We start from the raw sequence: 55,547 nt of genomic DNA, 5'->3' as shown, positions 1-55,547 counted from the left end.
CCTGCCGATGGCGCTGTTCGGCGTGCCGCTGCTGGTGTTCGTCAGCGTCGCGGCGCTGAACCTGCTGTACCAGTTCTGGGTGCATACCCGGCACATTCCCAAGCTCGGCTGGTTCGAGTGGTTCTTCGTTACGCCGTCCAATCATCGGGCTCACCATGCACAGAACGCTCTCTACATGGATCGCAACTACGGCGGGGTGTTCATTATTTGGGATCGGCTGTTCGGTTCGTTCCAGGAAGAGGACGACAACGAGCCGGTGATTTTCGGCGTGACCACGCCGCTGGCGAGCTGGAATCCGCTGTGGGCCAACCTGCAGTTCTATGCGCAGTTGTGGGCCGACGCGCGCCGGGCCGAAAGCAAGTGGGACAAAATCCGCATCTGGTTCATGCGCACCGGCTGGCGCCCGGCGGATGTCGCGGCGAAGTACCCGATGAGCAAGCCGGACCTGACTCAGTTCCGCAAATTCGAAGTGCCGCTGGACAGCCGCCAGCAGTGGTATGTGGCGGCGCAGTTCGGCGTCTATATTGCGCTGGGCAGCTACCTGATGAATCTGGAACACAGTCTGCCGACCGCCGCGCTGGTGCTCGGCTGGGGGGCGGTGGCGCTTGGTCTGTTCGTGCTGGGCGTGGCCCTGGAGAATCGCCCGTGGGCGTTGAAGGTGGAGCTGCTGCGGCTGGGGTCGAACCTGCCGCTGGTGTGGCTGGCGCCGCTGGTCGGGCTATGGCCGGCCAGCGCGGTGGCGTGGGTCGGCCTGCTCAGTTACAGCCTGCTCAGCGGGATTGGCCTGTATTGCTGTCGCCAGCGCCTTACTCGGCTGGCGTCTTAGGATCGGCAGCCTTGGCCAGTTCGGCTTTATGCCGTTCGGCCTTGGCGACCTGCGCGGCCTGTTCCTCTTCGTAGACCTTCTTCGCCAGCCGGGCGTTCTTGAACCGGCGGCGTAGCCACAGGCCCACGCCCAGTACCAGCAGCGCACCGAGTACCCACAGCTCGTACTTCTTGATGCTGCCGAGCATGCCTTCGAGCACCGCGCCGAAGTGGTAAGCGGCGGCGGCCAGCGCGGCGGCCCAGATTGCCGCGCCGATCCCGTTCAGCAACAGATAGCGTCCCGGTGGATAGCCCGAGAGGCCGATCGCCACCGGCATCACCGTGCGCAGGCCATAAACGAAGCGGAAGCTCAGTACCCAGATGTCCGGGTGCTTGCGGATGTGTTCCAGCGCCCGGTCGCCCATCATCTGCCAGCGCGGTTTGCGCGCCAGCAACTTGCGCCCGTGCTTGCGGCCGAGGAAGTACCACAGCTGATCGCCGGCGTAGCTGCCGAAGAACGCTACGACCACCACCAGATTGATGTCCATGTATCCACGGAACGCGAGGAAGCCCGCGAGCACCAGGATGGTTTCGCCTTCGAAGAATGTGCCGAGAAACAGGGCAAAGTAGCCGAAGTCATGCAGAAATTGTTGGAGCATTGTCTGGGTGCTGGCGAAATGAACGCGCAGCCTAACCCTTCGGACACATTCAGGAAAGTGTCGAAATGTGTCTCGACGTGAACATTTCCTACACGGACAATGGAATGCGGCTACGTGTCACGGGGGTGCGCCAGGTTGAGACATTTCTGTCACACGACCGTCATAATGGCCGTCTATAACTGTCACGCTCGCCCGTTTGCGCGGGCTCAGGAGTCTGCCGTGAGCTTTACCCCTGCCAATCGTCTGTTCCCTGCCACCCGCCTGCGTCGCAACCGCCGTGATGATTTTTCGCGTCGGCTGGTGCGGGAAAACGTGCTGACGGTCGATGACCTGATCCTGCCGGTGTTCGTGCTCGACGGTGAAAACCGCCGCGAAGCCGTCGCCTCGATGCCGGGCGTGGAGCGTCTGACCATCGACCTGCTGCTCGAAGAAGCGGCGAAATGGGTCGAACTGGGGATTCCGGCGCTGGCGCTGTTCCCGGTCACGCCTGCTGAACTCAAATCCCTCGACGCCGCTGAAGCCTGGAACCCCGAAGGCATCGCCCAGCGCGCCACCCGCGCGCTGCGTGAGCGCTTCCCGGAACTGGGCGTGATCACCGACGTCGCCCTCGACCCGTTCACCACCCATGGTCAGGACGGCATCCTCGATGAGAGCGGCTACGTCCAGAACGACATTACTGTCGATGCACTGGTTCGTCAGGCGCTGTCCCATGCCGCCGCCGGCGCCCAGGTCGTGGCCCCGTCGGACATGATGGACGGACGGATCCAGGCGATCCGCGAAGCCCTGGAACTGGCCGGTCACGTCAACGTGCGGATCATGGCTTACTCGGCCAAGTACGCCAGTGCCTATTACGGCCCGTTCCGCGATGCGGTGGGTTCGGCGGCGAATCTGGGCAAGGCGAACAAGGCTTCTTACCAGATGGACCCGGCCAACAGTGATGAAGCGCTGCACGAAGTGGGCGCGGATCTGTCTGAAGGCGCGGACATGGTGATGGTCAAACCGGGCATGCCGTACCTGGACATTCTGTTCCGGGTCAAAGATGCCTTCAAAGTGCCGACCTTCGTCTATCAGGTCAGCGGCGAATACGCCATGCATATGGCGGCGATCCAGAATGGCTGGTTGAGCGAAGGCGTGATCCTCGAATCCCTTACCGCCTTTAAACGTGCCGGTGCTGATGGCATCCTGACTTACTTTGCTGTCCGTGCCGCTCAATTGTTACGAGAGCAGAAATAGCCCTCCCAGGAACATTCGATGAATACCGAAGGACTCACTGAAGTTGCCGTAAAAGAAGCTCAACCCGTGGTCGAGCAGATTACCGAGACGCCACCGGAGCTGGAGCCAGCGCCACCCGCGCCGGTCACGGAGCCTGCGGCGGCCGCCCCGGCGATCGCGATTCCCGGCCTGGATGACAGCAGCCTGTATATCCATCGGGAATTGTCGCAACTGCAGTTCAACATCCGCGTGCTGGAACAGGCGCTGGACGAGTCCTACCCGTTGCTGGAGCGATTGAAGTTCCTGCTGATCTTCTCCAGCAACCTCGACGAATTCTTCGAGATCCGTGTCGCCGGCCTGAAGAAGCAGATCACCTTCGCCCGTGAACAGGCCGGCGCCGATGGCCTGCAACCGCATCAGGCGCTGGCGCGGATCAGCGAGCTGGTACACGGTCATGTCGACCGCCAGTACGCGATCCTCAACGACATCCTGCTGCCGGAACTGGAAAAGCATCAGATCCGCTTCATCCGTCGCCGCTACTGGACAACCAAGCTCAAGACCTGGGTACGCCGCTATTTCCGCGACGAGATCGCGCCGATCATCACCCCGATCGGTCTCGACCCGACGCACCCGTTCCCGTTGCTGGTGAACAAGAGCCTGAACTTCATCGTCGAACTCGAGGGTATCGACGCCTTCGGTCGCGACTCCGGTCTGGCGATCATCCCGGCGCCGCGTCTGTTGCCACGGATCATCAAGGTGCCGGAAGAAGTCGGCGGCCCGGGCGCCAACTATGTATTCCTGTCGTCGATGATCCACGCCCACGCCGATGACCTGTTCCAGGGCATGAAGGTCAAGGGCTGCTACCAGTTCCGCCTGACCCGGAACGCCGACCTGGCGCTCGACTCCGAAGACGTCGAAGACCTGGCCCGCGCCCTGCGTGGCGAGCTGTTCTCGCGGCGTTACGGTGACGCGGTGCGTCTGGAAGTCGCCGACACCTGCCCGAAACACCTCTCGGATTACCTGCTCAAGCAGTTCAACCTGAGCGAGACCGAGCTGTATCAGGTCAATGGCCCGGTCAACCTGACCCGCCTGTTCAGCATCACCGGCCTGGACAGTCACCCGGAGCTGCAACACGCGCCGTTCACCCCGCAGATCCCGAAACTGCTGCAAAACAGCGAGAACATTTTCAGCGTGGTCAGCAAGCAGGACATCCTCCTGCTGCACCCGTTCGAGTCGTTCACGCCGGTGGTCGATCTGCTGCGTCAGGCAGCGAAAGACCCGCATGTCCTGGCCGTGCGCCAGACCCTGTACCGTTCCGGCGCCAACTCGGAAATCGTCGATGCGCTGGTGGATGCCGCGCGTAACGGCAAGGAAGTCACGGCGGTCATCGAACTGCGCGCGCGGTTCGACGAAGAGTCCAACCTGCAACTGGCCAGCCGCCTGCAAGCGGCGGGCGCGGTGGTGATCTACGGCGTGGTCGGCTTCAAGACCCACGCCAAGATGATGCTGATCCTGCGTCGCGAGCAGGGCGAGATCGTCCGTTACGCGCACCTCGGCACCGGCAACTACCACGCCGGCAACGCCCGCCTGTACACCGACTACAGCCTGCTGACCTCCGACGACGCCTTGTGCGAAGACGTCGGCAAACTGTTCAGCCAGTTGATCGGCATGGGCAAGACGCTGCGCATGAAGAAGCTGCTGCATGCGCCGTTCACCCTGAAAAAGGGCATGCTCGACATGATCACCCGCGAGACGCAGTTTGCCCTCGACGGCAAACCGGCGCACATCATCGCCAAGTTCAACTCGCTGACCGATCCGAAGATCATCCGCGCGCTGTACAAGGCCAGCCAGTCCGGCGTGCGCATCGATCTGGTGGTGCGCGGCATGTGCTGCCTGCGTCCGGGCATCGCCGGGGTGTCGCACAACATTCATGTGCGCTCGATCATCGGCCGCTTCCTCGAACACACCCGCGTGTTCTACTTCCTCAACGGTGGCGAGGAGCAGATGTTCCTCTCCAGCGCCGACTGGATGGAGCGCAACCTCGACAAGCGCGTCGAGACTTGCTTCCCGGTCGAGGGCAAGAAGCTGCTGACCCGGGTCAAGAAAGAGCTGGAGCTGTACCTGACCGACAACACCCACAGCTGGAGCCTGCAATCGGACGGCCGCTACATCCGCAACACGCCGACCGGCAACCAGAACCCGCGCAGTGCGCAGGCGACGTTGCTGGAGCGGTTGGGGAGTCCGATTCTGCCGGTGAGCAGCTAAGGCCTCAAAGCCAAAAACCCCTCACCCTAACCCTCTCCCAGTGGGAGAGGGGACTGACGCCACATCGACCTGAGAACCTGAGTCGAGCTCAGGTTTGAAGAGCACCAAGATCGGCTCCCTCTCCCTCGGGAGAGGGCTGGGGTGAGGGGAAAGTTCACCTCCGTCCTCAAGTCGAACCCAATAAAAAAGGCGATCCCGACGGATCGCCTTTTTCATTCCCGGCCCGACTCAGTGAACCGTCAGGATGATCCCCACCCGCGTCAGCCACTCGGCCTCCAGCGCAAAATCGGCCTGGGTCAGTTGATTCTCATCCAGCCACTTCTCTGGAAACTCCACATCAAGGTTGTCGCCCTTGGCATGCAGCGCCACTTGTGGCATCGCCTGGATGCCCCGGATGTGGTGGAACAGGATGGCAAAGCGCAGCAGCACGCACAGACGGATCAGCTTGATGCCGTCGTCGCCGAACTCGGCGAATTTGTCCTTGGGAATGTTGCGGCGGTGGCCGCGTACCAGCAATGCGAGCATCTGCTGGTCTTCGCGGGAGAAACCGGCCAGGTCGGAGTGCTCGATCAGGTAGGCGCCGTGCTTGTGGTAGTGATAGTGCGCGATGTCGAGGCCGACCTCGTGCACTTTCGCCGCCCAGCCCAGCAGTTCGCGCCAGATGCCGTCATCCAGCTCCCAATCCACGGCAACTTGATCAAAGGCATGCAGCGCCTTGCGCTCGACCCGGATCGCCTGCTCCTGATCGACGTGATAACGCTCCGTCAACGAGGTCAGGGTGCGTTCGCGTACGTCTTCGTGGTGATGGCGGCCGAGCAGGTCATAGAGCACGCCTTCGCGCAGTGCACCTTCGCAGTGATCCATGCGTTGCAGTTCGAGGGCGTCGAAGATCGCTTCGAGAATCGCCAGGCCCGCCGGGAAAATCGCCCGGCGGTCCGGCTTGATGCCTTCGAAATCGATCTTGTCGACATCGCCCAGCTTGAACAGCCGGCGCTTGAGCCAGGCCAGGCCTTCGGCGTTCACTTCGCCGCTGCCATGGCCGCCGGCCTTCAGCGCCAGGCCGATGGCGCGGATGGTGCCCGAGGAGCCGATGGCTTCATCCCAGGTCAGGCGGTGCAGGGCATGCTCGATGCTCATGATCTCCAGCCGCGCCGCCGTATATGCCTGGGCGTAGCGGGCCGGGGTGATCTTGCCGTCCTTGAAGTAGCGCTGGGTGAAGCTGACGCAGCCCATTTGCAGGCTTTCGCGCAGCAGCGGCTCGAAGCGCTGGCCGATGATGAATTCGGTACTGCCGCCGCCGATGTCGGCGACCAGGCGTTTGCCGGGGGTGTCGGCGAGGGTGTGGGACACGCCAAGGTAGATCAGGCGCGCCTCTTCACGGCCGGAGATGACCTCCACCGGATGGCCGAGGATTTCTTCGGCGCGGTGGATGAACTCCAGGCGGTTGCGGGCTTCACGCAGGGCGTTGGTGCCGACGATCCGCACGGCGCCCAGAGGCATGCCGTTGATCAGCTGGGCAAAACGCTTGAGGCAGTCGAGCCCGCGTTGCATGGATTCTTCGTTGAGATGACGCTCATCGTCGATGCCGGCGGCCAGCTGAACCTTCTCCCCGAGACGCTCGAGAATACGGATTTCGCCGTTCTGGGCCTTGGCCACGACCATATGGAAGCTGTTGGAGCCCAGGTCGATTGCGGCGATCAGGGACAGATTCTTGGCTTGGGATTGCGGCATGGTCAGGGGGTCTCGGTCGATAACCCCGACATCGTGCCACGATCAAACGCCGCCGCCAACGCGCACGGTTCAAACCCTTGATCTTGCGCAGGAAAGCCTGCGCCCGTTGCGCGCTCACCCCCGAGCAAGCCCGGTCGCTGATGCACACAGCGCCCGTGTGGCAGCGGGCGTGCCCGCGAAGAGGCCATCACAGGCAGAGAAAACCCCTCAGGCTGTCGCCTCCACCGTGCCAATAAAATTCGCCAGCTCCGCTGTCTGCGGACGGGCAAACAACACCTTCGGATCGCCCACTTCATGCACTTTGCCGTGATGCATGAACACCAGTTTGTCCCCGACCTCCCGGGCAAAGCGCATTTCGTGGGTGACCATGATCAGCGTCATGCCTTCCTTCGCCAGTTGCCGTACCACGCTGAGCACTTCATTGACCAGCTCCGGGTCGAGCGCCGAAGTGATCTCGTCGCACAGCAACACCTTGGGCGACATCGCCAGCGCCCGGGCGATCGCTACCCGCTGCTGCTGGCCGCCGGAGAGCCGATCCGGGAAGGCGTCGAACTTCTCCCCCAGCCCGACCCGTTCGAGCATCCGCCGCGCCAGCTCGGCTGCCTTGGTTTTCGGCACTTTCTGCACCACTTGCGGGGCGAGCATCACGTTTTCGCCGACGGTCAGGTGCGGAAACAGGTTGAACTGCTGGAACACCATGCCGACTTTCTGCCGCAGGCTGCGCAGGTCGGCGCGGGCCGCGTCGAGGTATTCGCCGTCGACTTCGATCACCCCGTCGTTGATCGACTCCAGGCCATTGAGGGTGCGCAGCAGGGTGGATTTGCCCGAGCCGCTGCGGCCGATGATCGCCACCACCTGGCCTTCCTCCACGCTCAGGTCGATGCCTTTGAGGACATGGTGGTCGCCGTAATATTTATGCAGGGCGGAAATTCTAAGCAGAGGCATGCAGTCTCCTTTCCAGGTAGCGCGCACTGAGGGACAAGGGGTAGCAGAGCAGGAAATAGCCGAGGGCGACGAGGCCGTAGACCATGAACGGTTCGAAGGTGGCGTTGGCGAGCATGCCGCCGGTCTTGGTCAGTTCGGTGAAGCCGATGATCGAGGTCACCGCCGTGCCTTTGACCACTTGCACCGAGAAGCCCACGGTCGGCGCCACGGCGATGCGCAGGGCTTGCGGCAGGATCACGTAGCGCAGTTGCTCCAGCGGATACATCGCCAGGCTCGACGAGGCCTCCCACTGACCGTGGGGAATCGCCTCGACGCAACCGCGCCAGATCTCCGCCAGATACGCGCTGGTGAACAGCGTCAGGGCAATCGCCGCCGCCATCCACGGTGAAATCTCCACTCCGGCCAGCGCCACGCCGAAGAACACCAGAAACAGTTGCATCAGCAACGGCGTGCCCTGGAACAGTTCAATCCAGGTGCGGGCCAGGTAGCGGCTCGCGGGATTTTTCGAGATGCGCATGATCAGAATCAGCAAGCCGACGAGCCCGCCGCCGATGAACGCCACCAGCGACAGGGCCAGCGTCCATTGCAGGCCGGTCAGCAGGTTGCGCAGGATGTCCCAGAAGGTGAAGTCGCTCATTGGCTGTTCCTGGCGATGAAGCGTTGGCCGAACCAGTTCAGCAACTGGCGGATCAGCAGCGCCATGCACAAATAAAGGAGGGTGGTCAGGGCGTAGGTTTCAAAGGCGCGGAAATTGCGCGACTGAATGAAGTTGGCGGCGAAGCTCAACTCTTCGGTGGCGATCTGCGAACACACCGCCGAGCCGAGCATGACGATGATGATCTGGCTGCTCAGGGCAGGCCAGACCTTGCCCAGCGCCGGCAGCAAAACCACATGGCGAAACGCTTCGAAACGGCTCATCGCCAGCGCCGCTGCGGCTTCCAGTTGTCCACGCGGAATCGCCTGGATGCCGGCGCGGATGATTTCGGTCGAGTACGCGCCGAGGTTGACCACCATCGCCAGCACGGCCGCCTGCCACTCGGAAATCTGCACGCCGAGGGAAGGCAAGCCGAAAAAGATGAAAAACAGCTGCACCAGAAACGGCGTGTTGCGGATCAATTCGACGTAGACCCCGAAGATCGCCGAGAACGGGCGGATGTTCCACGCCCGCACCAGGGCCCCGACGATGCCCAGGCCCACCCCGAGCAGCGCGCCGATGGCCGTCAGCTCCAGGGTGAACAGCGCCCCGTGCAGCAGCAGGCCGGTGTTGTCCAGCACTGGCGAAAAATCAAACTGATAAGCCATGCGATGTCTCCCGCGCGCCCGTTCAGAGATCGGCCGGCAGCGGTTCTTTCAGCCAGGTCCGGGCGTTTTTCTCCAGCGCGCCGTCAGCCCTGGCGGTGGTCAGGATATCGTTCACCTTGCCCAGCAGCGCCGGCTCGTTCTTGTTCACACCGACGTAGACCGGGGAGTCCTTGAGCTTCACTTTCAGCGCCGGAACGCGTTTCGGGTTCTTCTCGCTGATTGCCACCATCACCACGTTGCCGCTGGCGATCAGGTCGACTTGTCCTGCAAGGTAGGCGGCGATGGTCGAGTTGTTGTCCTCGAAGCGCTTGATGGTCACGCCTTCGGGGGCGACTTTGGTGAGTTCGATGTCTTCGATGGCGCCACGGGTGACGCTGATGGTCTTGCCTTTCAGATCGTCCAGAGTGGCGACCGCCGCGTCCGGCGGGCCGAACACGGCGAGGTAGAACGGCGCGTAGGCGCGGGAGAAGTCGATGACTTTCTCGCGCTCCGGATTCTTGCCGAGGCTGGAAATCACCAGATCGACCTTGCCGGTGGTCAGGAACGGGATGCGGTTGGTGCTGTTGACCGGGGTCAGCTCGAGTTTGACCTTGAGTTGCTCGGCCAGCAGTTTCGCGGTGTCGATGTCCAGGCCGCGAGGCTGCATGTCCGGGCCGACCGAGCCGAACGGCGGGAAGTCCTGCGGCACCGCGACTTTCAGGGTGCCGCGCTTGATGACGTCATCCAGGCTGTCGGCGTGGGCGGGAACCTGGCTGAGCATCAGGCCGGCAAACAGGGCGGCGAGGAGGGCGCGGTAACGCTGGGTCATGGCAAATCTCCGGATCGGCGGAAGTGATTTCTGCGATCGGACAGAGCATGGGCCATGCCAACAGGCGCCTTTCTCAGCGGCAGGCCACGGGTTTGGCGGGTTTGTTCGGTCTTACTGGTCTGAACAGTCCATCCGGTTTTCGCACTCCGATAGCGCATCTGCCGCCGTTGCCGATCCCCCGTGGGGCACGACTTGCCGGGCGTGGCGAATAGCTTTACAACTAGCCGCACATTGGCCTGGCTCGTCTGGAAAACCATGAACTCGATCTCCCGCGCCGTACCCGAAGTGGCGCTGCAAGCGATCCGCAAACTGATTACCGAGCAGGGTTTCGGTCCGGGTGATGCGCTGCCTTCGCAGCGGGATCTGGCGCTGCAACTGGGGGTCAGCCGGGCATCGCTGCGTGAAGCCTTGTCGTCGCTGAGTGCGCTGGGCGTGGTCAGCATTCAGCCGGGCAAGGGTGTGTTCGTGCAGTCGCCGGTGGACTTGCCGCCAGGCGACAGCGCGCCAGCCTGGCCGTTTGCGACCCAGGCCTCGCCGCTGGAAATCTTCCAGTTGCGCTACGCGCTGGAAGGGTTCGCGGCCGGGTTGACGGCGTTGACGCTAAGCACCAACGATCTGGATGAACTGGAAGACAACGTCGCCGCCATGCGCGAGCAGTTGCGCGGCGGCGACTTCGAGGCAGCGGCGAAACTGGATTTCGAATTCCACCGGCGGATCCTGCTCGCCAGCGGCAATCAGGCGATGTTGAGCATCCTCACCGCCAGCGCCGACATCTTTCTGGAAAGCCAGAAACTACCGTTCATCCGCGCCGAGCGGGCGATGGAAACCTGGCAGGAACATCGCAAGATCCTCCGCGCCCTGGCTCGCCGGGCCTCGGCGGCAGCACAGAAAGCCATGCAGGAACACGTGCGCAACGCCGCCCTGCGCACCGGAATCGCCTTCATCGCCCCCGCCGGCGCGTGACTTGAGCTATACCCAGACTCATGGGGCGCCATAGCAAGACTCAATCATCTGCGGCTTCCTGAACAGGGGAAGGGCGGCTATGATGGGCCACGTTTTTTTGCTTACAACCTGGAGAATTCCATGAGCAGCGATCTGATCAAACACGTTAGCGACGCTAGCTTCGAAGCTGACGTACTCAAGGCCGAAGGCGCTGTCCTGGTCGACTACTGGGCTGAATGGTGCGGCCCTTGCAAAATGATCGCTCCGGTTCTGGACGAGATTGCCGAGACTTACAAAGGCAAGCTGACCGTTGCCAAGCTGAACATCGACGAGAACCAGGAAACCCCGGCCAAGCACGGCGTACGTGGTATCCCGACCCTGATGCTGTTCAAGAACGGCAACGTTGAAGCGACCAAGGTCGGCGCTCTGTCGAAGTCGCAACTGGCTGCTTTCCTCGACGCCAACATCTGAGCGTCGCTGTAAAGTGTGCTGAAAAAAGCCCCGCAAATCGCGGGGCTTTTTGCGTATTCAGGGCTAGACGCTCCGAAATCCAGGTGGTACATTCGGCCCCGCACTGGTTTCTCCACTGCCCCCTGCAAGCCGTCGCCGACGCACTCCTTTCGAACAAGTACGCGATCCTGTCGCCTTCTCCGCGGCGCGGCCTCATTAAGCCAAAAGCTTAATTTCCCCCCCTCCATAAATGATTACGTCATTCCTATATGAATCTGACTGAACTCAAGCAAAAGCCGATTACCGAACTGCTCGAATTGGCCGAACAGATGGGCATAGAAAATATGGCCCGTTCGCGCAAGCAGGACGTGATTTTCTCCCTGCTGAAAAAGCACGCTAAAAGCGGCGAGGAAATCTCCGGTGATGGCGTGCTGGAGATTCTCCAGGACGGCTTCGGCTTCCTGCGCTCCGCTGACGCTTCCTATCTCGCCGGCCCTGATGACATCTACGTCTCGCCGAGCCAGATCCGCCGTTTCAACTTGCGCACCGGTGACACCATCGTTGGCAAGATCCGCCCTCCGAAGGAAGGCGAGCGGTACTTCGCCCTGCTCAAGGTCGACACGATCAACTTCGATCGTCCGGAGAACGCGAAGAACAAGATTCTCTTCGAGAACCTGACCCCGCTGTTCCCGAACGTGCGCATGAAGATGGAAGCCGGTAACGGTTCCACCGAAGACCTGACCGGTCGTGTGATCGACCTGTGCGCGCCGATCGGCAAGGGCCAGCGTGGCCTGATCGTCGCACCGCCGAAGGCCGGTAAAACGATCATGCTGCAAAACATCGCCGCGAATATCGCGCGTAACAATCCTGAAGTTCACCTGATCGTGCTGTTGATCGACGAGCGTCCGGAAGAAGTGACCGAAATGCAGCGCACCGTGCGCGGCGAAGTGGTTGCCTCGACCTTCGACGAGCCGCCGACCCGTCACGTACAGGTAGCTGAAATGGTGATCGAGAAGGCCAAGCGCCTGGTCGAACACAAGAAAGACGTGGTGATCCTGCTCGACTCCATCACCCGTCTGGCCCGCGCCTACAACACCGTGATCCCGAGCTCCGGCAAGGTGCTGACCGGTGGTGTCGATGCCCACGCCCTGGAGAAACCGAAGCGTTTCTTCGGCGCCGCGCGCAACATCGAAGAAGGCGGCTCGCTGACCATTATCGCCACCGCGCTGGTTGAAACCGGCTCGAAGATGGACGAAGTGATCTACGAAGAGTTCAAGGGGACCGGCAACATGGAACTGCCTCTGGATCGCAAGATCGCCGAGAAGCGCGTGTTCCCGGCGATCAACATCAACCGTTCCGGCACCCGCCGCGAAGAGTTGCTGACCGCCGACGACGAACTGCAGCGCATGTGGATCCTGCGCAAGCTGCTGCACCCGATGGACGAAGTTGCCGCCATCGAGTTCCTGGTCGACAAGCTGAAAACGACCAAGACCAACGACGAGTTCTTCCTGTCGATGAAGCGCAAGTAATCGCGTCGGTTGAGTCCAAAAATGGCGCCCCTGGTGGGGCGCCATTTTTTTTGCCGGTTTTCCGTCTGGTAGATGGGAGGTTTTGAGTCGTCTAAGGTCATTTGTTGGCACAACAAAAAGCAGCGTCCGCGAGCCTCTTCGAGAGGTATGGCGTCTGTACAAAAAACAACCATCTGATTGGCATTAAGGTTTTATGAGCACACTCGCTTATCGAAGGGATATCGACGGCTTGCGCGCAGTCGCAGTGATTGCCGTGGTGCTGTTCCACTTTGGCGTCCCTGGGTTTACCGGCGGGTTTGTCGGCGTGGACGTGTTTTTCGTGATTTCCGGTTATCTGATCACCTCGATCATCTGGAGCCAGCGCCAGGCTGGTCGTTTCAGTTTCGTCGAGTTCTGGGCGCGCCGGGCGCGACGGATTCTGCCGGCGCTGTTCGCGATGATCGTCGCTGTGCTGGCTGTGGGCTGGTTCCTGCTGGCGCCCAAGGATTACGAAGAGCTGGGGCGTTCGGTGCGCTATCAGGTGATGTTCGTCTCGAACATCCTGTTCATGCGCCAGGACGGTTATTTCGATGTCGCCTCGGATCTCAAACCGCTGCTGCACACCTGGTCGCTGGCGGTGGAAGAGCAGTTCTACATCATTTTCCCGTTGTTGCTGACCCTGCTGTCGAGCCGCTTGAAACACTGGCGGCTGGCGCTGTTCGGCGTGTTGCTGCTGTCGTTCGGCCTGAGTGTATGGGCGGTCGGTCAGCATCCGGAAAAGGCCTTCTTCCTGCTGCCGATGCGCGCCTGGGAGCTGCTGGCCGGTGCGATGCTGGCGATTGCGCCCAAGCACGGCTGGCGACTCAAGCCAATGGCGGCGCAATGGCTGAGCCTGCTCGGCATGGGGCTGATCCTGCTGGCGGTGTTCGGTTATGACAAGAGCACGCCGTTCCCCGGCGCGGCGGCGTTGCTGCCGGTACTGGGCGTGGTGGCGCTGATTCTGGCCAACGGTCATCGCCAGACCTGGGTGGGGCAGTGCTTGAGCAGTCGGCTGATGGTCGGTCTCGGTCTGATTTCCTATTCCTGGTATTTGTGGCACTGGCCGGTGTTCGTGTTTTCCAGTTACGCGAGCGTCGATGAACCCGGCATGCTCGACAGCGCCGGGCTGATTCTGCTGACCCTGGTGCTGGGTTACCTGTCGTGGAAGTTCGTCGAGACGCCGTTTCGCGAGCGGCGCGTGTTCGCCGGACGGCGGCAGATCCTTCTCGCCGGTGCATGCGGTGTGCTGGTGCTCGGCCTGGCCGGGCAGACCCTGCGCTGGACCGACGGCCTGCCATGGCGCCTGTCCGATCAGGCCCTGCAATACGCCAAGGGGCGCGACTGGCGGCCGGAGCTGATGGCCTGCCTGGCCGACGACAAGACCCCCGACGACAAACTGTTCTGCCACTACGGCGCCGACAACCGGCCGTCCCGGGCGCTGGTCTGGGGTGACAGCCACGCCACGGCGCTGATTCCGGTATTCGATGACGGCGCCAAGGCCCATGGGGTCAGCGTGATTCTGGCCAGTTCTCCCGGTTGCCTGCCGCTGGAGGGCCTTGAGCACGATGCCCGTTGCGCGCGGTTCAACCAGCGCGTCGAACAGGCGCTCAAGCCGCAAGCCGTCAGTGACGTGGTGCTGGTGGCGCGCTGGAGTCTGTATCTCTATGGCGACGCCAAGGGTGATCTGGGCCACGCGCTGAGAAAACCCGACGGGCATTACGAGCGCGCCGCCGCCGAGCAGCGCCTGGCCGCTGGCCTGCGGGCACGGATCGCGCAATTGCGCGCGGGCGGGCACCGGGTCTGGCTGGTCAAGGAGGCGCCGCTGCAGGCCTTCAGCCCGCCGTATCGCCTCACGCGGCTGGCGATGCTCGATCGTCCGGTGGATGACGTCGGTCTGGCGGTCGCCGAGCATCACAAGCGTCAGGCATTCATCAGCCAGTTGTTCGCGCAACTGGCACAGGACCCGGCGGTGCGGGTGATCGATCCGGCGCCACGGCTGTGCGATGAAAGCGGTCTGTGCCGCGCCGAACTCAATGGCTACTCGCTGTACACCGATGACAACCATCTCTCGGAAGTCGGCGCGCGGTTCGTGGCACCGATCCTCGAGCCGCTGTTTGTTGGCCTGCAGGCCGGGGTGAAGCTTGAAAAAGGTCGGGTGAATGCAGCCAAGTAAGCGCTGACGGGCTGCCAGCAGCCGGCATAGCAGGTAGGATGTACGCCTATTTTGAGGGTGCCATCGTCAATGAAATTCAAGGATCTTCGGGATTTCGTGCAGCAGCTTGAGCAGCGCGGAGAGTTGAAACGCATCCAGATTCCCGTTTCGCCGGTGCTGGAAATGACCGAGGTGTGCGACCGCACACTGCGGGCCAAAGGCCCGGCACTGCTGTTCGAGAAGCCGACCGGCTACGACATTCCGGTGCTCGGCAACCTGTTCGGCACCCCTGAGCGTGTCGCCATGGGCATGGGCGCCGAGTCGGTCAGCGAGCTGCGCGAGATCGGCAAACTGCTGGCCTTCCTCAAGGAGCCGGAGCCACCGAAGGGCTTGAAGGACGCATGGTCGAAGCTGCCGATCTTCCGCAAGATCATCGCGATGGCACCGAAAGTGGTCAAAGACGCCCCGTGCCAGGAAGTGGTCATCGAAGGCGATGACGTCGATCTGGCCATGCTGCCGGTGCAGACCTGCTGGCCGGGCGATGTTGCCCCGCTGATCACCTGGGGCCTGACCGTCACCAAAGGCCCGAACAAGGATCGCCAGAACCTCGGCATCTACCGTCAGCAAGTGATCGGTCGCAACAAAGTCATCATGCGCTGGCTCAGTCACCGTGGCGGTGCGCTGGATTTTCGCGAGTGGTGCGAAAAGCATCCGGGCCAGCCGTTCCCGGTGTCGGTGGCCCTTGGCGCCGATCCGGCAACCATTCTCGGCGCGGTCACGCCGGTGCCGGACAGCCTCTCCGAATACGCTTTTGCCGGTCTGCTGCGCGATAGCCGCACGGAGCTGGTGAAGTGCCGTGGCAACGACCTGCAAGTGCCGGCCACTGCCGAAGTCATCCTCGAAGGCGTGATCCATCCGGGCGAGATGGCCGACGAAGGCCCTTACGGCGACCACACCGGTTACTACAACGAAGTCGACAGCTTCCCGGTGTTCACCGTCGAGCGCATCACCCACCGGATCAAACCGATCTACCACAGCACCTACACCGGGCGTCCGCCGGATGAGCCGGCGATCCTCGGCGTGGCGCTGAACGAAGTGTTCGTGCCGATCCTGCAGAAGCAGTTCCCGGAAATCACCGACTTCTACCTGCCGCCGGAAGGCTGCTCGTACCGCATGGCCGTGGTGACGATGAAGAAGTCGTATCCGGGGCATGCCAAGCGCGTGATGCTCGGTGTCTGGTCGTTTTTGCGACAGTTCATGTACACCAAGTTCGTTATCGTCACCGACGACGATATCAACGCCCGGGACTGGAACGACGTGATCTGGGCCATCACCACGCGCATGGACCCCAAGCGCGACACGGTGATGATCGACAACACGCCGATCGACTACCTCGACTTCGCTTCGCCGGTTTCCGGACTCGGCTCGAAAATGGGCCTGGATGCCACCCACAAGTGGCCGGGCGAAACCACTCGCGAATGGGGCCGCGTGATCGTCAAGGACGACGCCGTCACCCAGCGGATCGATGCCATCTGGAATCAGTTAGGAATAGATTGATGCGTGTAACCCTGCAGCCCTCCGGAGCGGTGCTTGAGATACGGCCCGGAGAGCGGATTCTCGATGGTGCGCGGCGCCTGGGCTACGAATGCCCGCAAAGCTGCCGCAATGGCAATTGCCATGTGTGTGCGGCGCTGCTGGTGGAAGGCCGGGTCGAACAGTCCGGCAAGGTGCATGACCACGGCGAGTTCTACACTTGCATAGCCGAGCCGCTGGAAGACTGCATCGTGCTGTGGGATGGCGTGCTCGCGCTGGGAGAACTGCCGGTGCGCAGCCTGTCGTGTCAGGTCATCGAATGCCGGGACGTCGGCGGCGATACCTGGCGCGTGCGTCTGCGGGCGCCGGCGGGCAAGCCGCCGCGTTATCACGCCGGTCAGTACTTGATGATCGAGCGCGAGAGCGGTGAGAAATCGGCGTTCTCCATGGCCTCGGCGCCGCACGGCGGGCGTGACCTGGAAATCCATGTGCTGGCGCGCGAATCCAGTGCGCTGAAGCTGATCCGGCAATTGCAGCGCAACCCGCTGGTGCGGGTCGAGCTGCCATTCGGCGACACCCATCTTGCGGAACTGCCGGACGGGCCGCTGGTGTTGATCGCGGCCGGCACCGGCATGGGGCAGATTCACAGTCTGATCGAGCATTGCCGTGCAGCCGGCTTCAGACATCCGGTGCATCTGTACTGGGGCGTGCGGCGGCCGGAAGACTTCTACCAGATCGAACATTGGGACGAATGGCTGAAGTTGCCCAATCTGTTCCTGCATAAAGTGGTCAGCGATCAGTGCGGTTGGGAAGGGCGCTGCGGGATGTTGCACGAAGCGGTGTGCGAGGATTTCCCCGATCTCAAACCCCTGCACGTCTACGCCAGCGGCTCGCCGGCCATGGTCTATGGCACCCTGGATGCGCTGGTGGAAGCGGGCATGGATGCGCATCAGATGCGCGCCGATGTGTTCGCGTACGCGCCGCGCTCTTGAGCCGCGCTTTCAGTTCGTTATAACTCTCTATATAGCCGATCGGTATTTATGTAATTGCGTAAATATCGGTAGGTTATATATCAATCAGGCAATTATTAAGAAGCGTGCCACGGCATTTAAAATGCCTTAAAAGATATGTGCCTTATTGTTACAGCGGTGCGTTCTATTAAGTAATTCTTCACCCGCGGGGAGCTGAACGCTATTCGCCATGAGTGCCATCGAAAACGCTTTTCTGAACCTGGCTTACCCTCCAAGGCTTGATCTCGGGGCGCAGCTGACCCACGAACAACTTCTCGCTTCCATGCAATCGACCATGGCGCGCCACAAGGGCGGGCCGGTGTGGCTGTTCGCCTACGGATCGTTGATCTGGCGGCCGGAATGCACGGCGGTGGAGCGGGTGCGCGGTCGGGTGCATGGCTATCATCGCGGCTTGTATCTGTGGTCCCACGAGCACCGAGGGACGCCGGAAATGCCGGGGCTGGTGTTCGGTCTGGATCGTGGCGGTTCATGCAGCGGGTTCGCCTACCGCCTGCCGGAAGACAATCTCGACAGCGCGCTGTACGCATTGTGGAAACGCGAAATGCCGGTGCCGTCCTATCGGCCACACTGGCTCAACTGCCGTCTCGAAGATGGCAGCCAGGTTCAGGCTTTGGGATTTGTCCTGGAGCGGCACCTGCCCAGCTATGCCGGCAACTTGCCGGATCATGTGCTGAGCCAGGTGTTCGAAAGCGCTTGCGGGCGTTACGGCACGACGCGCGACTATGTCGAGCAGACCGCCCACGCCCTGCGCAGCCACGCCATGCCAGACCGGAATCTGGAGGCGCGGCTCAAGCGCTGTAAATCAAAAGCCGATCAGGCGATCGCTTCGCGGCTCTGACTGGCAGCTTGCTTGTGCATCAGGGTCAGGGCCAGGAAGGCCATCGACAGCAGGCAAGCGCCTACCAACAGCACGAAACCGCCGTCCCAGCCGAAGTGGTCGACGGTATAACCCATCGCCGCGCTCGCCGCGACTGAACCACCCAGATACCCGAACAGGCCGGTGAAACCCGCCGCAGTGCCGGCAGCTTTCTTCGGTGCCAGTTCCAGCGCCTGCAGGCCGATCAGCATCACCGGGCCGTAGATCAGGAAGCCGATGGAGAACAGCGCGATCATGTCGACGGTCGGGTTGCCGGCCGGGTTCAGCCAGTAGACCAGAGTCGCCACGGTCACCAGCGCCATGAACACCATGCCGGTCAGGCCGCGGTTGCCACGGAAGATCTTGTCCGACATCCAGCCGCACAGCAGCGTGCCCGGAATGCCTGCCCACTCATAGAAGAAATAGGCCCACGAAGTCTTGTCGACGTCGAAGTGCTTGGCTTCCTTGAGGTAGGTCGGCGCCCAGTCCAGCACACCGTAGCGCAGCAAGTAGACGAAGACGTTGGCCATGGCGATGTACCAGAGCATTTTGTTGCGCAGCACGTATTTGACGAAGATTTCCTTGGCGCTGAATTCATCTTCGTGGCTGGCGTCGTAGCCTTCCGGGTAATCGTCCTTGTACTTCTCGATCGGTGGCAGGCCGACCGACTGGGGGGTGTCGCGCATGGTGATGAAGGCAAACGCCGCCACCGCCAGGGCTACCGCCGCCGGCACGTAGAACGCCGCGTGCCAGTCGTTGAACAGGCCCATGCCGAGCAGGAACAGCGGGCCGATCAGACCGCCGCCGACGTTATGCGCCACGTTCCACACCGACACCACGCCGCCACGTTCTTTCTGCGACCACCAGTGGACCATGGTGCGACCGCTCGGCGGCCAGCCCATGCCCTGGGCCCAGCCGTTGATGAACAGCAGGATGAACATCATGGTCACGCTGGACGTGGCCCATGGCGCGAAACCGAAAATGAACATTACCCCGGCCGATACCAGCAGACCGAATGGCAGGAAGTAACGCGGGTTGGAACGGTCGGACACCAGGCCCATCAGGAACTTGGACAGACCGTAGGCGATGGCGATGGCCGACATCGCCAGACCCAGGTCGCCACGGCTGTAGCCCTCGTCGATCAGGTACGGCATGGCCAGGGAGAAGTTCTTGCGCAGCAGGTAGTAACCCGCATAGCCAAAGAAGATACCGGCGAAGATCTGCCAGCGCAGGCGTCGGTAGGTACTGTCTATTTTTTCTTCAGGCAGGGGAGCCTGATGTGCGGCAGGTCGAAAGAAAGCAAACATTCAAGAGCTCCAGATTTCTTGTTTTGACTGCGGATGCGAATGTTACAGTTTCGTTACCGAAAATAGCACCGCTTCCCATCGGCAAAACAGCGGAAATGTTGGAAGTCGAGCGTTCCTTTATGAACATGTCGCTCAGATGTAAGAGCAGGACGTTGTGGGAAACATTACATATCTGCGTGGAGAGGAGCAGGAGCGCGATCCGGACCCTTGTGCAGGAGCCCGGATCGCCCGTCCGATTCAGCGCACCTGCACCACCACCTTGCCCACAGCCTTGCGCTGTCCGAGATCGTTGATCGCCTGGGCTGCGTTGCTCAGCGGATACACCTGCGATACCAGCGGTTTCAGCTTGCCCTCGGCGAACCAGCCGAACAGTTGCTGGAAGTTCGCCGCGTTGTCTTGAGGCTGACGCTGGGCGAACGAACCCCAGAATACGCCGAGGACCGCCGCCCCCTTGAGCAGGGCGAGGTTGACCGGCAGTTCGGGAATCCGCCCGCTGGCGAAGCCGACCACCAGCAGGCGGCCGTTCCAGGCGATGGCACGGATGGCCTGGTCGAACAGGTCGCCGCCGACCGGGTCGTAGATCACATCGGCGCCCTGGCCGTCGGTGAGGCGTTTGATTTCGTCCTTGAGGCTGGTTTCGCTGTAGTTGATCAGTTCGTCGGCGCCGGCCGCCTTGGCTACCGCGAGTTTTTCCGCGCTGCTGGCGGCGGCGATCACCCGGGCGCCCATGGCTTTGCCGATTTCCACCGCCGCCAGGCCAACGCCGCCGGATGCACCCAATACCAGCAGGGTTTCACCCGGCTGCAGGTTGCCGCGTTGTTTGAGGGCGTGCATCGACGTGCCGTAGGTCATGCTGAACGCGGCGGCGGTGTTGAAATCCATCGATGGTGGAATCGGCAGCACGTTGTAGCCCGGCACCGCGACCTGCTCGGCGAAGCTGCCCCAGCCAGTCAGGGCCATGACCCGGTCGCCGACTTTCAGATGACTGATCTTTTCACCCACCGCGCCGACCACGCCGGCCGCTTCACCACCCGGGGAAAACGGGAAGGGTGGTTTGAACTGGTATTTGCCCTCGATGATCAGCGTGTCGGGAAAGTTGACCCCGGCAGCGTGAACCTCCAGCAGGATTTCGTTCTTCTTCGCGACAGGACTGGCGACGTCTTCCAGCACCAGCGATTCGGCAGGGCCGAAGGCTTTGCACAGCACGGCTTTCATCAGGGCTATTCCTTTGGGAGTGATGGCCGATAAGTGTAGGTGTGGCGGTCGACCGGTCAACGAGCATGCCCGGGCCTGATAGTCAGCCATAAGCTTGTGCTTGCGCGGCGGGTCGTTATGCTAGGCCGCAAACCGGATAAGGAGCGAATTGTGAAAGCGTGGATCATGTTGTTACTGGCCCTGTCTCTGCCTGTGGCAGCGCTGGCCGAAGAAGCCAAAGAAGGCGAAGCGCCGAAGGTCAACTACATCTCCCTGAGCCCGCCGTTCGTGGGCAACTACGGGTTGGACGGCACACCGAAACTCAAGGTCTACAAGGCCGACGTGGCGTTGCGCGTGACGGGCGACGAGGCGACCAAGCTGGTCAAGGCCAACGAGCCGCTGATTCGCAATCAACTGGTGGCGCTGTTCGCCCAGCAGACCACCGAGACCATGAACAGTGTCGAGGCCAAGGAAAAACTGCGTCAGGAAGCCTTGAAGCAGACCCAGCAAGTGATGAATGACGAAACCGGCAAACCGGTGGTCGAGGATCTGTTGTTCAACAACCTGATCATTCAGTAAGGCTTCTGCTGTCCGGGCGAGCCCATTTGCGAGCAAGCCCGCTCTCACCGGTTGTTGTGGGAGCGGGCTTGCTCGCGAAAGCCTTCTTTCGCCCAGACCATGGCTCAGGGTTTGAGGGCAATCACCGTTGCCCATTGCTCCGGTGTCACCGGCATCACCGACAGCCGCGAACCCTTCTGCACCAGGGGCATCTCGGCCAGTGCGGTCTGCTGTTTCAGGTAATCGAGCTTCAAAACCCGGGCAAACGTCTCGACGTGGCCGACATCGATGGCGCTCCAGGCGTTTTTCTCCGCCGTGGCCTTGGGGTCGAAGTAATGACTCTCCGGCTCCAGCGCCGTCGGATCCGGGTACGCCGCTTCGACGATCCGGCCGATGCCGGCGATTCCTGGTTCCGGGCAACTGGAGTGATAGAAAAAGAATTCGTCCCCCACCGCCATCGCCCGCAGGAAATTGCGCGCCTGATAGTTGCGCACGCCGTCCCAGCGCGCCTTGCCGAGCTTTTCCAGGCCTTTGATCGAGAGTTCGTCGGGCTCGGATTTCATCAGCCAGTAGGCCATGGTTTTTGCTCCTCGCGGGGTGGTTGGGCAAGTTGTCGGGCAATTTTATGACAAACCGACGGTCGGTTGGCGCCAGCATTTGCGCGTTGGGTCACGTTGCCGCAAAATGCCGGCCTTTATTGCTTGACGCTGCTGCACGGCCTACGAATGGAAACCGCTGCTGTCATCGTGATGATGTGCCTTGAGGGGGGCAATCGATGAAACGCAAACCGGATTTGCTGTGGACTTTGGTTATTTTGTTTGGCCTGGGCGTCGTGACCACCGGTTATGCGCAAAGCCTGTGGGCGAACAAGGCCGATGCTCCGATTGAAGTGGCGCAACAAGTACAACAGTCGACAGCCTTCAAGCGCTGAACACTGCCCTCCCGGCGTCGCCGTTCGAGTGACGCCTTGTCCCGTAAGCCTATCCCGCGAAATACCATGCCCTGTCGGTGATCGTGCCTTGCAACGGTACATCCCAACTGGCCTGCGCCAGACGTTCGACCTTCTGACATTCATGGGCCAGGCCCAACAGCGTCGGCTTGCGCCAGTTCTGGCGGCGGGAGAGGTACGCCAGGCTGCGGTCGTAGAACCCGCCGCCCATTCCCAGACGGCCACCGACGTCGTCAAACCCCACCAATGGCAACAACACCAGATCCAGTGCCCAGATCTTGCGCTGACGGGCCAGACTGACTCGCGGTTCGAGAATCCGGAAGCGGTTGGGTTTTAGCTTTTCCCCTGGCCGGATGCGCTGGAAGACCATTTTGGTTCGCGGCCAGGCGCTGAGAACCGGCAGGTAAGTGGCCTTGCCCCGACGCTGGGCGGCGCGCAGCAACAGGCGCGGGTCGATTTCACCGTCGGTGGGCAGGTACAGGGAAATGTGTTTCGCCCGGCGGAACTGCGGGTGTTGCGCCAGTTGTTTGTACAGGCCTTGGGCGGCCTGGCGTTGCTCGCTCGGGGTCAGCGAACGGCGGGCCTTGCGCAGCAGGCGGCGCAGTTGAGGGCGGGGCAGCAACGCAGGTTCGGTCATGGTTCGGCTTCGGCAGGATGGGTGCGAAAACGTACGCATAAAAAATCCGATGCCGGCATGCACCGGCATCGGATTCGAATCAGGCTCCCCGGATGAGCCGCTGTCGACTTAGCCCTTGAACCCGAGAGTTCAAGGTGGAGGATGCAGTAGGCTTTAAGGCTTTCCGTCTGGCGGACATGCACACCAGCCCAACGTGCAACCCCCAGGGTAGTGCAAATCGGCTCAGGGACATCGTCAACTGGCAAGCACCCCAGGGAGTGCGGCGAGTATACCTCAAGCGGCCCGGCGAATCAGCCTTTGCTGACATCCGTGTCGTCGGCCAGGGCCAGATCGACACGATCGAGCAAGTCTCGCACCTGTTCGCGGGTCGAACTGCTGGCCTGGATATCCGGGCTGTCAGCTTTGTGCAAGAAGTCATGGGTGATGTTCAGCGCGGCCATCACGGCAATGCGGTCGGCACCGATGACTTTGCCGCTGCTGCGGATCTCGCGCATCTTGCCGTCCAGGTAACGGGCGGCGCTGACCAGATTGCTGCGTTCTTCCTGGGGGCAGATGATCGAATATTCTTTATCGAGGATCTGCACGGTAACGCTATTGCTTGAACTCATGAGTCTTGCTCCAGGGCCTTGAGGCGCGAAATCATCGATTCGACCTTACGCCGGGCGATTTCGTTTTTTTCAATGAGGTGAGCGCGTTCCTCGCGCCAGGTCTTTTCCTGAGCTTGTAAGAGTGCGTTTTGACTCTTTAGTTGCTCGACTCGGGTAATCAGCTTTTCGAGTCTGGCCATCAGCGCTTGCAGGTCGGTGTCTTCCATTGTGTCCACTGAATTCGTCTGATGGGCGGCAGGCGCCCGGCGGGCGGACAGCCTTTAATAGTCTTGGCGAGTCTGTCGATGTAGGATACAAGGCCTTCATTCTAGACATAGCGCCGTCTGGCGCCTAGCTGCCCATGCCCATTCAGAATTCTCCATACCAAGCCTTCGCCACCCTGCTGACTTCCAGCGGCCATCCTGTCTCGCCTGCCGAACTGCACGGCCTGTTGCTCGGCCGCAGCTGCGCCGGCGCCGGTTTTGAACACGACAGCTGGCTGGCCGATGCCGCCGAGCTGCTCGAAGGCGAACCGTCGGACAACGTACGCAACGCCCTGATCGGCCTGCAAGAAATGGTCAAGGGTGAGCTGACCGGCGATGACATGGCCGTGGTTCTGCTGCTGCCGACCGACGATGCGCCGCTCACCGAGCGTGCTGCCGCGCTGGGCCAGTGGTGCCAGGGCTTCCTCACCGGTTTCGGCCTGACCCGCCGCTCCTACGCGCTGAGCGACGAGGCGAACGAAGTGCTGCAGGATCTGGCGGCCATTTCCCAGGTTCAGGACGCGCTCGAAGAGTCCGACGACGGCGAAAACGACTACATGGAAGTCATGGAATACCTGCGCGTCGCGCCGCTGCTGCTGTTCACCGAAACCAAGAAGACCGACGAAGCGCCGGCCAAACCGTCGCTGCACTGATCGATGCCAGGGAACGCCATCTGCCCATGATTCATATCCCGAAAGCGGAATACAGCCGTCGCCGCAAGGCCCTGATGGCGCAGATGGTACCCAACAGCATCGCCATCCTGCCCGCCGCCGCCGTTGCGATCCGCAATCGTGACGTCGAGCACGTCTATCGCCAGGACAGTGATTTCCAGTACCTGAGCGGTTTCCCCGAGCCGCAGGCCGTCATCGTCCTGATGCCCGGCCGCGAACATGGCGAATACGTGTTGTTCTGCCGTGAGCGCAACGCCGAGCGCGAACTGTGGGACGGCCTGCGTGCCGGACAGGAAGGCGCGATCCGTGAGTACGGCGCCGACGACGCCTTCCCGATCACTGACATCGACGACATCCTGCCGGGCCTGATCGAAGGCCGCGACCGGGTGTATTCGGCGATGGGCAGCAACCCGGAATTCGACCGCCACTTGATGGACTGGATCAACGTGATCCGCTCCAAGGCGCACCTCGGCGCCCAGCCGCCGAACGAATTCGTTGCCCTGGATCATCTGCTGCACGACATGCGCCTGTATAAATCGGCGGCGGAAGTGAAGGTGATGCGCGAAGCCGCGCGAATCTCGGCCCAGGCCCATATCCGGGCGATGCAGGCCAGTCGTGCCGGGCTCTACGAGTACAGCCTCGAAGCCGAGCTGGATTACGAATTCCGCAAGGGCGGGGCGAAGATGCCGGCCTACGGTTCGATCGTCGCCGCCGGGCGCAACAGCTGCATCCTGCATTACCAGCAGAATGACGCGCTGCTCAAAGACGGCGACCTGGTGCTGATCGACGCCGGTTGCGAGATCGACTGCTACGCCAGCGACATCACCCGCACCTGGCCGGTCAACGGCACGTTTTCGCCCGAGCAGAAAGCGATCTACGAATTGGTGCTGGCCTCCCAGGAAGCCGCGTTCGCCGAGATCGCGCCGAACAAGCACTGGAACCAGGCGCACGAAGCCACGGTTCGGGTGATTACCGGCGGGCTGGTGAAGCTGGGCCTGTTGCAGGGCGACGTCGACGAGTTGATCGCCAGCGAAGCCTACAAGGCTTTTTATATGCACCGCGCCGGCCACTGGCTGGGCATGGATGTACACGATGTCGGCGAGTACAGGGTCGGCGGCGAATGGCGGGTGCTGGAAGTCGGCATGGCGCTGACCGTGGAGCCGGGTATCTACATCGCCCCGGACAATCAGAACGTAGCGAAGAAATGGCGCGGCATTGGCGTGCGCATCGAGGATGACGTGGTAGTGACCAAGAGCGGTTGTGAAATCCTGACCGGCGGTGTGCCGAAAACCGTCGCCGAGATCGAGGCGCTGATGGCGCAGGCACGGACACACGCGGCATGAGTCGGGTCAATCTGGCAATCATCGGTGGCGGCCTGGTCGGTGCCAGTCTGGCGCTGGCCTTGCAGGCCGGGGCCAAGGCGCGCGGCTGGAAGATCGTGCTGATCGAGCCGTTCGCCCCCGGCAACAGCTGGCAACCGAGCTACGACGCGCGCTCTTCGGCGCTGTCCTTCGGCTCGCGACAGATTTATCAGCGCCTCGGCGTGTGGCAGGAAATCTCCCGCCGCGCCGAGCCGATCAAACAGATTCACGTGTCCGACCGTGGACGCTTCTCCACCGCCCGACTGTCGGCGATGGAAGAGGGCGTGCCGGCCCTCGGCTACGTGGTGGAAAACGCCTGGCTCGGCCAGTGCCTGTGGCAGCACATCGACAAGGACGTGATCAGCTGGCGCTGCCCGGCGGAAGTCACGCGCATGGAGCCGCTGCCCGACGGCTATCGCCTGATCCTCAACGATGAAACCACGGTCGAGTGCGACCTCGCGGTGCTCGCCGATGGCGGGCGCTCCGGTCTGCGCGAGCAATTGGGCATCAACGTGCGCAAGCGTCCGTACAACCAGAGTGCGCTGATCGCCAACATCACCCCGAGCGAAGCGCACAACGGCATGGCCTTCGAGCGTTTCACCGATGAAGGTCCGATGGCGTTGCTGCCATTGCCGGAAAACCGCTGCGCGCTGGTCTGGACCCGTCTGGGGATGGACGCGCAGCGGCTGGCGGATCTGAGCGAGCGCGACTTCCTCAGTGAGTTGCAGGGGGTATTCGGTTATCGCCTCGGCACGCTGAAACAGGTTGGCGCGCGGCATCTGTATCCGCTGTCGCTGGTGGAAGCCGAGGAACAGGTGCGCTCGCATCTGGCGGTACTCGGCAACGCCGCGCACAGTCTGCATCCGATTGCCGGGCAGGGCTTCAACCTGTCCCTGCGCGATGCCGATGCGCTGGCGGCGGCGTTGCTGGCCAGCGACAAACCCTTGGGCGACTTCGCCACGTTGCAGGCGTATCGCGAGCGCCAGCGCCTGGACCAGAACCTGACCGTGGGTTTCTCCGATCAGGTCACCCGGCTGTTTGGCAGCACCCAGCCGCTGGTATCCCTGGGGCGCAATATCGGCCTGCTCGGCCTCGACTTGTTACCACCGGCCAAGCGTTGGTTCGCCCGCCAGGCCATGGGACTGGGGACGCGGTCGGATGTATAAGTGGTTGATCCGCACCTTCGGCAAGGCGCAGCTGATGCGCTGGGTGATGACGTTCTACCCGCCATACTTCGGTGCCGGTGTGCGGGTGCGGCACATCAGTGATGACTTTCGCGACATCCGGGTGTCGATGGGGCTGGGCTGGTACAACCGCAATTATGTCGGCACTCAGTTTGGTGGCAGCCTGTATTCGATGGTCGATCCGTTCTACATGCTGATGCTGATGGAGAACCTCGGGTCGCGCTACATCGTCTGGGACAAGGCCGCCGACATCGACTTCATTGCGCCGGGCAAAGGCCCGGTGTTCGCCCGGTTCAACATCGACGACACCCTGCTCGACGAGATCCGCCGGCAGACCGCCAATGGCGAGAAGTACCTGCCGCAGTTGCAGGTCGACATTCATGACGGCGCCGGCAACCTGGTGGCGCGCGTCGGCAAAACCCTTTACGTGCGGCTCAAGCCGCAAGCGAGACAGGCTTAAAGCATGGAAATGCGCGCAGATGTGCTGATTGTCGGAGCCGGCATGGTGGGCAGTGCCCTGGCGTTGGCGTTGCAGGGCAGCGGGCTGGAAGTCCTGCTGCTCGACGGCAGCCCGTTGAGCGTCAAGCCATTCGATGCCCAGGCACCGTTCGAGCCTCGGGTCAGTGCCCTGTCGGCGGCAAGCCAGCGGATTCTCGAGCGCCTCGGTGTGTGGGACGGCATCGCCAAACGTCGCAGCAGCCCGTACACCGACATGCATGTGTGGGACGGCAGCGGCACCGGCCAGATTCACTTTTCGGCGAGCAGCGTGCATGCCGACGTGCTCGGCCATATCGTCGAAAACCGCGTGGTGCAGGACGCCTTGCTCGAACGTCTGCACGACTGCGACATGGGCCTGCTGCCGAATGCGCGACTGGAGCAGATGCGCCGCTCCGGCGATGACTGGCTGCTGACCCTCGCCGACGGTCGCAAGCTGCGCGCGCCGCTGGTGATCGCGGCGGACGGCGCCAATTCGGCGGTGCGCCGCCTGACCGGCGTGGCCACCCGCGAGTGGGATTACCTGCATCACGCCATCGTCACCAGCGTGCGCAGCACCAAGGCGCACCGGATGACGGCGTGGCAGCGCTTCACTGATCACGGGCCACTGGCGTTTCTGCCGCTGGAGCGCGACGGTCAGCAGGATTGGTGTTCGATCGTCTGGTCGACCACGCCGGGCGAGGCCGAGCGCCTGATGGCGCTGGACGAGGCGGCGTTCTGCGGTGAGCTGGAGCGGGCGTTCGAAGGGTGCCTGGGCGACGTCGTCAGCGCCGACCCGCGACTCTGCGTGCCGCTGCGCCAGCGTCATGCCAAGCGCTACGTCGCCGAAGGCCTGGCGTTGATCGGCGACGCCGCGCACACCATTCACCCGTTGGCCGGGCAGGGGGTGAACCTCGGTTTCCTCGATGCCGCCGTGCTGGCCGAAGTGCTGCTGCAAGCCGCCGAGCGCGGCGAACGCCTGGCCGAGGTGAAAGTGCTGAGCCGCTACGAACGTCGGCGCATGCCGCACAACCTGGCGCTGATGGCGGCGATGGAGGGCTTCGAGCGGTTGTTCCAGGCCGATCCGCTGCCGCTGCGCTGGTTGCGCAATGCCGGGCTGAAGATGGTCGAGCAGATGCCCGAGGCCAAGGCGTTGTTCGTGCGCGAGGCGCTGGGATTGACCGGTGACCTGCCGGCGCTTGCCAGGGCCTGAGCGTTTTTCCGGTCATGCAACATCTGGTAACGCCTTCGAAAAGTGTTCGATTGAGCTGGTAAATGTGAGTCCTTATCATTTGGGCCACATTTCCCGACCGAGAGACCACTCCCATGTTGGCACTCCAGCGTCTTCTGACCGCACTGGCCCTGACCCTGATTGGCAGCACCGTCGCCCAGGCCGCCGACGAGGTGGTGGTTTACTCCTCGCGCATCGATGAACTGATCAAACCGGTGTTCGATGCCTACACCGCGAAAACCGGGGTGAAGATCAAGTTCATCACCGACAAGGAAGCGCCGCTGATGCAGCGCATCAAGGCCGAAGGCGAAAACGCCACCGCCGACCTGCTGCTGACCGTCGATGCCGGCAACCTCTGGCAGGCCGAGCAGATGGGCATTCTGCAGCCGTTCACCTCCAAGACCATCGACGCCAACATTCCCCTGCAATATCGCTCGTCCACTCACGCCTGGACCGGCCTGAGCCTGCGCGCGCGGACCATCGCCTACTCCACCGAACGGGTGAAACCGGGCGAGTTGACCACCTACGAAGCACTGGCCGACAAGAACTGGGAAGGTCGCCTGTGCCTGCGCACGGCGAAGAAGGTCTACAACCAGTCGCTGACCGCCACCATGATCGAAACCCACGGCGCCGAGAAAACCGAGAAGATCCTCAAGGGCTGGGTCAATAACCTGTCCACTGACGTGTTCTCCGATGATGTCGCGGTGCTGGAAGCGATCAATGCCGGCCAGTGCGACGTCGGTATCGTCAACACTTACTACTACGGCCGCCTGCACCAGCAGAAGCCGGATCTGCCGGTCAAACTGTTCTGGCCGAACCAGGCGGATCGCGGGGTCCACGTCAACCTGTCGGGTATCGGCCTGACCAGGCATGCACCGCACCCGCAAGCGGCCAAGGCGTTGGTGGAGTGGATGACCACGCCTGAGGCGCAGAAAATCTTCGCCGACGTGAACCAGGAGTTCCCGGCCAATCCGGCGGTGAAGCCTTCGGCGGAAGTGGCGGCGTGGGGTGAGTTCGTGGCCGATACCCTGCCGGTGGAAGTGGCGGGCAAGCGCCAGGCCGAGGCGATCCGGATGATGGATCGGGCGGGGTGGAACTGAGTATTTTTCGCTTGCGGTGTTCGCTTGAGATCGTAGCCCTCACCCCAGCCCCCTCCCGGGGGGAGAGGGCGCCGATTTGGGTCGAGACTTGAGTTCGGCTCGATGTAGCAGGTCGGCGTAGTCCGCAAGAACACTTCGGTCAGTCCCCTCTTCCTCCGGGAGAGGGCGACAATCCTGACCTGAAACAAAAAACCAAGAACACCTACATCCCTCCAGAGTTCTAAAAGTGGCCCACCCCGCCCAGCGCCGCTGGTATCCCATCGTCTTCGCCATCGCCGCATTGGTGCTGCTCCCCCTCAGCGTTCTGCTGCTGTCCTGGCAAACCATCGATCAGCAGATCTGGTCGCACCTGTGGGAAACCCAGATGCCGCGCCTGCTGGGCAACACCCTGACCCTGGTGCTCGGCGTCGGAGTTGGGGTGACCCTGCTCGGCGTGAGCCTCGCGTGGCTCACCAGCCTCTGCGAATTCCCCGGACGGCGCTGGCTCGATTGGGCGCTGATGCTGCCATTCGCGATTCCGGCCTATGTGCTGGCATTCGTGTTCGTCGGCCTGCTGGACTTCGCCGGCCCGGTGCAAACCCTGTTGCGCGAATGGTTCGGCAGCGGCTTGAGGCTGCCACGGGTGCGTTCCACCGGCGGGGTGATTCTGGTTCTGGTGCTGGTGTTCTATCCCTACGTTTACCTGCTGGCGCGCACCGCGTTCCTCGCTCAGGGCAAGGGTCTGATGGAAGCCGCGCGCGTTCTCGGTCAGTCGCCGTGGCAGGCGTTCTGGCGGGTGGCGCTGCCAATGGCGCGTCCGGCCATCGGGGCTGGCGTGGCGCTGGCGCTGATGGAAACCCTGGCGGATTTCGGCGCGGTGTCGGTGTTCAACTTCGACACCTTCACCACCGCGATCTACAAGACCTGGTATGGCTTCTTCAGCCTGTCGAGCGCGGCGCAACTGGCGAGCCTGTTGCTGCTGGTGGTGATGCTGGTGCTGTACGGCGAGCGCCGGGCGCGTGGAGCGAACCGGGCGAGCAACGAGCGGCCACGGGTCAAGGCGCTGTATCACCTGCGCGGGCTCAAGGCGTTGGCGGCCATGAGTTGGTGTGGTCTGGTGTTCGCCTGCGCCTTTGTGATTCCGCTGCTGCAACTGGTGGTGTGGTTCTGGCAACGCGGGCGTTTCGATCTGGATGAGCGCTACGCCGGGCTGATCCTGCACACCTTGTACCTGGGCGCGATGGCGGCGTTGATTACCGTCAGCGTTGCCTTGCTGCTGGCATTTGCCCGGCGCCTGGCGCCGACACCGACAATCAACTCCGGCGTCGGTCTGGCCAATCTCGGTTATGCGTTGCCGGGTTCGGTGCTGGCGGTGTCGATCATGCTGGCCTTCAGTTATCTCGACCGGCAACTGGTGATCCCGCTCTCGGGCTGGCTGGGCGGTGCGGGCAAACCGTTGCTGCTGGGCAGTCTGGCGGCACTGTTGATGGCGTATCTGGTGCGTTTCGTTGCGGTCGCCTATGGGCCGCTGGAAAGCAGTCTGGCGCGTATACGGCCATCTTTGCCTGAAGCGGCACGTAGTCTGGGTGTCAGTGGGCCGCGACTGTTTTTCAAAGTGTATCTGCCGCTGTTGTTGCCCGGCACGCTCAGTGCGGCGTTGCTGGTGTTCGTCGATGTGCTCAAGGAAATGCCCGCAACCTTGCTGATGCGCCCGTTTGGCTGGGACACACTGGCGGTGCGGATCTTTGAAATGACCAGCGAAGGCGAATGGGCGAGGGCGTCGCTGCCGGCGCTGACGCTGGTTCTGGTCGGACTGCTTCCGGTCATCGGCCTGATCCGTCGCTCAGCGCACCGAAACACTTAGTCGTCAGTCCTGAATCATGCGGCTACAATGCGCGGCATTCGGTGCGGATCGTCTGACAGACCCGTTCGCTGAGCTCGGCTGAAAGCCTTCTATTTCACGGCTTTCATCCCTTGCAGCGGCTGTCCGCGCCTTCGCCACGCCCGGAAGGAGAAACCCATGGGACAGCGTACGCCTCTGTATGACCTGCATCTCGCCCTCGGCGCGAAGATGGTCGATTTTGGCGGTTGGGACATGCCACTGCATTACGGCTCGCAGGTCGAGGAACACCATGAGGTGCGCCGCGATTGCGGGGTGTTCGATGTTTCCCACATGACCGTGATCGACGTCACCGGCAACCAGGCCAAGGCCTGGCTCCAGCATTTGCTGGCCAACGACGTCGAGCGCCTGCACCGCCCCGGCCGTGCGTTGTACAGCACGATGCTCAACGAGCGCGGCGGCATCGTCGACGACATGATTGTCTACCGTCTCGATGACGGTTACCGACTGGTGGTCAACGCCTCCACCCGCGATCAGGATCTGGCCTGGATCGAAGCCCATCGCGGTGGTTTCGAGGTGCAGATTCAGGAGCGCTCCGAACTGGCGATGCTCGCCATTCAAGGCCCGCACGCACGCCAGAAGGTGGCCGAACTGGTGACCCAGTCCCGCGCCGCCCTGATCCAGTTCCTCAAACCCTTCGAAGGTCAGGCCGACGGCGACTGGTTCATTGCCCGCACCGGTTACACCGGCGAGGACGGTCTGGAAATTGTCCTGCCGGCCAGCCAGGCTCCCGGTTTCTACAACGATCTGGTGGGCGCGGGTATTTCCCCCATCGGCCTCGGTGCCCGCGATACCCTGCGGGTCGAAGCCGGCATGAACCTCTACGGCCAGGACATCCATCAAGACGTTTCGCCGCTGGCCTCGAACATGGCCTGGAGCATCGCCTGGGAGCCGGCCTCGCGCCAGTTCATCGGGCGCAGCGCGCTGGAGGCGGAACAGACGGCGGGTGTGCAGCACAAACTGGTCGGTCTGGTGCTTGAGGAACGCGGGGTTTTGCGCGCTCATCAGGTGGTCCGGATCGCCGATGTTGGCGAAGGGGAGATCACCAGTGGTAGTTTCTCTCCTACGCTTAGCAAGTCGATTGCCCTGGCGCGTGTACCGATGGCGACTGCCGACCGCGCCGAAGTGGAAATCCGTGGCAAGTGGTACCCGGTGCGGGTGGTCAAACCGACCTTCGTCCGTCACGGCAAAACGTTGATCTAACCTATTCCGGCGGGTACGACCGCTGACAATTTCTCGAGGACACCGAACATGAGCGATATCCCAGCCGAACTGCGTTATGCCACAAGTCATGAATGGGCACGTCTGGAAGCCGACGGCACCGTCACCGTGGGCATCAGCGACCACGCGCAGGAAGCGCTGGGTGACGTGGTGTTCGTCGAGCTGACTGAAGTGGGCAACGTTTTTGGCGCTGGCGACCAGGCTGGCGTGGTCGAGTCGGTCAAGGCCGCTTCCGATATCTACTCGCCGATCAGCGGCGAAGTGATCGCGGTCAACGAGGACCTGAGCGCCGAGCCTGAGTTGCTGAACTCCGAGCCGTATGATTCGTGGATCTTCAAACTCAAGCCAAGCGACAAGTCCGAGCTGGACAAGCTGCTCGACGCGGCCGGCTACAAGGCTGAAATCGGCGAGTAAGCTGCACGCCACACCGCAAAGCCCCGATCCGTCGGGGCTTTTTTGTGGGCGCTGTCAGGCGTCGCGCAAGACCGCTTTGACCGCCGCCACCGAGCGCTCGACATCTTCCTTGCTCATGGTGGTGAACATCGGCAGCGACACAATCAGCCGCCCGACCCGCTCCGCCACCGGCAACATGCCTTCCTTGAAACCGCGTTCGCGGTACAGGCTGAGCAAATGAATCGGCGGGTAGTGATAGCCGATACCGATGCCCCGGGCCTGCATCTGCTCCATGAACGTCGCCCGTGCCGGCAAGCCGTCCGCGCGCTCCGGCAGCACCAGTTGAAACAGATGCCAGTTGCTCTGGGTGAAGTCTGCTGGCGGCAGTTGTGCGCCGTACGTCGCTTCGAAATCGTCGCCAAAACACTTGAAGTAGTGACGGGCCAGCTCCTGGCGATGGGCGGTGAGGCGCTCGATGTCGGCAAACTGCCCCAGGCCGATGGTCGCCGCGACGTCGGTCATGTTGAACTTGCCGCCCAGCACGTCGACGTCCAGGCCATCGAAACCGCTGCGGGTAACGCCCTGCAAGCGGTACTTCTCCGCCAGTCGCGCTTCCTCCGGCGTGTTCAGTACCAGACAGCCGCCCTCGGAGCAGGTCACGTTCTTGTTGGCCTGGAAACTGAAGGACACGAAGTCGCCGGTGGCACCGATGCGCTGGCCGTTCCAGCTCGACCCCAGCGCCTGTGCCGCATCTTCGATGATCCGCAGGCTGTGGCGGCGGGCGATGGCGTACAGCCGCTCCATGTCCACCGGCAGCCCGGCGAGGTACACCGGGATCACGGCGCGGGTGCGGGGAGTGATCGCCGCTTCCAGGCGATCCAGGTCGATGTTGCGGGTCACCGGGTCGATGTCGGCGAACACCGGCGTGGCGCCGACTTCAAGAATCACGTTGGCCGTAGCGACCCACGAAATCGGCGTGGTGATCACCTCGTCGCCCGGGCCGATGCCGGCGATGCGCAGGGCGATTTCCATGGTGCAGGTGCCGGAGTTGAACGTGCGCACCGGACGCCCGCCGAAATACGCCGAGAGCTGCGCTTCAAAGGCCTGGACCTTGGGACCACTGGTGATCCAGCCGGAGCGCAGCACATCGCCCACGGCAGCAATCGTGGCTTCATCGATAACGGGTTTGGAAAACGGCAGAAAGGGCTGTTGGCTCATGAAAACGTGATCATCCGCTGGTTGGACGCCCGAGGCAGGCCTCACAGCATGGCCCGGAATGCGTCGAGCGCCAAGCCGTGTGCGCCGATATCGGCTGCTATGCTGGTTTGACCGTGTTGCATTGACGCCGAGCGCCAGCCAAGAGAGAGCCCGTCATGTCCCAGTTGCCGTCCCTGAGCCAGTTACGCGATCCCCATGCCTTCCTGCGCCGTCACCTTGGCCCCGACGCCGCCGAGCAACAGGCGATGCTCGACAGCCTCGGGCTGGGCAGCCGGGTCGAATTGATCGAGCAGACGGTGCCGCCGGGCATTCGCCTCAACCGCGAGCTGGACCTGCCACCGGCTCTCGACGAGCAGGCTGCGTTGGCGAAGTTGCGCGGTTATGCCGAGCAGAACCAGCTCTGGACCAGCCTGATCGGCATGGGCTACCACGGCACCCTCACGCCGACCGTGATTTTGCGCAACGTGCTGGAAAATCCCGGCTGGTACACCGCCTACACGCCTTATCAACCGGAAATCGCCCAGGGCCGGCTCGAAGCGCTGCTCAACTTCCAGCAACTGACCATTGACCTCACCGGCCTCGAACTGGCCAACGCCTCATTGCTCGACGAAGCCACGGCAGCGGCAGAAGCCATGGCTCTGGCCAAGCGCGTGGCGAAGTCGAAAAGCAATCTGTTCTTCGTCGACGAAAACTGCCATCCGCAGACCATTTCCGTGGTACGGACCCGCGCCGAAGGCTTTGGCTTCGAGCTGATCGTCGATGCGCTGGACAAGCTGAAGCACCATCAGGTGTTCGGCGCGCTCCTGCAATATCCCGACACCCATGGCGAGGTCCATGACCTCAAGCCGCTGATCGACCACCTGCATGCGCAACAGGCGCTGGCCTGCGTTGCCAGCGACCTGCTGAGCCTGCTGTTGCTGACCCCGCCGGGCGAGTTGGGGGCGGACGTGGTGTTCGGGTCGTCCCAGCGCTTTGGCGTGCCGATGGGTTATGGCGGCCCGCACGCGGCGTTTTTCGCCAGTCGCGAGGAATACAAACGGGCGATACCGGGGCGGATCATCGGTGTCTCGAAAGATGCCCGTGGCAACGTGGCGCTGCGCATGGCCCTGCAAACCCGCGAGCAGCACATCCGCCGGGAGAAGGCCAATTCGAACATCTGCACCGCGCAGGTGTTGCTGGCGAATATCGCCAGTTTCTACGCCGTCTACCACGGGCCGGAAGGCCTGAAGCGGATCGCCCAGCGGGTGCATCGGCTGACCTGCATTCTTGCGACGGGCCTTGAGCGGCATGGCATCCAGCGGATCAACCGGCAGTTCTTCGACACCCTCACCCTGGAGGTCGGCGGGGCGCAAACCGCGATCATCGAAAGCGCCAAAGCCGCGCAGATCAACCTGCGCATTCTCGGGCGCGGTCGCCTCGGCCTGAGTCTTGATGAAACCTGCGACGAACACACCGTCGGGCGACTGTTTGATGTGCTGTTGGGTGCCGATCATGGGCTGAACGTCGACGAACTTGATGCCGAGGCGCTGGTTTCCGGGATTCCGGCCAGCCTGCAAAGGAGCACGCCGTATCTGCGCCATCCGGTGTTCAACGCCCATCACAGCGAAACCGAGATGCTGCGTTACCTCAAGCAACTGGAGAACAAGGATCTGGCGCTCAACCAGTCGATGATCCCGCTCGGCTCCTGCACCATGAAGCTCAATGCCTCCAGCGAGATGATCCCGATCACCTGGCCGGCCTTCGCCAACCTGCACCCATTCGTGCCGAGGGAACAGGCTGTCGGTTACACCTTGATGATCGAGGAACTGGAGCGCTGGCTGTGCGCGATCACCGGCTTCGATGCGATCTGCATGCAGCCCAACTCCGGGGCTCAGGGCGAATATGCCGGGTTGCTGGCGATCCGCAGATATCACGAAAGCCGTCAGCAGGGCGGGCGCGACATCTGCCTGATTCCGTCCTCGGCCCACGGCACCAACCCGGCTTCGGCGCAGATGGCCGGGATGCGCGTGGTGATCGTCGAATGCGACGAGGCCGGCAACGTCGATCTGGAGGATCTGAAGACCAAGGCTTCGCACGCGGGCGACAAGCTGTCCTGTCTGATGGCGACCTATCCGTCGACCCATGGGGTGTACGAGGAGGGCATCAGCGAAATCTGCGAAGTTATCCACAAGCACGGCGGTCAGGTGTACATGGATGGCGCCAACCTCAATGCTCAGGTCGGCCTGGCCCGGCCGGCGGACATCGGCGCGGACGTCTCACACATGAACCTGCACAAGACCTTCTGCATTCCCCACGGCGGGGGCGGGCCGGGGATGGGGCCGATCGGGGTGCGGGCGCACCTGGCACCGTTCGTCGCCAATCATCCGGTGGTGCCGATCGACGGGCCGCAACCGCAGAACGGCGCCGTCAGCGCCGCGCCCTGGGGCAGCGCGAGCATTTTACCGATCAGCTGGATGTACATCGCCATGATGGGGCCGCAACTGGCGGACGCCAGCGAGGTGGCGATCCTTGCGGCGAATTACCTGGCGCAGCATCTGTCCGGTGCCTTTCCCGTGCTCTACACCGGGCGCAACGAGCGGGTGGCCCACGAATGCATTCTCGATCTGCGTCCGCTCAAGGCACTGACCGGGATCAGCGAGGAAGACGTCGCCAAACGCCTGATGGATTACGGCTTCCATGCGCCGACCATGTCATTCCCGGTGCCGGGCACCTTGATGGTGGAGCCGACCGAGAGCGAATCGAAGGCGGAGCTGGACCGCTTCATCGGCGCGATGCTGAGCATCCGTGCGGAAATCACCGAAGTGCAGAACGGCAACTGGCCGGCCGAAGACAATCCGCTCAAGCGTGCGCCGCACACCCTGGCGGACATCACCGGGGTGTGGGAACGGCCCTACAGCATCGAACAGGGCGTGACCCCGGATGCGCACACCAAGGCGCATAAATATTGGCCGGCAGTGAATCGCGTGGATAACGTCTACGGCGACCGCAACCTGTTTTGCGCTTGTGTGCCGGTGGACGATTACCGTTAGGCGAGCAAAAAAATGCCGCTCGATTGAGCGGCATTTTTTATACGGCGGGAAACGCTTACTCGGAAGCCACGGCGTTCTTCGCCAGGATCGCGTTCGCCAGTTCCATGTCCGTCGCCTGCAGGCCCGGATTGTCGGCGCGGACTTTCTGCATCGCGGCCTCCAGGTACGGGCCACGGATGCCGCCGTCGCTGGCGACGAAACTGCCGGCATCGTCCTGTGCGGCGACGATCAGTTTGTGATCCTTGAAGGTCAGGTAAGTCGAACCGGTGGTCGCACCGGACGAGATGACGTTACGCCAAAAGCTGTCGGCCATGGCCGAACCGACGGGCAGGGACAACAAGGCCAGGGTGGCGACAGCAAGTTTGAGACGCATGATGGGGTGACTCCGCTGGGTTAACTACGGCGTTGGATCGTCATTTCCCCAATCGAGTTCCGTGACTGCCCGGTCTTGAGGCTGAGGGACACACCAACGCTAGAGACACGGCGCCAGGTTTGGCACCATGGGGCATGTCTTTTCTCGCATGGATGCAACCTTGGCCATCATTGCTCTCGTCTACATCGTCGGATGGACACTACTGCTGGTCGGATTCATTGGCCTGCCGATGCTTTTGATCATGTTCTGCGTGCCGGGCTGGCGTGGCGCGTTGCTGCGTCATCCGCGCAAGACAAGTGTGCTCTCGCTGGTCTGTATCAGCGTTGTCGGTGTGACCCTGTATCAGGTCATTACCAGCTATCACGATAACCAGCGGCGTCATCCGAAACTCGCTCATGCCCTTCAAGTCGAGGGGCTGGCACTGCCCGCTGGCGCCACGTTGCATCTGGAAACTCCCGAACCGCTGGACGAGCGTGGCCGGCCTTCTGCTCATGCCGCCGCCAGTCTCACCGAGGCTGAGTTTGTTGCGCCACATACAGTCGCGGGCCTGTCAGTCACGACGCTGCGGTTTCGCGGTTCCGAGGTGGAGATGAAACTTGCCGGGGATCAGCTTGTGCAGGGTTGGTCGTGCAAGGCGGGCAGCCGCCTGACCATGAACTTCGAGGTGTCGGCTCGACTGCAACCGGATCTTTGGCAATTCAACCGTTGTGAGTTGGTGGCCGGTACACAGGTTGCCGGGGTTGTCTGGCCCGCCGACAGCCAGGTTTACAGGTTGGACACCGGCTATGTTTTGAGCCATTGGGGGCAAGCAGAGGCGATGTCCATCAATGGCTTGGCGTTGAAGAATGTGGAGGTCAGGTTGAATGTCCAGCGCCAGCTCTTGAACTGGAAGGCGCAGTTGACGCAACCGATGACCTTGGGTGAGTGGCAATACCCGGCAGGCATGCGGGTCGGTCAGAGCACGCCGCACACTCTGGTGTTCCGTTCGGATCGTTACTACGCCGGGCGAAACGTGCGCACCGGCGAGACGCTTGAGGTCGAGCATTCGATTCAGCAACGGATGACCGATGGCATCGTGCTGTGGATCAAGCCCGATGCCGAACTGAAGGCGTCCGACTGGTAGCGGTTATTTCTGCTCGCTCTGCGGCGTCACCCGCAGCACTTCCTCAATCGTCGTCAGCCCCGCCGCCACTTTTTGCGCCCCGGACAGGCGCAGGCTGCGCATGCCTTCCTTGAAGGCCTGGCGGCGGATCGCGGTGAGTTCGGTGTCGGGGCTGATCAATGCCTTGAGGCTGTCGCTCAGTTGCATGATTTCGTAGACCCCGGCGCGTCCGCGATAACCGGTATCGCGGCATTCCAGGCAGCCGATGGCCCGTTGGGCGTTGCCCGGCAGCGGGGCCTGCCAGGGACGGGTCAGGGTTTGCCAGTCTTCTTCGGCGAGGGTCAGTGGCGCCTTGCAGTGCGGGCATAACGTGCGCACCAGACGCTGGGCCATGACACCGAGCACCGTGGCTTTGATCAGGTAGTGCGGCACGCCGAGCTCCAGCAGACGGCTGATCGCGCTCGGCGCATCGTTGGTGTGCAGGGTCGACAGCACCAGGTGCCCGGTGAGCGCGGCCTGGATCGCCATTTCGGCGGTTTCGAGGTCGCGGATCTCGCCGATCATGATGATGTCCGGGTCCTGCCGCATCAGCGCCCGTACCCCGGCGGCGAAGGTCAGGTCGATGTTGTGCTGGACCTGCATCTGGTTGAACGCCGGCTCGACCATTTCGATCGGGTCTTCGATGGTGCAAAGGTTGATTTCCGGGGTCGCCAGTTTTTTCAGCGTGGTGTAGAGCGTGGTGGTCTTGCCCGACCCGGTCGGCCCGGTGACCAGGATGATGCCGTTGGGCTGGCGGGTCATGTCCTGCCAGCGGCGCAGGTCGTCGGCGGAGAAGCCCAGTTGATCGAAGTCCTTGAGCAGCACTTCGGGGTCGAAGATCCGCATGACCATTTTTTCGCCGAACGCGGTGGGCAGGGTCGACAGCCGCAGTTCGACCTCGCCGCCGTCCGGGGTCTTGGTCTTGACCCGGCCGTCCTGGGGTTTGCGTTTCTCGGCGACGTTCATCCGGCCGAGGCTTTTCAGGCGACTGACGATGGCCATGGTCACTTGCGGCGGGAATTGATAGACGTTGTGCAACACGCCGTCGATGCGAAAGCGCACCGTGCCTTGTTCGCGCCGGGGTTCGATGTGGATATCGCTGGCGCGCTGCTGGAAGGCGTACTGGAACAGCCAGTCGACAATGTTGACGATGTGCGCGTCGTTGGCGTCCGGCTCCTGATCGCTGGCGCCGAGGTTGAGCAACTGTTCGAAGTTGCCGAGGTTGCCGCCCTGCTGGTCGGCGTTGCTGGCGCCGCTGACCGATTTGGCGAGGCGGAAGAACTCGACGCTGAAACGCTGGATGTCCGCCGGGTTGGCCACCACCCGTTTGATCGGCAGCTTGAGCACGTGGGTCAGATCGGCCTCCCAGCCGCTGACGTAGGGCTGGGCGCTGGCAACGGTCACCGAGTCGCGGTCGACGGCCACCGCCAGAATCCTGTGGCGCTGGGCGAAGGCATAGGACATCAGCGGGGTGATGGCGGCGACGTTGATCTTCAGCGGGTCGATCCGCAGGTACGGCTGCCCGGCCTGTTGCGCCAGCCACAGGGTCAGGCTTTCCAGGTCGAGGTGTTTGCCCGGCCGGCTGAGGTCATCCAGTTGCTGACTGGCGATGAACTCCAGCGGATGCAGCTGCCCGTGGGCGGCATGCCGGCGACGCGCATTCAGCGCCTGCTCCGCCGAGTCCTGGCAGATAAAGCCCTGGGCGACCAGTTCACGCAGTACATCATTGAGATCCAGCCAGCGGTCCTGAGTGGCGAATTGAACGGACATGCGGGCTCCTTTTTGGCGACATTGCGCAAAGGATAGTCGTGGCCTCGCAGACCGTTGGGCCACTACCCGACGGAAGCCGTTTCGGGATTTGTCAGCCAGCCACTTGCGCCGATGCAACCCACGCCGTGTCGGCGTTTTGCAGATCGACCGAGCAGACGCTGATCAGGTTACGAAGTTTTTCCCCGATCACCTGGGCGCGGTGCCAGCTCAGGCCGTCGATGATCATGTCGACCGACAACAGATCGTCCAGCCGCTGCACGCTGACCTGCTCGGGCGTGAGGAACTGCAAGGCGAACAGGTTCAGCACTCGCACCAACAGATCCGGCTCGGCCTCGGCGAGAATCCGGTATTGCGCGCGGCAATGGGCATTGCTGACGTTCCACACATCGGCGCGGGGCGAGGGGGTGTTCACGGCTTCGAGGTGGGGCATGGCGCGGCTCCAGGGTCAGTGGAGAAATTTTTACATTCGATGCCGGGTATTTCTTATCTAAGATGGGCAACTTTGGCGGTTGATCGAACAGATCAATTCGATAAATGCTATTTCTGAGGATTATTTATGCACAGCGAGCTGGACAGCTACGACCGCCGCATTCTCGCCTTGCTCCAAGAGGACGCTTCCCTGTCCAGCGCACAGATCGCCGAGCAGGTGGGGTTGTCGCAATCGCCGTGCTGGCGGCGGATTCAGCGGATGAAGGAGGAGGGGATCATTCGCGGGCAGGTGACCTTGCTCGATCGCAAGAAAATCGGCCTGAACACGCAGATCTTCGCCGAAATCAAACTTAACGCCCACGGTCGTTCGAACTTCACCGAATTCACCGAGGCGATTCGCGGTTTTCCTGAGGTGCTGGAGTGCTACGTGCTGATGGGGGCGGTGGATTTCCTGCTGCGCATCGTGGCAGCGGACATCGAGGCGTATGAGCGGTTCTTCTTCGAGAAGCTGTCGCTGGTGCCGGGGATTCAGGAAGTGAACTCGATCGTCGCGTTGTCGGAGATCAAGTCCACCACCAGTTTGCCGGTAGTGCGCTGAATACTGTCGTGGCGAGGGGAAAAATCCCCTCGCGACAGGTTGTTACATGCGCAGCAGCATCTTCCAGGCACGATTCTGATAAACCGCGATCGCCTGATGCTTGCGCGCATCGAGCACTTCGTCGGTGATCGACTCGTTGGCCAGTTGTGCCAGTTGCTTCAGCTCACCGTACAGGCGATCCATTTCCGGGATCTCCAGCACGTTGCGCGCGTGGTGCAGCCAGACCTGAATGCGCTCGATACGCGGCAGTTGCTCAGCCAGGTCTTCCGGCTGTTGCTGATAACGCTGCAATTGCAGCGAATTGGCTTCTTCACCCAGCAGGCGCGGCAGCCAGCTGTGCAACTGCGCGGCGCCCTGGCGATTGCCACGGGTGTTGCGGTCGGCGGTCCAGGTACGGGCCAGCAGCCAGCGCGAGGCGTTCAGCGAGAACAGGCCCCAGCGCGGGTCTTCCAGCTCTTCGAGGAACTGCTCCGGCGCGGCTTTGCGCACGTCTTCATCTTCGAGACCGGCCTGCACCAGTGGACGCCAGTCTTCGAGCAAGGCATCCAGTGCCACACGCAGGTCGTGGGTCGATTGACGCGGCGCGGCCTGGCCGAGGCTGCTGAGCAGGGCGCGCAGTTCAGCGAGGCTCTCGACCCAGTCCTGCAACAGGCGCCAGTGGCCGTTGAAGCGATACTGTTCGGCCAGACGCTGGCTGCTGCCGAGCAAATGCCAGCTCAGCGCGGCGAAGGCGTCGTCCAGTTGGGTTTCGCTGGTCAGTTGCGGCGCCGGCAGGCTCAGCGAGTAGCTGTTGGCGTCGTACAGGCGATAGCCGCGTTCGGCCTTGCTGATGTCGCACGGCATCAGGGCCAGGGTTTCGGCGAGTTCGGCGGCCAGTTCCAGCAGCGCGGCAGGTTCGCCTTCGCGCAATTCCAGTTCCAGTTCGCAGATTTCTTCTTTCTGCTTGCCGACGACCACATGGCCCAGGTCCAGCGCGGCCTCGATGACCACTTTGGCCTTGCCGCGACCCCAGGCGATTTCCGCGCGCTCGCGGACGAAATCGGTGGTGAAGATCGGCTTCAGGGTTTTCTTGTCCAGTTCGGCGAGGGACGCTGGCCAGCATTCGCCGTCGAGTTTCTTCACGTCGAGCTTGGCTTTGGCCAGGTGCCAGTCGTACTCGTTACGCTCGGACAGGCCGGCGACGCTCTGGCCGCGGGTCTTGAGGGTCTGAATCACTTCGTCGCCATCCTTGCGCAGGCGCAGGGCGACTTTGGCCTGGGCCAGGTCGCGCTCGGGGGTGTCGAAGTACTGATTCATCAACTCACGGCGTTCCCAGCCATTTTTGTTGCGTTTTTTCAGGAGCGGGTGCTCGCGCAGGGCGGCGAGGGTTTCGCGGCTGACGCGGAGTTTGATTTCGGTTTCTTTCTGCATGGCCGGAAAATCCAGGATCGGGAGCGCAGCCGGGGGAATGTGTGGCTGCCAAGGTCGTGCAGTGTACAGGACTGAACCTTCCTACGCCTTGCGGCGGTTTATTCTCGGCGCCGGATGGTTCTATGATGAACCTCAATCCGGGAGTTGGAGTCAGCGATGCCTTTGCCGTCCATGAAAGACCAGTTCGCTGCACTGATCGCCTTGCCATCGGTCAGTTGCACCCAGCCGAGCCTGGATCAGTCCAACCGTCCGGTGATCGATTTGCTCGCGGCATGGCTCGGCGATCTGGGCTTCAGCTGCGATATCCAGCAGATCAGCCCCGGCAAATTCAACCTGCTCGCCAGTTTCGGCAGCGGCCCTGGCGGGCTGGTGCTGGCCGGGCACAGCGACACGGTGCCCTACGACGATGCGCTGTGGCAGACCGATCCGCTGAAGCTCACCGAAGTCGACGGTCGCTGGGTGGGTCTGGGCAGTTGTGACATGAAGGGATTTTTCGCCCTGATCATCGAGGCGGTGATACCGCTGCTCGACCAGCCGTTCAAGCAACCGCTGCTGATCCTCGCCACCTGTGATGAAGAAAGTTCGATGTCCGGCGCCCGGGCGCTGGCCGAGGCGGGGCGGCCGCTGGGCCGCGCGGCGGTGATCGGCGAGCCGACCGGGCTCAAGCCGATCCGCATGCACAAAGGCATCATGATGGAGCGCATCGACATCCTCGGGCAGAGCGGTCACTCCTCCGACCCGCGCCTGGGTCACAGCGCCCTCGAAGCGATGCATGATGCGATCGGCGAACTGCGTGGCCTGCGCCTGTTGTGGCAGCGTGAATTCAACAATCCGCAATTCAGCGTGCCGCAGCCGACGATGAACTTCGGCTGCATCCATGGCGGCGACAACCCCAACCGCATCTGCGGCCAGTGTTCGCTGGAGTTCGACCTGCGACCGCTGCCGGGCATGGACCCGAAAGTCTTGCGCGCGGAAATCCTGCAAAAGCTCAATCCGGTGGCCGAGCGGCACAAGGTCAAGATTGACTACGCGCCACTGTTCCCCGAAGTGCCGCCGTTCGAACAGGCCGAAGACGCGGAACTGGTGCGGATCGCCGAAAAACTCACCGGCCACAGCGCCGAAGCCGTGGCGTTCGGCACCGAGGCGCCGTACCTTCAGCGCCTGGGCTGCGAAACCATCGTACTCGGCCCCGGCGACATTGCCTGTGCACATCAACCGGGCGAGTACCTTGAAATGTCACGTTTGCAGCCTACCGTGCATCTATTGCGACAACTGATTGAACATTACTGCCTGACTCCGGACAAAACCTGATATCGGCCCGTTGAAGTTCTCGCCCCACAAAGGTTGTGTCTTACCGGACCAAACGCGGTAAATTGCCGCCAATCCAACCCGTATTCATGAGGAGAGCGCGCGTGTCGCCAAGCCTGTTCCGACGATAACCATCAGCCTGCTGTGCGTTTTCCGTTCCGCCCCTTTTTCCGGCTGCTATTTATTACAGGCCCAGGTTCATGCCCGAATACGTCAATTGGCTTCGCCACGCGTCTCCCTACATCAATGCCCACCGCGATTGCACCTTCGTCGTCATGCTGCCCGGCGACGGCGTGGAGCATCCGAACTTCGGCAACATCGTCCACGACATCGTGCTGCTGCACAGCCTCGGCGTACGCCTTGTGCTGGTCCACGGTTCGCGCCCGCAGATTGAAACGCGCCTCGCCGCTCGCGGCCTGACCCCGCATTACCACCACGGCATGCGCATCACCGATGCCGCGACCCTGGAGTGTGTGATCGATGCGGTCGGGCAGTTGCGTATCGCCATCGAGGCACGCCTGTCCATGGACATGGCGTCGTCGCCGATGCAGGGCTCGCGTCTGCGGGTGGCCAGCGGCAACCTGGTCACTGCGCGGCCGATCGGCGTGCTTGAAGGTGTCGACTATCACCACACCGGCGAAGTGCGCCGGGTCGACCGCAAGGGTATCAACCGCTTGCTCGACGAGCGCTCGATCGTGCTGCTGTCGCCGCTGGGTTACTCGCCGACCGGGGAAATCTTCAACCTGGCTTGCGAAGACGTCGCCACCCGCGCCGCCATCGATCTGGGTGCCGACAAACTGCTGCTGTTCGGCGCCGACCTCGGCCTGATCGACGAGAACGGAAAACTGGTGCGAGAACTGCGCCCGCAACAGGTGCCGGTGCATTTGCAGCGTCTGGGCAGCAACTATCAGGCGGAATTGCTCGATGCCGCCGCCGAAGCCTGCCGTGGGGGCGTGGCGCGCAGTCATATCGTCAGTTACGCCGAAGACGGCGCGCTGCTGACCGAGCTGTTCACCCGTGACGGTGGCGGCACGCTGGTGGCCCAGGAGCAATTCGAATTGGTGCGTGAGGCGGCGATCGAGGATGTCGGCGGCTTGCTCGACCTGATCAGTCCACTGGAAGAGCAGGGGATTCTGGTGCGTCGTTCCCGCGAGGTGCTGGAGCGTGAGATCGAGCAGTTCAGCGTGGTCGAGCGTGAGGGGATGATCATTGCCTGTGCGGCGCTGTATCAGATCGCCGATTCGGACGCTGGCGAGCTGGCGTGCCTGGCGGTGAATCCGGAGTACCGTCATGGCGGGCGCGGCGACGAGTTGCTGGAGCGCATCGAAACCCGCGCCCGGGCACAGGGCCTGAAGACCCTGTTCGTCCTCACCACCCGTACCGCGCACTGGTTCCGCGAGCGTGGCTTCGAGCCCAGCAGCGTCGAACGCCTGCCGGCGGCTCGGGCTTCGCTGTACAACTATCAGCGTAATTCGAAGATTTTCGAAAAGAGCCTCTGAAAAACGTTACGAGCCGATCGTTCCCACGTCGCGTGGGAACGATCGTCGTCGAGGCGGGTTTTATTCAGTGATGAACTTCGCGCTGACATACGGCGAGTAATCCGGCAGTACCGTTTCAACCTTGCCCTGTTCCTTCAGAAATTTCGCCGTCTCGCCAATTGCCTTCGCCGTGCCGCCGTCCAGCAGCGCTGTGGTCTGCTGCGCCTTGGCATCCGGGAAGGCTGAACCGGCGAGCAATTCCGGGACGTCGGCGGCATTGGCACCGGTCAATTTGGCGATTTTCTGTACCGGTACGGAGTCCGCCGTCCAGCTGTCTTTATGGCTGGCGTAATCGGCGAACGAATCCAGGGTGACCTTGGCGAACCTGGCTACTACGTCGGGATGCTTCTCGGCGAAGTCCTTGCGCGCCACCCAGACTTCGAAGGTTGGCGCGCCCCATTGGCCGACCTGCGCGGCATCGGTCAGGGTCTTGCCGGTCTTGCGGATTTCACCCAGCGCCGGCGACCAGACAAACGCGCCATCAATGTCGCCCCGTTTCCATGCCGCCGCGATTTCCGCCGGTTGCAGGTTCACTACTTTGACTTTCGAGGTGTCCAGGCCCCAGTGCTTCAGGGCGCCGAGCAGGCTGTAGTGCGAGGTGGAAACGAAGGGGGTGGCGATGGTCTTGCCGACCAGATCCTGAGGTTTGTCGATGCCGCTGCCATTGCGCACCACCAAGGCTTCGGCGGCATTGATCTGTGCGGAAACGATGAACGCCACGATCGGCAGGTTGCGCGAAGCGGCGGCAGCCAGGGGACTGGAACCGAGGTTGCCGATCTGCACGTCGCCAGAGGCGATGGCTGTCACAACTTCCGGGCCGCTGTTGAAACGACGCCAGTCGATTTTCTCGCCGATGGCCTTCTCGTAGAGGCCATCGGCCTGGGGCACTTTGCTCGGGTCGATGCCGGTCTGGTAGCCGACAGTGAGGGTGGCGGCATGGGCCGAAAAAGAAATCAGTGCTGACACACAAACTGTAACAAATTGACTAGATAGTGCGCGTTTGGCCATGATGGCGTCGCCTTTTCGATAGGGTTTGACGTTTTGGGGTTACGCCAAAGCTAATCGATCTAAAAAAAGGCTAACAAATACCATTTAGGAATGAGCTTAGGCGCCGATACGCTGTGTTCCGGTGCAGATGGCCATTAGATGGCCATATTCCTGAATGATATGAAAAAGAATGAATAAATTCTTTTTGGGTTTATCTGGAAGTCTTTACCCTGCAGGGACCAAATAACTGCGATTAGACCTTGGTCGTAGACGCACAAGGTTACGATTGACTTGTCAGTCACGGTCTGGCGCTAATCGCGCATCTCAGGATCCAGGGGCATCAGACCCCGGACCAGGAACACAAGAATTAGAAACGAGAGGAGCGATACATGAACAAGTCCACCTTGGCCCTGGCCGTGGCCGTAGGGGTTTTGGCGCAGCAGGCAGGCGCCGCCGGTTTCATCGAAGACAGCAAGGCCACCTTGGGGCTGCGTAACTTCTACATCAACACCGACAACCGCGACAGCGCTGCTCGTACCGCTTCCGGCGTACAGAGCAAGAACGAAGAGTGGGGCCAAGGCTTCGATCTGCGTTTCATCTCCGGTTACACCCAAGGCACCGTAGGCTTCGGTATCGACGCCATCGGCCTGCTGGGCGTGCGTCTGGATTCGGGCGGCGGCACCAACGGCGCCACTGCCACCTCGTACGGCGGCACTGTGTTCCCGAGCAAGTCCAACGGCGAAGCTGTTGATAACTTCTCCAGCCTGGGCCTGACCGCCAAGGCCAAGATCTCCCAGACCGAACTGAAATTGGGCACCCTGCAGCCAAAACTGCCGGTTATCGTGACCAACGACGGTCGTCTGCTGCCACAAACCTGGCAGGGTGGCCAGATCACTTCCGGCGACATCAAGGACCTGACCCTGGTCGGTGGTCAGATCGAAGCCGTGAAAGGTCGTAACTCCAGCAACAACGAGCAACTGTCGATCGGCGGCGCCAACAGCCCGACCATCAGCGGTCGCGACAGCAACAAGTTCATCTACGCCGGTGGTGACTACAAAATCACCAAAGACCTGACTGCCCAGTACTACTACGGCAACCTGGAAGACTTCTACAAGCAGCACTTCCTGGGTCTGGTTCACAACTGGGCAATCGGCCCGGGCGTATTGAAGTCCGACTTCCGTTACTTCAACAGCTCCGATGACGGCGCCAACAGCAATACCCCTGCTTACTTCAGCAGCGGTAACTACACTGGTTCCGCCAGCGGTCGCGGTAAAGTCGACAACAACCTGTACAGCGGCCTGTTCCTGTACACCGTTGCCGGTCACACCTTCGGTGGCGGCTACCAGGTTTCCAACGGCAGCAGCGACTTCCCTTGGCTGAACCAGGGCGACGGTTCGTCGAACTACACCATCACCGACATGCAGATCCAGAAGTTCGGTCGTGCCGGCGAGAAAACCTGGCAAGCTCGCTACTCGTATGACTTCGCCAAAGTCGGCCTGCCAGGCCTGACCGCCGGTGTGGTTTACCTGCGTGGCGACAACATCGACACCGTGGGTGCCAACGGTCGTGAAAACGGCAACGGCAACTCCGAGTGGGAACGCGACTTCACCGTTGGTTACGTGATTCCTGAAGGCCCGGCCAAGAACCTGGGCTTCATGTGGAAAAACGCTACCTGGCGCAACGACATCCCAGGTCAGCGTGACCAGGATGAAAACCGCCTGATCGTCAGCTACTCGATCCCGCTGCTGTAATAGCGCGACTCGATCCGCTGATAAAAAAAGCCCCGTCCGGCATCGCGCCGGACGGGGCTTTTGCGTTTCGGGTCAGGCCCACCCCCGTAGACCTGTCCCGAAATTCCCCTCTTTACAGCAACTCAAGGCCTTCTCGAACCTTGCAAGCGATATTCGGCGCGCTGGCGGCAAGCGTCCAGTGAACAGATCTTTAATATTCTTTATTGATATAAATATCTGATTATTTATTCTTTTTCAGAATCTCAAATCCCGAGCTACAGTTGAGGTCTCCAACAACTCATCAGGAGCAGCACCATGAGCCTCAGACTCGGCGATATCGCCCCCGATTTCGAACAGGATTCCAGCGCCGGCAAGATCCGTTTCCACGAGTGGCTGGGTGGTAGCTGGGGCGTGCTGTTTTCCCACCCGGCGGACTTCACCCCGGTGTGCACCACCGAGCTGGGCTTCACCGCCAAGCTCAAGGATGAATTCACCCGGCGCGGCGTGAAAGCCATCGCACTGTCGGTCGACCCGGTGGATTCGCACCACAAGTGGATCGAAGACATCAACGAAACCCAGAACACCGTCGTCAACTTCCCGATCCTGGCCGACGCCGATCGCAAGGTTTCCGACCTGTACGACCTGATCCATCCGAACGCCAGCGACACCCTGACCGTGCGTTCGCTGTTCGTGATTGATCCGAACAAGAAGATTCGCCTGACCATCACTTACCCGGCGAGCACCGGGCGCAACTTCCACGAAATCCTGCGGGTCATCGATTCCCTGCAGCTCACCGACAACTACAAGGTGGCCACGCCGGCCAACTGGCAGGACGGTGAAGAGGTGGTGATCGTGCCGTCGCTCAAGGATGAAGATGAAATCAGACAGCGCTTTCCGAAGGGTTACCGTGCGGTGAAACCGTACCTGCGCCTGACGCCGCAGCCGAACAAGTAATCCGGCGTCCGTCCGGGCAGCACAGCATTCAGCGTTGCAAATCCACAAAGCAGGGGATTTCAGGCCGTTTCGACGGCCTGTTTTTTTGCCCGGAAGAAAGTGATTAGTATATCTCCATAAGGAATAACCAAATGAATAAATATGATTTATGGATATATGAATCAGCTGGTAAGGTCATTCCCATCGAAGCGAGATCGCAGCCCGCGAATCGCCTGTAACGCGCAAGGAATCGTCTGAATGCTGGTGGTCTCGCTCGGTGGCAGTCCCAGCCAACGCTCCCGTTCCGGAGTGTTGCTGGAGCGCTCGCAACGCTGGTTGCAGCAGCAAGGGGTGGAAGTGGTGAGTTATCAGGTGCGGGACTTTCCTGCCGAAGATTTGCTCCACGCCCGTTTCGACAGCCCGAAAGTGCTCGACCTGCTGCAACAGATCGAAAACGCCGATGGCCTGCTGATCGCCACGCCGGTGTACAAGGCATCGTTTTCCGGTGCGCTGAAGACCGTGCTGGACCTGCTGCCGGAGCGTGCGTTGAGCCACAAGATTGTCTTGCCGATGGCAACCGGCGGCAGCATCGCCCACATGCTGGTGGTCGATTACGCCCTCAAACCGGTGCTGGCGGCATTGAAAGCGCAGGAAATGCTGCAAGGGATCTTTGCCGAGGACAGCCTGATCGCCTACGGCGAAGGCAGTGCCCAGGCGCAGTTGGCACCGGCACTGGAGCAGCGTCTGCATGCGGCGCTGGAAGAGTTTGTCGGGGCCATGGCCCGTCGGCCGAAGCCGCTGGCGCCAGGTCTGTTGAACGAACGTTTGTTGAGTGCTCGCTGGAGCATTTAAGCCTCATCGAAATTTGAAGTACTGGCCTTACTCGCCCGCCAACGGGCAAGCAGGTGCAGCCAAAACCCAACAGCAAAAAGGAGAGCGCTATGCGCACTGTATTTTTGCGTCGTGGTCTGGTCGCTCTGTTTGCTGCGGCTGTGTCCTTCGGCGCCATCACTCAAGCCCAGGCCGAGACCCTGCGAATCGGTTATCAGAAGTACGGCACGCTGGTGCTGCTCAAGGCCAAAGGCACTTTGGAGAAGCGTCTGGCCGCCCAAGGCGTGGACGTGCAATGGACTGAATTCCCCGGTGGTCCGCAACTGCTGGAAGGCCTGAACGTCGGCTCGATCGATTTTGGTGTCACCGGCGAAACCCCGCCCGTGTTTGCCCAGGCCGCCGGTGCCGATCTGCTCTACGTGGCCTATGAGCCGCCAGCGCCGAACAGCGAAGCGATCCTCGTGCCGAAAGACTCGCCGATCAAATCCGTCGCCGACCTCAAGGGCAAGAAAGTCGCCCTGAACAAAGGCTCCAACGTTCACTACCTGCTGGTACGGGCGCTGGAAGACGCCGGACTCAAGTACACCGATATTCAAACGGTATTCCTGCCACCGGCCGACGCCCGCGCGGCGTTCGAGCGTGGCAGCGTCGATGCCTGGGTGATCTGGGACCCGTACCAGGCCGCCGCCGAGCAACAGCTGCAAGCGCACACCCTGCGCGACGGCAAAGGCATCGTCGACAACCATCAGTTCTACCTGGCGACCAAACCTTACGCACAGAAAAATCCTGAGGTGATCAAGACCCTCGTGGAAGAAGTGCGCGCGGTCGGCGAGTGGTCCAGGGCCAACCCGCAGGACGTGACCCAACAAGTGGCACCGCTGCTCGGCCTGTCGGCGGACATCACCCTGACCTCGGTGAAGCGCCAGGGCTACGGTGCGCTGTTCCTGACCCCGGAAGTGGTCGCCGCGCAACAGAAAATCGCCGACACCTTCTACCAGCTCAAGCTGATTCCCAAGCCGTTGAGCATCAAGGATGTGATCTGGACCCCACCGGCCGCTGTGGCCAAGGCGCAGTAATTCGAATCCCCAAGGAGACCACTCCATGAGCCTCAATATCTTCTGGTTCCTGCCTACCCACGGCGACGGCCATTACCTTGGCACCGCCGAAGGCGCCCGCGCCGTCGACCATGGCTATCTGCAACAGGTCGCGCAAGCGGCGGACCGACTGGGTTTCGGCGGCGTGCTGATTCCCACCGGGCGCTCCTGCGAGGATTCGTGGCTGGTGGCGGCGTCGCTGATCCCGGTGACCCAGCGTCTGAAATTCCTCGTCGCCCTGCGCCCCGGGATCATTTCCCCGACGGTCGCGGCGCGACAGGCAGCGACCCTGGATCGTCTGTCCGGCGGTCGTGCGCTGTTCAATCTGGTGACGGGTGGCGATCCGGAAGAACTGGCCGGTGACGGTCTGTTCCTCAGTCATGAAGAGCGCTATCAGGCTTCGGTGGAGTTCACCCGGATCTGGCGTCGGGTGCTGGAAGGCGAGACCGTCGACTACGACGGCGAACACATCAGCGTGAAGGGCGCCAAACTGCTCTATCCGCCGTTGCAGCAACCGCGTCCGCCGCTGTACTTCGGCGGTTCTTCGGAAGCGGCGCAGGATCTGGCCGCCGAACAAGTCGAGATGGTCCTGACCTGGGGCGAACCGCCGGCCGCTGTCGCCGAGAAAATCGAACAGGTCCGCGCCAAGGCGGCGAAGCTCGGACGCACCGTGCGTTTCGGCATCCGTCTGCATGTCATTGTCCGCGAAACCAACGCTGAAGCCTGGCAAGCGGCGGATCGGCTGATCTCGCACCTGGACGACGACACCATCAAACGCGCGCAGGCATCGTTGGCGCGCTTTGATTCGGTCGGCCAGCAACGCATGGCGGCGCTGCACGGTGGCAGCCGTGACAATCTCGAAGTCAGCCCGAACCTGTGGGCCGGCGTCGGCCTGGTGCGCGGCGGTGCCGGCACGGCGCTGGTGGGTGACGGGCCGACCGTGGCGGCACGGGTGAAGGAGTACGCCGATCTGGGCATCGACACCTTCATCTTCTCCGGTTATCCACACCTCGAAGAATCGTATCGCGTCGCCGAGCTGCTGTTCCCGCACCTCGACATCGAGCGTCCGGAACTGCCGAAAAGCGCTGGTTACGTCAGTCCGTTCGGCGAGATGGTGGCCAACGATATCCTTCCCAAAGCCGCGTCCCAGAGCTGAGGCGCCGCCATGAAGAAATTTATCCACAGCCTCGCGCCCTGGGCGTTGCCGGTGTTGCTGCTGGCGGTGTGGCAGTTGTCGGTGTCGGCGGGCTGGTTGTCGACGCGGATTCTGCCGGCACCGGTGGCGGTGATCGAAGCCGGCGTCAGCCTGGTACGCAGCGGCGAGATCTGGACGCATCTGGCGATCAGCGGCTGGCGCGCCGCGCTGGGCTTCACCATCGGCGGCAGCATCGGCCTGGTGCTGGGTTTCATCACCGGTCTGTCGAAGTGGGGCGAACGCTTGCTCGACAGCTCGGTGCAGATGATCCGCAATGTGCCGCACCTGGCGCTGATTCCGCTGGTGATCCTGTGGTTCGGCATCGACGAGTCGGCGAAGATTTTTCTGGTGGCGCTGGGCACGTTGTTCCCGATCTACCTCAACACTTATCACGGCATCCGCAACGTCGACCCGGCATTGGTGGAGATGTCGCGCAGTTATGGCCTGTCCGGTTTCGGCCTGTTCTGGCAGGTGATTCTGCCGGGCGCGCTGCCTTCGATTCTGGTCGGCGTGCGGTTTGCGCTGGGCTTCATGTGGCTGACGCTGATTGTCGCGGAAACCATTTCCGCCAGCTCCGGCATCGGTTACCTGGCGATGAATGCCCGGGAGTTCTTGCAGACTGACGTGGTGGTGCTGGCGATTCTGCTGTACGCGGTGCTCGGCAAACTGGCCGACCTCGCGGCCCGTGGCCTTGAGCGTGTGTGGCTGCGCTGGCATCCGGCGTATCAGGTGACGAAGGGAGGTGCAGCATGACCGCACAACAACCTCCACGCCTGCTGCGCGGGATTCCGCTGGCGCTGCGCAATCTGCAAAAGACCTTCGGCGCGCGGCAGGTGCTGCGTGACATCGACCTGCATATTCCGGCCGGGCAATTCGTCGCGGTGGTCGGGCGCAGCGGCTGCGGCAAAAGCACATTGCTGCGTTTGCTCGCCGGCCTCGATCAACCCACCGGCGGCGAGTTGCTGGCTGGCTCTGCACCCCTCAGCGATGCCCGCGAGGACACCCGGCTGATGTTCCAGGAAGCACGGCTGCTGCCGTGGAAACGGATCATCGACAACGTCGGTCTTGGCCTCAAGGGCAACTGGCGGCCGCAAGCGTTGCAGGCGCTGGAAGCGGTCGGGCTGGCGGATCGCGCCAACGAGTGGCCGGCCGCCTTGTCGGGTGGGCAAAAGCAGCGCGTGGCCCTGGCCCGGGCGCTGATCCATCAACCGCGCCTTCTGCTGCTCGACGAGCCGCTGGGCGCGCTGGATGCCCTGACCCGGATCGAGATGCAGCAACTGATCGAGCGTCTCTGGCAGCAACACGGCTTCACCGTGCTGCTGGTGACCCATGACGTCAGCGAAGCGGTGGCCATTGCCGACCGTGTGATTCTGATCGAGGACGGCGAAGTCGGCCTCGATCTGCAAGTGGAGCTGCCGCGTCCGCGAGTACGCGGTTCGCATCGACTGGCGGCGCTGGAAACCGAAGTGCTCAACCGTGTGTTGTCCCTGCCCGGCGAGCCGCCGGCGCCGGAACCCGTTTCACCACTGCCTGCGCAATTGCGCTGGGCTCAATAACTCAAGTTCACAAACGACAGGAATCAATGCCATGACTATCAAAGCCATCAACGTGCGTAACCAGTTCAAAGGCTCGATCAAGGAAATCGTACTCGGCGACGTGCTGTCGGAAATCGACGTGCAGACCGCTTCCGGCATCGTCACTTCGGTGATCACCACCCGCTCGGTCAAGGAGCTGGAGCTGGAGGTCGGCAGTGAAGTGATTGCCTTCGTGAAATCCACCGAGGTGTCGATCGCCAAGTTGTAAGGGCGTGGCACAAAAACAACCCCGGAGGGTGTGAGCCCTTCGGGGTTTTTTATGCCTGTCTTGAAACCGGCGGCGCGGGCTTGCCCACGAAGAGGCTGCCGACGGCGCTAGAGCGCTCGCTTGGGCAGATACGGCGGCAGATACAACCCGATGTAAGCATCGAACACCCGCATCCCTTCCTCGGCCATTCGGGGGGTGATCTGCCCGTGCTGTTGCACCGAGCGGGCGTAGACCCGGTCGCCCAGCTCCATCGCCAGCGCAAACACATCGACATCGTCCGGCAGCTTCGGCAGTTCGAAGTGATGGTCGAACAGCTTGTGCATCAGGTCGCCGAGTTCGAGGTCATGCTGACGGTCAGCCTGGGTGACTTCGGTGAGACCGTGCTGGGCCAGAATGAGCTGGCGGGCGGCCGCGTCCTCGTCGTAGATCTCCAGCATGCGTTGCTCGACCAGCCGCGACAGGTCGCGCCAGCCTTGCAGGGCATCATGATCGATCGGCGCCTGCAGGCAGGCACGGAACGCGGCATGCACATCCGCCGTCAGCGCTTCGAGCAGCGCCGGGACGCTGGCGAAGAAATGGTAGACCGAGGAGGGCGGGATCTGCGCGCGCTCGGCGACGCTGTAGATCGACAGGCTCGCCACACCCTCGGCGGCCAGCAGCGTGCGCGCGGCGTCGAGTATCGAATCGATTCGCGCCTGGCTGCGGGCACGGGGTTTACGGACGGGGGCGGGGCGCGTCATGGAAGTCTCCTGCGGGGCAGCGGGCATTGTACGAGGCGGGTTCGATGTTGTCTGCCCGAAGGCCTTCGGGAACAGGCCGCCGCTCTCTGGAATGGATTGCTCCTGTGGGAGCCGGACTTGCCTGCGAACCGCCGCAGGCGGCCATAAAAAAAACGCCGCCGGCTGATTCAGCCA

At 62.2% G+C, this 55,547-nt stretch carries 53 protein-coding genes and 1 other RNA gene (1 of these 54 only partly in view); 34 read left to right on the top strand and 20 right to left on the bottom strand.

Translation table 11 applies throughout. The features are described 5' to 3' along the window. On the top strand, positions 1-826 hold the 3' portion of the coding sequence (locus N8H74_RS01800; protein ID WP_262145985.1) for a sterol desaturase family protein. It extends 410 nt beyond the left edge of the window; 826 of the gene's 1,236 nt are visible here — the last part of the coding sequence; its start codon lies beyond the left edge, outside the window; the stop codon is at positions 824-826. On the opposite strand, the gene N8H74_RS01795 is transcribed toward N8H74_RS01800, so the two are convergent. Continuing rightward, entirely contained in the window at positions 807-1,463 is a 657-nt protein-coding gene (locus N8H74_RS01795) for a DedA family protein (RefSeq protein WP_262145984.1), read from the bottom strand. The two genes, N8H74_RS01800 and N8H74_RS01795, sit on opposite strands and share 20 nt — an antisense overlap. A gap of 219 nt (positions 1,464-1,682) precedes the next feature. Between N8H74_RS01795 and hemB the strand changes: the two genes are divergently transcribed. Beyond that, on the top strand, positions 1,683-2,696 hold the full coding sequence (hemB, locus tag N8H74_RS01790) for a porphobilinogen synthase (protein ID WP_262145983.1): 1,014 nt from the start codon (positions 1,683-1,685) through the stop codon (positions 2,694-2,696). A gap of 18 nt (positions 2,697-2,714) precedes the next feature. Next, positions 2,715-4,940, top strand: coding sequence for a polyphosphate kinase 1 (gene ppk1, locus N8H74_RS01785; protein ID WP_217829303.1), 2,226 nt, complete (start codon positions 2,715-2,717; stop codon positions 4,938-4,940). A gap of 228 nt (positions 4,941-5,168) precedes the next feature. On the opposite strand, the gene ppx is transcribed toward ppk1, so the two are convergent. From ppx to N8H74_RS01760, 5 genes are all read right to left on the bottom strand, one after another. Further along, the gene (gene ppx / locus N8H74_RS01780) at positions 5,169-6,671 is read right to left on the bottom strand and encodes an exopolyphosphatase (RefSeq protein ID WP_262145981.1); all 1,503 of its coding nucleotides are present in this window, start codon (positions 6,669-6,671) and stop codon (positions 5,169-5,171) included. 207 nt (positions 6,672-6,878) lie between these two features. Then, positions 6,879-7,616: an amino acid ABC transporter ATP-binding protein gene (locus N8H74_RS01775; protein WP_262145980.1), complete on the bottom strand. Its 738-nt coding sequence runs from the start codon at positions 7,614-7,616 to the stop codon at positions 6,879-6,881. Next, positions 7,603-8,253, bottom strand: a complete 651-nt coding sequence (locus N8H74_RS01770) for an amino acid ABC transporter permease (protein WP_262145978.1) — start codon at positions 8,251-8,253, stop codon at positions 7,603-7,605. The genes N8H74_RS01775 and N8H74_RS01770 overlap by 14 nt, the downstream gene beginning before the upstream one ends. Beyond that, positions 8,250-8,918, bottom strand: a complete 669-nt coding sequence (locus N8H74_RS01765) for an amino acid ABC transporter permease (protein ID WP_262145976.1) — start codon at positions 8,916-8,918, stop codon at positions 8,250-8,252. Before N8H74_RS01765 ends, N8H74_RS01770 begins: the two co-directional genes overlap by 4 nt. A gap of 22 nt (positions 8,919-8,940) precedes the next feature. Continuing rightward, the gene (locus tag N8H74_RS01760; RefSeq protein ID WP_217829308.1) at positions 8,941-9,726 is read right to left on the bottom strand and encodes a transporter substrate-binding domain-containing protein; all 786 of its coding nucleotides are present in this window, start codon (positions 9,724-9,726) and stop codon (positions 8,941-8,943) included. A gap of 255 nt (positions 9,727-9,981) precedes the next feature. Between N8H74_RS01760 and N8H74_RS01755 the strand changes: the two genes are divergently transcribed. The 7 genes from N8H74_RS01755 (at position 9,982) to N8H74_RS01725 (ending at position 18,219) form a co-directional block, all read left to right on the top strand. Next, positions 9,982-10,689 carry an FCD domain-containing protein gene (locus N8H74_RS01755; RefSeq protein ID WP_262145975.1) on the top strand — a complete coding sequence of 236 codons (708 nt, stop codon included), beginning with the start codon at positions 9,982-9,984 and terminating at the stop codon, positions 10,687-10,689. Between the two features lie 120 nt (positions 10,690-10,809). Then, positions 10,810-11,139 carry a thioredoxin TrxA gene (gene trxA / locus N8H74_RS01750; protein WP_003206727.1) on the top strand — a complete coding sequence of 110 codons (330 nt, stop codon included), beginning with the start codon at positions 10,810-10,812 and terminating at the stop codon, positions 11,137-11,139. Between the two features lie 248 nt (positions 11,140-11,387). After that, positions 11,388-12,647, top strand: a complete 1,260-nt coding sequence (rho, locus tag N8H74_RS01745; protein WP_217829310.1) for a transcription termination factor Rho — start codon at positions 11,388-11,390, stop codon at positions 12,645-12,647. Positions 12,648-12,840: 193 nt separating this feature from the next. After that, positions 12,841-14,838, top strand: coding sequence for an acyltransferase family protein (locus N8H74_RS01740; RefSeq protein ID WP_262145974.1), 1,998 nt, complete (start codon positions 12,841-12,843; stop codon positions 14,836-14,838). Positions 14,839-14,907: 69 nt separating this feature from the next. Next, positions 14,908-16,374, top strand: coding sequence for a 4-hydroxy-3-polyprenylbenzoate decarboxylase (gene ubiD / locus N8H74_RS01735; protein WP_262145973.1), 1,467 nt, complete (start codon positions 14,908-14,910; stop codon positions 16,372-16,374). Beyond that, positions 16,374-17,342: a CDP-6-deoxy-delta-3,4-glucoseen reductase gene (locus N8H74_RS01730; protein ID WP_262145972.1), complete on the top strand. Its 969-nt coding sequence runs from the start codon at positions 16,374-16,376 to the stop codon at positions 17,340-17,342. Before ubiD ends, N8H74_RS01730 begins: the two co-directional genes overlap by 1 nt. Positions 17,343-17,550: 208 nt before the next feature. Then, entirely contained in the window at positions 17,551-18,219 is a 669-nt protein-coding gene (locus N8H74_RS01725; RefSeq protein WP_262145971.1) for a gamma-glutamylcyclotransferase, read from the top strand. Here N8H74_RS01725 and glpT read toward each other — a convergent pair. Together glpT and N8H74_RS01715 are read right to left on the bottom strand one after the other, a co-directional pair. Then, positions 18,195-19,544 carry a glycerol-3-phosphate transporter gene (gene glpT / locus N8H74_RS01720; RefSeq protein ID WP_262145970.1) on the bottom strand — a complete coding sequence of 450 codons (1,350 nt, stop codon included), beginning with the start codon at positions 19,542-19,544 and terminating at the stop codon, positions 18,195-18,197. The genes N8H74_RS01725 and glpT overlap by 25 nt on opposite strands. A 237-nt stretch (positions 19,545-19,781) precedes the next feature. After that, positions 19,782-20,759 (bottom strand): NADPH:quinone oxidoreductase family protein, encoded by a 978-nt coding sequence (locus tag N8H74_RS01715; protein ID WP_217829315.1) that lies wholly within the window; start codon positions 20,757-20,759, stop codon positions 19,782-19,784. Positions 20,760-20,909: 150 nt separating this feature from the next. On the opposite strand from N8H74_RS01715, the gene N8H74_RS01710 reads away from it, so the two are divergent. Beyond that, the gene (locus tag N8H74_RS01710; protein WP_217829316.1) at positions 20,910-21,317 is read left to right on the top strand and encodes a flagellar basal body-associated protein FliL; all 408 of its coding nucleotides are present in this window, start codon (positions 20,910-20,912) and stop codon (positions 21,315-21,317) included. Positions 21,318-21,421: 104 nt separating this feature from the next. Here the strand turns inward: N8H74_RS01710 and N8H74_RS01705 are convergent, their stop codons facing one another. Further along, positions 21,422-21,874, bottom strand: a complete 453-nt coding sequence (locus N8H74_RS01705; protein ID WP_262145969.1) for an EVE domain-containing protein — start codon at positions 21,872-21,874, stop codon at positions 21,422-21,424. Positions 21,875-22,071: 197 nt separating this feature from the next. Between N8H74_RS01705 and N8H74_RS01700 the strand changes: the two genes are divergently transcribed. After that, a complete protein-coding gene (locus tag N8H74_RS01700; protein WP_007911192.1) occupies positions 22,072-22,227 on the top strand; it encodes a hypothetical protein in 156 nt (51 codons plus the stop codon). A gap of 49 nt (positions 22,228-22,276) precedes the next feature. Here N8H74_RS01700 and N8H74_RS01695 read toward each other — a convergent pair whose 3' ends face one another. From N8H74_RS01695 to N8H74_RS01680, 4 genes are all read right to left on the bottom strand, one after another. Continuing rightward, positions 22,277-22,882 (bottom strand): 5-formyltetrahydrofolate cyclo-ligase, encoded by a 606-nt coding sequence (locus N8H74_RS01695; protein WP_262145967.1) that lies wholly within the window; start codon positions 22,880-22,882, stop codon positions 22,277-22,279. An 81-nt stretch (positions 22,883-22,963) separates the two neighbouring features. Continuing rightward, a non-coding RNA gene (ssrS, locus tag N8H74_RS01690) (6S RNA) lies at positions 22,964-23,142 on the bottom strand. A gap of 30 nt (positions 23,143-23,172) precedes the next feature. Then, entirely contained in the window at positions 23,173-23,490 is a 318-nt protein-coding gene (locus N8H74_RS01685; RefSeq protein ID WP_217829319.1) for a cell division protein ZapA, read from the bottom strand. Beyond that, positions 23,487-23,696, bottom strand: a complete 210-nt coding sequence (locus N8H74_RS01680; protein WP_217829320.1) for a TIGR02449 family protein — start codon at positions 23,694-23,696, stop codon at positions 23,487-23,489. The genes N8H74_RS01685 and N8H74_RS01680 overlap by 4 nt, the downstream gene beginning before the upstream one ends. 134 nt (positions 23,697-23,830) lie before the next feature. Here N8H74_RS01680 and N8H74_RS01675 point away from each other — a divergent pair, with 134 nt between their 5' ends. The 9 genes from N8H74_RS01675 (at position 23,831) to gcvH (ending at position 33,267) form a co-directional block, all read left to right on the top strand. Continuing rightward, positions 23,831-24,385 carry a YecA family protein gene (locus N8H74_RS01675; RefSeq protein ID WP_262145966.1) on the top strand — a complete coding sequence of 185 codons (555 nt, stop codon included), beginning with the start codon at positions 23,831-23,833 and terminating at the stop codon, positions 24,383-24,385. A 26-nt stretch (positions 24,386-24,411) separates the two neighbouring features. Continuing rightward, positions 24,412-25,746, top strand: a complete 1,335-nt coding sequence (gene pepP, locus N8H74_RS01670; RefSeq protein WP_262145965.1) for a Xaa-Pro aminopeptidase — start codon at positions 24,412-24,414, stop codon at positions 25,744-25,746. Beyond that, on the top strand, positions 25,743-26,930 hold the full coding sequence (ubiH, locus tag N8H74_RS01665; protein WP_217829323.1) for a 2-octaprenyl-6-methoxyphenyl hydroxylase: 1,188 nt from the start codon (positions 25,743-25,745) through the stop codon (positions 26,928-26,930). The genes pepP and ubiH overlap by 4 nt, the downstream gene beginning before the upstream one ends. Then, the gene (locus N8H74_RS01660; protein ID WP_217829324.1) at positions 26,923-27,408 is read left to right on the top strand and encodes a DUF4442 domain-containing protein; all 486 of its coding nucleotides are present in this window, start codon (positions 26,923-26,925) and stop codon (positions 27,406-27,408) included. The genes ubiH and N8H74_RS01660 overlap by 8 nt, the downstream gene beginning before the upstream one ends. A 9-nt stretch (positions 27,409-27,417) precedes the next feature. Further along, the gene (locus tag N8H74_RS01655) at positions 27,418-28,635 is read left to right on the top strand and encodes a 2-octaprenyl-3-methyl-6-methoxy-1,4-benzoquinol hydroxylase (RefSeq protein ID WP_262146238.1); all 1,218 of its coding nucleotides are present in this window, start codon (positions 27,418-27,420) and stop codon (positions 28,633-28,635) included. 113 nt (positions 28,636-28,748) lie between these two features. Next, positions 28,749-29,753, top strand: coding sequence for an extracellular solute-binding protein (locus N8H74_RS01650; protein WP_262145964.1), 1,005 nt, complete (start codon positions 28,749-28,751; stop codon positions 29,751-29,753). Between the two features lie 226 nt (positions 29,754-29,979). Continuing rightward, entirely contained in the window at positions 29,980-31,596 is a 1,617-nt protein-coding gene (locus N8H74_RS01645) for an iron ABC transporter permease (RefSeq protein WP_262145963.1), read from the top strand. A gap of 156 nt (positions 31,597-31,752) precedes the next feature. Then, a complete protein-coding gene (gcvT, locus tag N8H74_RS01640; protein ID WP_262145962.1) occupies positions 31,753-32,835 on the top strand; it encodes a glycine cleavage system aminomethyltransferase GcvT in 1,083 nt (360 codons plus the stop codon). A gap of 48 nt (positions 32,836-32,883) precedes the next feature. Further along, positions 32,884-33,267 (top strand): glycine cleavage system protein GcvH, encoded by a 384-nt coding sequence (gcvH, locus tag N8H74_RS01635; RefSeq protein ID WP_262145961.1) that lies wholly within the window; start codon positions 32,884-32,886, stop codon positions 33,265-33,267. A gap of 54 nt (positions 33,268-33,321) precedes the next feature. On the opposite strand, the gene N8H74_RS01630 is transcribed toward gcvH, so the two are convergent. Continuing rightward, a complete protein-coding gene (locus tag N8H74_RS01630; protein WP_262145960.1) occupies positions 33,322-34,464 on the bottom strand; it encodes a DegT/DnrJ/EryC1/StrS aminotransferase family protein in 1,143 nt (380 codons plus the stop codon). Between the two features lie 155 nt (positions 34,465-34,619). Here N8H74_RS01630 and gcvP point away from each other — a divergent pair, with 155 nt between their 5' ends. After that, positions 34,620-37,493: an aminomethyl-transferring glycine dehydrogenase gene (gcvP, locus tag N8H74_RS01625; RefSeq protein WP_262145959.1), complete on the top strand. Its 2,874-nt coding sequence runs from the start codon at positions 34,620-34,622 to the stop codon at positions 37,491-37,493. A gap of 55 nt (positions 37,494-37,548) precedes the next feature. On the opposite strand, the gene N8H74_RS01620 is transcribed toward gcvP, so the two are convergent. After that, a complete protein-coding gene (locus N8H74_RS01620) occupies positions 37,549-37,869 on the bottom strand; it encodes a DUF2388 domain-containing protein (RefSeq protein ID WP_169843014.1) in 321 nt (106 codons plus the stop codon). Between the two features lie 157 nt (positions 37,870-38,026). On the opposite strand from N8H74_RS01620, the gene N8H74_RS01615 reads away from it, so the two are divergent. Continuing rightward, entirely contained in the window at positions 38,027-38,989 is a 963-nt protein-coding gene (locus tag N8H74_RS01615) for a hypothetical protein (RefSeq protein WP_262145958.1), read from the top strand. Between the two features lie 3 nt (positions 38,990-38,992). On the opposite strand, the gene N8H74_RS01610 is transcribed toward N8H74_RS01615, so the two are convergent. Next, positions 38,993-40,777 (bottom strand): type II/IV secretion system protein, encoded by a 1,785-nt coding sequence (locus tag N8H74_RS01610; RefSeq protein ID WP_262145957.1) that lies wholly within the window; start codon positions 40,775-40,777, stop codon positions 38,993-38,995. 91 nt (positions 40,778-40,868) lie between these two features. Further along, on the bottom strand, positions 40,869-41,207 hold the full coding sequence (locus N8H74_RS01605; RefSeq protein ID WP_262145956.1) for a hypothetical protein: 339 nt from the start codon (positions 41,205-41,207) through the stop codon (positions 40,869-40,871). Between the two features lie 126 nt (positions 41,208-41,333). Here N8H74_RS01605 and N8H74_RS01600 point away from each other — a divergent pair, with 126 nt between their 5' ends. After that, a complete protein-coding gene (locus N8H74_RS01600) occupies positions 41,334-41,804 on the top strand; it encodes an Lrp/AsnC family transcriptional regulator (RefSeq protein ID WP_217829334.1) in 471 nt (156 codons plus the stop codon). A 42-nt stretch (positions 41,805-41,846) separates the two neighbouring features. Here N8H74_RS01600 and N8H74_RS01595 read toward each other — a convergent pair whose 3' ends face one another. Then, on the bottom strand, positions 41,847-43,214 hold the full coding sequence (locus N8H74_RS01595) for a CYTH domain-containing protein (RefSeq protein WP_217829335.1): 1,368 nt from the start codon (positions 43,212-43,214) through the stop codon (positions 41,847-41,849). Between the two features lie 156 nt (positions 43,215-43,370). On the opposite strand from N8H74_RS01595, the gene argE reads away from it, so the two are divergent. Then, a complete protein-coding gene (gene argE / locus N8H74_RS01590; RefSeq protein WP_262145954.1) occupies positions 43,371-44,525 on the top strand; it encodes an acetylornithine deacetylase in 1,155 nt (384 codons plus the stop codon). Positions 44,526-44,722: 197 nt separating this feature from the next. Next, entirely contained in the window at positions 44,723-46,021 is a 1,299-nt protein-coding gene (gene argA / locus N8H74_RS01585; protein ID WP_262145953.1) for an amino-acid N-acetyltransferase, read from the top strand. Positions 46,022-46,081: 60 nt separating this feature from the next. On the opposite strand, the gene tauA is transcribed toward argA, so the two are convergent. After that, the gene (tauA, locus tag N8H74_RS01580; protein ID WP_262145952.1) at positions 46,082-47,068 is read right to left on the bottom strand and encodes a taurine ABC transporter substrate-binding protein; all 987 of its coding nucleotides are present in this window, start codon (positions 47,066-47,068) and stop codon (positions 46,082-46,084) included. Between the two features lie 368 nt (positions 47,069-47,436). Here tauA and N8H74_RS01575 point away from each other — a divergent pair, with 368 nt between their 5' ends. From N8H74_RS01575 to N8H74_RS01540, 8 genes are all read left to right on the top strand, one after another. After that, entirely contained in the window at positions 47,437-48,798 is a 1,362-nt protein-coding gene (locus N8H74_RS01575; protein WP_217829338.1) for an OprD family porin, read from the top strand. A 294-nt stretch (positions 48,799-49,092) separates the two neighbouring features. Next, positions 49,093-49,731, top strand: a complete 639-nt coding sequence (locus N8H74_RS01570; RefSeq protein ID WP_217829339.1) for a peroxiredoxin — start codon at positions 49,093-49,095, stop codon at positions 49,729-49,731. A gap of 237 nt (positions 49,732-49,968) precedes the next feature. Further along, entirely contained in the window at positions 49,969-50,562 is a 594-nt protein-coding gene (ssuE, locus tag N8H74_RS01565) for an NADPH-dependent FMN reductase (protein WP_217829340.1), read from the top strand. Between the two features lie 89 nt (positions 50,563-50,651). Continuing rightward, on the top strand, positions 50,652-51,617 hold the full coding sequence (locus tag N8H74_RS01560; protein WP_262145950.1) for a sulfonate ABC transporter substrate-binding protein: 966 nt from the start codon (positions 50,652-50,654) through the stop codon (positions 51,615-51,617). Between the two features lie 25 nt (positions 51,618-51,642). Next, positions 51,643-52,791, top strand: a complete 1,149-nt coding sequence (ssuD, locus tag N8H74_RS01555) for an FMNH2-dependent alkanesulfonate monooxygenase (protein ID WP_217829342.1) — start codon at positions 51,643-51,645, stop codon at positions 52,789-52,791. Positions 52,792-52,800: 9 nt separating this feature from the next. Further along, positions 52,801-53,583, top strand: a complete 783-nt coding sequence (gene ssuC / locus N8H74_RS01550; RefSeq protein WP_262145949.1) for an aliphatic sulfonate ABC transporter permease SsuC — start codon at positions 52,801-52,803, stop codon at positions 53,581-53,583. After that, positions 53,580-54,386: an aliphatic sulfonates ABC transporter ATP-binding protein gene (gene ssuB / locus N8H74_RS01545; protein WP_217829344.1), complete on the top strand. Its 807-nt coding sequence runs from the start codon at positions 53,580-53,582 to the stop codon at positions 54,384-54,386. The genes ssuC and ssuB overlap by 4 nt, the downstream gene beginning before the upstream one ends. A 31-nt stretch (positions 54,387-54,417) precedes the next feature. After that, positions 54,418-54,633 carry a TOBE domain-containing protein gene (locus tag N8H74_RS01540; protein WP_065259896.1) on the top strand — a complete coding sequence of 72 codons (216 nt, stop codon included), beginning with the start codon at positions 54,418-54,420 and terminating at the stop codon, positions 54,631-54,633. Positions 54,634-54,740: 107 nt separating this feature from the next. On the opposite strand, the gene N8H74_RS01535 is transcribed toward N8H74_RS01540, so the two are convergent. After that, positions 54,741-55,373, bottom strand: coding sequence for a TetR/AcrR family transcriptional regulator (locus N8H74_RS01535; RefSeq protein WP_217829345.1), 633 nt, complete (start codon positions 55,371-55,373; stop codon positions 54,741-54,743). Positions 55,374-55,547: the final 174 nt, after the last annotated feature.

It is taken from the genome of Pseudomonas sp. B2M1-30 (assembly GCF_025447575.1).
Taxonomy (GTDB): domain Bacteria; phylum Pseudomonadota; class Gammaproteobacteria; order Pseudomonadales; family Pseudomonadaceae; genus Aquipseudomonas; species Aquipseudomonas botevensis.
The sequence above is the reverse complement of the archived record's forward strand: the minus strand, read 5'-3'. Positions and strand labels throughout refer to the sequence as shown.

What these genes read in the sequence shown, in the direction of transcription:
- N8H74_RS01610 (WP_262145957.1), bottom strand. Translation starts at nt 40,777, where the DNA reads ATGTCCGTTCAATTCGCCACTCAGGACCGCTGGCTGGATCTCAATGAT.
- N8H74_RS01600 (WP_217829334.1), top strand. Translation starts at nt 41,334, where the DNA reads ATGCACAGCGAGCTGGACAGCTACGACCGCCGCATTCTCGCCTTGCTC.
- N8H74_RS01685 (WP_217829319.1), bottom strand. Translation starts at nt 23,490, where the DNA reads ATGAGTTCAAGCAATAGCGTTACCGTGCAGATCCTCGATAAAGAATAT.
- N8H74_RS01675 (WP_262145966.1), top strand. Translation starts at nt 23,831, where the DNA reads ATGCCCATTCAGAATTCTCCATACCAAGCCTTCGCCACCCTGCTGACT.
- N8H74_RS01605 (WP_262145956.1), bottom strand. Translation starts at nt 41,207, where the DNA reads ATGCCCCACCTCGAAGCCGTGAACACCCCCTCGCCCCGCGCCGATGTG.
- pepP (WP_262145965.1), top strand. Translation starts at nt 24,412, where the DNA reads ATGATTCATATCCCGAAAGCGGAATACAGCCGTCGCCGCAAGGCCCTG.
- N8H74_RS01695 (WP_262145967.1), bottom strand. Translation starts at nt 22,882, where the DNA reads ATGACCGAACCTGCGTTGCTGCCCCGCCCTCAACTGCGCCGCCTGCTG.
- N8H74_RS01795 (WP_262145984.1), bottom strand. Translation starts at nt 1,463, where the DNA reads ATGCTCCAACAATTTCTGCATGACTTCGGCTACTTTGCCCTGTTTCTC.
- glpT (WP_262145970.1), bottom strand. Translation starts at nt 19,544, where the DNA reads ATGTTTGCTTTCTTTCGACCTGCCGCACATCAGGCTCCCCTGCCTGAA.
- N8H74_RS01660 (WP_217829324.1), top strand. Translation starts at nt 26,923, where the DNA reads ATGTATAAGTGGTTGATCCGCACCTTCGGCAAGGCGCAGCTGATGCGC.
- N8H74_RS01760 (WP_217829308.1), bottom strand. Translation starts at nt 9,726, where the DNA reads ATGACCCAGCGTTACCGCGCCCTCCTCGCCGCCCTGTTTGCCGGCCTG.
- gcvT (WP_262145962.1), top strand. Translation starts at nt 31,753, where the DNA reads ATGGGACAGCGTACGCCTCTGTATGACCTGCATCTCGCCCTCGGCGCG.
- N8H74_RS01570 (WP_217829339.1), top strand. Translation starts at nt 49,093, where the DNA reads ATGAGCCTCAGACTCGGCGATATCGCCCCCGATTTCGAACAGGATTCC.
- tauA (WP_262145952.1), bottom strand. Translation starts at nt 47,068, where the DNA reads ATGGCCAAACGCGCACTATCTAGTCAATTTGTTACAGTTTGTGTGTCA.
- N8H74_RS01630 (WP_262145960.1), bottom strand. Translation starts at nt 34,464, where the DNA reads ATGAGCCAACAGCCCTTTCTGCCGTTTTCCAAACCCGTTATCGATGAA.
- N8H74_RS01725 (WP_262145971.1), top strand. Translation starts at nt 17,551, where the DNA reads ATGAGTGCCATCGAAAACGCTTTTCTGAACCTGGCTTACCCTCCAAGG.
- ppx (WP_262145981.1), bottom strand. Translation starts at nt 6,671, where the DNA reads ATGCCGCAATCCCAAGCCAAGAATCTGTCCCTGATCGCCGCAATCGAC.
- ppk1 (WP_217829303.1), top strand. Translation starts at nt 2,715, where the DNA reads ATGAATACCGAAGGACTCACTGAAGTTGCCGTAAAAGAAGCTCAACCC.
- ubiD (WP_262145973.1), top strand. Translation starts at nt 14,908, where the DNA reads ATGAAATTCAAGGATCTTCGGGATTTCGTGCAGCAGCTTGAGCAGCGC.
- N8H74_RS01575 (WP_217829338.1), top strand. Translation starts at nt 47,437, where the DNA reads ATGAACAAGTCCACCTTGGCCCTGGCCGTGGCCGTAGGGGTTTTGGCG.
- N8H74_RS01740 (WP_262145974.1), top strand. Translation starts at nt 12,841, where the DNA reads ATGAGCACACTCGCTTATCGAAGGGATATCGACGGCTTGCGCGCAGTC.
- ssuC (WP_262145949.1), top strand. Translation starts at nt 52,801, where the DNA reads ATGAAGAAATTTATCCACAGCCTCGCGCCCTGGGCGTTGCCGGTGTTG.
- gcvP (WP_262145959.1), top strand. Translation starts at nt 34,620, where the DNA reads ATGTCCCAGTTGCCGTCCCTGAGCCAGTTACGCGATCCCCATGCCTTC.
- ssuD (WP_217829342.1), top strand. Translation starts at nt 51,643, where the DNA reads ATGAGCCTCAATATCTTCTGGTTCCTGCCTACCCACGGCGACGGCCAT.
- N8H74_RS01655 (WP_262146238.1), top strand. Translation starts at nt 27,418, where the DNA reads ATGCGCGCAGATGTGCTGATTGTCGGAGCCGGCATGGTGGGCAGTGCC.
- N8H74_RS01770 (WP_262145978.1), bottom strand. Translation starts at nt 8,253, where the DNA reads ATGAGCGACTTCACCTTCTGGGACATCCTGCGCAACCTGCTGACCGGC.
- N8H74_RS01535 (WP_217829345.1), bottom strand. Translation starts at nt 55,373, where the DNA reads ATGACGCGCCCCGCCCCCGTCCGTAAACCCCGTGCCCGCAGCCAGGCG.
- argE (WP_262145954.1), top strand. Translation starts at nt 43,371, where the DNA reads ATGCCTTTGCCGTCCATGAAAGACCAGTTCGCTGCACTGATCGCCTTG.
- trxA (WP_003206727.1), top strand. Translation starts at nt 10,810, where the DNA reads ATGAGCAGCGATCTGATCAAACACGTTAGCGACGCTAGCTTCGAAGCT.
- N8H74_RS01765 (WP_262145976.1), bottom strand. Translation starts at nt 8,918, where the DNA reads ATGGCTTATCAGTTTGATTTTTCGCCAGTGCTGGACAACACCGGCCTG.
- N8H74_RS01775 (WP_262145980.1), bottom strand. Translation starts at nt 7,616, where the DNA reads ATGCCTCTGCTTAGAATTTCCGCCCTGCATAAATATTACGGCGACCAC.
- N8H74_RS01595 (WP_217829335.1), bottom strand. Translation starts at nt 43,214, where the DNA reads ATGCAGAAAGAAACCGAAATCAAACTCCGCGTCAGCCGCGAAACCCTC.
- ubiH (WP_217829323.1), top strand. Translation starts at nt 25,743, where the DNA reads ATGAGTCGGGTCAATCTGGCAATCATCGGTGGCGGCCTGGTCGGTGCC.
- N8H74_RS01700 (WP_007911192.1), top strand. Translation starts at nt 22,072, where the DNA reads ATGAAACGCAAACCGGATTTGCTGTGGACTTTGGTTATTTTGTTTGGC.
- N8H74_RS01730 (WP_262145972.1), top strand. Translation starts at nt 16,374, where the DNA reads ATGCGTGTAACCCTGCAGCCCTCCGGAGCGGTGCTTGAGATACGGCCC.
- ssuE (WP_217829340.1), top strand. Translation starts at nt 49,969, where the DNA reads ATGCTGGTGGTCTCGCTCGGTGGCAGTCCCAGCCAACGCTCCCGTTCC.
- N8H74_RS01705 (WP_262145969.1), bottom strand. Translation starts at nt 21,874, where the DNA reads ATGGCCTACTGGCTGATGAAATCCGAGCCCGACGAACTCTCGATCAAA.
- gcvH (WP_262145961.1), top strand. Translation starts at nt 32,884, where the DNA reads ATGAGCGATATCCCAGCCGAACTGCGTTATGCCACAAGTCATGAATGG.
- argA (WP_262145953.1), top strand. Translation starts at nt 44,723, where the DNA reads ATGCCCGAATACGTCAATTGGCTTCGCCACGCGTCTCCCTACATCAAT.
- N8H74_RS01680 (WP_217829320.1), bottom strand. Translation starts at nt 23,696, where the DNA reads ATGGAAGACACCGACCTGCAAGCGCTGATGGCCAGACTCGAAAAGCTG.
- N8H74_RS01540 (WP_065259896.1), top strand. Translation starts at nt 54,418, where the DNA reads ATGACTATCAAAGCCATCAACGTGCGTAACCAGTTCAAAGGCTCGATC.
- N8H74_RS01650 (WP_262145964.1), top strand. Translation starts at nt 28,749, where the DNA reads ATGTTGGCACTCCAGCGTCTTCTGACCGCACTGGCCCTGACCCTGATT.
- N8H74_RS01755 (WP_262145975.1), top strand. Translation starts at nt 9,982, where the DNA reads ATGAACTCGATCTCCCGCGCCGTACCCGAAGTGGCGCTGCAAGCGATC.
- N8H74_RS01715 (WP_217829315.1), bottom strand. Translation starts at nt 20,759, where the DNA reads ATGAAAGCCGTGCTGTGCAAAGCCTTCGGCCCTGCCGAATCGCTGGTG.
- rho (WP_217829310.1), top strand. Translation starts at nt 11,388, where the DNA reads ATGAATCTGACTGAACTCAAGCAAAAGCCGATTACCGAACTGCTCGAA.
- ssuB (WP_217829344.1), top strand. Translation starts at nt 53,580, where the DNA reads ATGACCGCACAACAACCTCCACGCCTGCTGCGCGGGATTCCGCTGGCG.
- N8H74_RS01560 (WP_262145950.1), top strand. Translation starts at nt 50,652, where the DNA reads ATGCGCACTGTATTTTTGCGTCGTGGTCTGGTCGCTCTGTTTGCTGCG.